General features: G+C 71.2%; 34 protein-coding genes and 10 pseudogenes. 32 read left to right on the forward strand and 12 right to left on the reverse strand.

The features are described 5' to 3' along the window. The first annotated feature begins 110 nt into the window (after window positions 1-110). From BJF85_RS05425 to BJF85_RS05465, 9 genes and pseudogenes are all read left to right on the forward strand, one after another. Window positions 111-1,325, forward strand: coding sequence for an amino acid adenylation domain-containing protein (locus BJF85_RS05425; RefSeq protein ID WP_075846024.1), 1,215 nt, complete (start codon window positions 111-113; stop codon window positions 1,323-1,325). A 76-nt stretch (window positions 1,326-1,401) separates the two neighbouring features. After that, a complete protein-coding gene (locus BJF85_RS05430; protein WP_075846025.1) occupies window positions 1,402-4,110 on the forward strand; it encodes a Pls/PosA family non-ribosomal peptide synthetase in 2,709 nt (902 codons plus the stop codon). Then, window positions 4,110-4,847, forward strand: coding sequence for a BPL-N domain-containing protein (locus BJF85_RS05435; protein WP_075846026.1), 738 nt, complete (start codon window positions 4,110-4,112; stop codon window positions 4,845-4,847). The genes BJF85_RS05430 and BJF85_RS05435 overlap by 1 nt, the downstream gene beginning before the upstream one ends. Beyond that, window positions 4,844-5,632, forward strand: a complete 789-nt coding sequence (locus BJF85_RS05440; protein WP_075846027.1) for a dimethylarginine dimethylaminohydrolase family protein — start codon at window positions 4,844-4,846, stop codon at window positions 5,630-5,632. Before BJF85_RS05435 ends, BJF85_RS05440 begins: the two co-directional genes overlap by 4 nt. A 13-nt stretch (window positions 5,633-5,645) precedes the next feature. Further along, on the forward strand, window positions 5,646-6,947 hold the full coding sequence (locus BJF85_RS05445) for a heparan-alpha-glucosaminide N-acetyltransferase domain-containing protein (RefSeq protein ID WP_083665960.1): 1,302 nt from the start codon (window positions 5,646-5,648) through the stop codon (window positions 6,945-6,947). Window positions 6,948-7,084: 137 nt separating this feature from the next. Next, a complete protein-coding gene (locus BJF85_RS05450; protein WP_075846028.1) occupies window positions 7,085-7,885 on the forward strand; it encodes a hypothetical protein in 801 nt (266 codons plus the stop codon). Window positions 7,886-7,908: 23 nt separating this feature from the next. Beyond that, window positions 7,909-9,517, forward strand: a pseudogene (locus tag BJF85_RS05455) (DNA polymerase Y family protein). Beyond that, complete coding sequence (locus tag BJF85_RS05460; RefSeq protein WP_075846029.1) at window positions 9,517-12,933, forward strand: error-prone DNA polymerase; 3,417 nt, start codon at window positions 9,517-9,519, stop codon at window positions 12,931-12,933. Before BJF85_RS05455 ends, BJF85_RS05460 begins: the two are co-directional and overlap by 1 nt. A gap of 262 nt (window positions 12,934-13,195) precedes the next feature. After that, the gene (locus BJF85_RS05465; protein WP_075846051.1) at window positions 13,196-13,750 is read left to right on the forward strand and encodes a pentapeptide repeat-containing protein; all 555 of its coding nucleotides are present in this window, start codon (window positions 13,196-13,198) and stop codon (window positions 13,748-13,750) included. A 77-nt stretch (window positions 13,751-13,827) separates the two neighbouring features. Here the strand turns inward: BJF85_RS05465 and BJF85_RS31120 are convergent, their stop codons facing one another. The 3 genes from BJF85_RS31120 to BJF85_RS31130 form a co-directional block, all read right to left on the reverse strand. Beyond that, on the reverse strand, window positions 13,828-14,379 hold the full coding sequence (locus BJF85_RS31120; protein WP_369822091.1) for a TNT domain-containing protein: 552 nt from the start codon (window positions 14,377-14,379) through the stop codon (window positions 13,828-13,830). Window positions 14,380-14,447: 68 nt separating this feature from the next. Further along, complete coding sequence (locus BJF85_RS31125; RefSeq protein ID WP_369822086.1) at window positions 14,448-14,852, reverse strand: hypothetical protein; 405 nt, start codon at window positions 14,850-14,852, stop codon at window positions 14,448-14,450. 272 nt (window positions 14,853-15,124) lie between these two features. Then, the gene (locus BJF85_RS31130; protein WP_369822087.1) at window positions 15,125-15,718 is read right to left on the reverse strand and encodes a hypothetical protein; all 594 of its coding nucleotides are present in this window, start codon (window positions 15,716-15,718) and stop codon (window positions 15,125-15,127) included. 627 nt (window positions 15,719-16,345) lie between these two features. Here BJF85_RS31130 and BJF85_RS31135 point away from each other — a divergent pair. The 5 genes and pseudogenes from BJF85_RS31135 to BJF85_RS05490 all read left to right on the forward strand — a co-directional run bounded on the left by BJF85_RS31135 (window position 16,346) and on the right by BJF85_RS05490 (window position 19,269). Then, window positions 16,346-16,516 (forward strand): hypothetical protein, encoded by a 171-nt coding sequence (locus tag BJF85_RS31135; RefSeq protein ID WP_369822088.1) that lies wholly within the window; start codon window positions 16,346-16,348, stop codon window positions 16,514-16,516. Window positions 16,517-17,110: 594 nt separating this feature from the next. Continuing rightward, window positions 17,111-17,446, forward strand: a pseudogene (locus BJF85_RS31140) (DMT family transporter); the annotation flags it as partial. 147 nt (window positions 17,447-17,593) lie between these two features. Next, window positions 17,594-17,908 (forward strand): annotated as a pseudogene (locus BJF85_RS31145) (DMT family transporter); the annotation flags it as partial. Between the two features lie 109 nt (window positions 17,909-18,017). Next, window positions 18,018-18,869 carry a bifunctional methylenetetrahydrofolate dehydrogenase/methenyltetrahydrofolate cyclohydrolase gene (locus BJF85_RS05485; RefSeq protein WP_075846030.1) on the forward strand — a complete coding sequence of 284 codons (852 nt, stop codon included), beginning with the start codon at window positions 18,018-18,020 and terminating at the stop codon, window positions 18,867-18,869. Window positions 18,870-18,975: 106 nt separating this feature from the next. Next, complete coding sequence (locus BJF85_RS05490) at window positions 18,976-19,269, forward strand: DUF3017 domain-containing protein (protein WP_255375408.1); 294 nt, start codon at window positions 18,976-18,978, stop codon at window positions 19,267-19,269. Window positions 19,270-19,422: 153 nt separating this feature from the next. Here BJF85_RS05490 and BJF85_RS05495 read toward each other — a convergent pair. Next, a pseudogene (locus BJF85_RS05495) lies at window positions 19,423-20,624 on the reverse strand (MFS transporter). A gap of 337 nt (window positions 20,625-20,961) precedes the next feature. Continuing rightward, window positions 20,962-21,804 carry a TIGR03560 family F420-dependent LLM class oxidoreductase gene (locus BJF85_RS05500; protein ID WP_075846031.1) on the reverse strand — a complete coding sequence of 281 codons (843 nt, stop codon included), beginning with the start codon at window positions 21,802-21,804 and terminating at the stop codon, window positions 20,962-20,964. A 380-nt stretch (window positions 21,805-22,184) separates the two neighbouring features. Between BJF85_RS05500 and BJF85_RS05505 the strand changes: the two genes are divergently transcribed. Together BJF85_RS05505 and BJF85_RS05510 are read left to right on the forward strand one after the other, a co-directional pair. Then, window positions 22,185-23,408, forward strand: a complete 1,224-nt coding sequence (locus BJF85_RS05505) for an NADP-dependent isocitrate dehydrogenase (protein WP_075846032.1) — start codon at window positions 22,185-22,187, stop codon at window positions 23,406-23,408. 310 nt (window positions 23,409-23,718) lie between these two features. Continuing rightward, complete coding sequence (locus BJF85_RS05510) at window positions 23,719-24,018, forward strand: SH3 domain-containing protein (protein WP_075846033.1); 300 nt, start codon at window positions 23,719-23,721, stop codon at window positions 24,016-24,018. A gap of 22 nt (window positions 24,019-24,040) precedes the next feature. On the opposite strand, the gene BJF85_RS05515 is transcribed toward BJF85_RS05510, so the two are convergent. Further along, entirely contained in the window at window positions 24,041-24,949 is a 909-nt protein-coding gene (locus tag BJF85_RS05515) for an NADP-dependent oxidoreductase (protein ID WP_075846034.1), read from the reverse strand. Window positions 24,950-25,083: 134 nt separating this feature from the next. Here BJF85_RS05515 and BJF85_RS05520 point away from each other — a divergent pair, with 134 nt between their 5' ends. The 3 genes from BJF85_RS05520 (at window position 25,084) to BJF85_RS05530 (ending at window position 26,768) form a co-directional block, all read left to right on the forward strand. Continuing rightward, the gene (locus BJF85_RS05520; protein WP_075846035.1) at window positions 25,084-25,464 is read left to right on the forward strand and encodes a MerR family transcriptional regulator; all 381 of its coding nucleotides are present in this window, start codon (window positions 25,084-25,086) and stop codon (window positions 25,462-25,464) included. A gap of 91 nt (window positions 25,465-25,555) precedes the next feature. After that, entirely contained in the window at window positions 25,556-26,359 is an 804-nt protein-coding gene (locus BJF85_RS05525; RefSeq protein ID WP_075846036.1) for an exodeoxyribonuclease III, read from the forward strand. 100 nt (window positions 26,360-26,459) lie between these two features. Next, window positions 26,460-26,768, forward strand: a complete 309-nt coding sequence (locus BJF85_RS05530) for a nucleotidyltransferase family protein (protein WP_075846037.1) — start codon at window positions 26,460-26,462, stop codon at window positions 26,766-26,768. A 393-nt stretch (window positions 26,769-27,161) separates the two neighbouring features. Here BJF85_RS05530 and BJF85_RS31150 read toward each other — a convergent pair whose 3' ends face one another. Further along, window positions 27,162-27,428, reverse strand: coding sequence for a hypothetical protein (locus tag BJF85_RS31150; RefSeq protein ID WP_158056781.1), 267 nt, complete (start codon window positions 27,426-27,428; stop codon window positions 27,162-27,164). Between the two features lie 57 nt (window positions 27,429-27,485). Here BJF85_RS31150 and BJF85_RS27855 point away from each other — a divergent pair, with 57 nt between their 5' ends. The 4 genes and pseudogenes from BJF85_RS27855 to BJF85_RS05550 form a co-directional block, all read left to right on the forward strand. Beyond that, window positions 27,486-27,662, forward strand: a complete 177-nt coding sequence (locus tag BJF85_RS27855) for a hypothetical protein (RefSeq protein WP_158056783.1) — start codon at window positions 27,486-27,488, stop codon at window positions 27,660-27,662. Between the two features lie 97 nt (window positions 27,663-27,759). Beyond that, window positions 27,760-30,290 (forward strand): annotated as a pseudogene (locus BJF85_RS05540) (bifunctional FO biosynthesis protein CofGH). A gap of 199 nt (window positions 30,291-30,489) precedes the next feature. Continuing rightward, window positions 30,490-31,461 carry an inner membrane protein YhjD gene (gene yhjD, locus BJF85_RS05545; protein ID WP_083665969.1) on the forward strand — a complete coding sequence of 324 codons (972 nt, stop codon included), beginning with the start codon at window positions 30,490-30,492 and terminating at the stop codon, window positions 31,459-31,461. A gap of 183 nt (window positions 31,462-31,644) precedes the next feature. Further along, a pseudogene (locus BJF85_RS05550) lies at window positions 31,645-32,781 on the forward strand (MFS transporter); the annotation flags it as partial. Between the two features lie 48 nt (window positions 32,782-32,829). On the opposite strand, the gene BJF85_RS05555 reads toward BJF85_RS05550, so the two are convergent. Continuing rightward, a complete protein-coding gene (locus BJF85_RS05555) occupies window positions 32,830-33,756 on the reverse strand; it encodes a D-alanyl-D-alanine carboxypeptidase family protein (protein ID WP_255375409.1) in 927 nt (308 codons plus the stop codon). Here BJF85_RS05555 and BJF85_RS29665 point away from each other — a divergent pair. Together BJF85_RS29665 and BJF85_RS05560 are read left to right on the forward strand one after the other, a co-directional pair. Beyond that, the gene (locus BJF85_RS29665) at window positions 33,755-34,078 is read left to right on the forward strand and encodes a hypothetical protein (protein ID WP_255375407.1); all 324 of its coding nucleotides are present in this window, start codon (window positions 33,755-33,757) and stop codon (window positions 34,076-34,078) included. The genes BJF85_RS05555 and BJF85_RS29665 overlap by 2 nt on opposite strands. 106 nt (window positions 34,079-34,184) lie before the next feature. After that, the gene (locus BJF85_RS05560) at window positions 34,185-34,430 is read left to right on the forward strand and encodes an SCO4848 family membrane protein (RefSeq protein ID WP_075846040.1); all 246 of its coding nucleotides are present in this window, start codon (window positions 34,185-34,187) and stop codon (window positions 34,428-34,430) included. Between the two features lie 84 nt (window positions 34,431-34,514). Here the strand turns inward: BJF85_RS05560 and BJF85_RS05565 are convergent, their stop codons facing one another. The 4 genes and pseudogenes from BJF85_RS05565 to sdhC all read right to left on the reverse strand — a co-directional run bounded on the left by BJF85_RS05565 (window position 34,515) and on the right by sdhC (window position 37,998). After that, the gene (locus tag BJF85_RS05565) at window positions 34,515-35,291 is read right to left on the reverse strand and encodes a succinate dehydrogenase iron-sulfur subunit (RefSeq protein ID WP_075846041.1); all 777 of its coding nucleotides are present in this window, start codon (window positions 35,289-35,291) and stop codon (window positions 34,515-34,517) included. A 34-nt stretch (window positions 35,292-35,325) separates the two neighbouring features. Next, window positions 35,326-37,115: pseudogene (gene sdhA, locus BJF85_RS05570) on the reverse strand (succinate dehydrogenase flavoprotein subunit). Window positions 37,116-37,138: 23 nt separating this feature from the next. Continuing rightward, entirely contained in the window at window positions 37,139-37,552 is a 414-nt protein-coding gene (locus BJF85_RS05575) for a succinate dehydrogenase hydrophobic membrane anchor subunit (protein ID WP_075846042.1), read from the reverse strand. Next, on the reverse strand, window positions 37,552-37,998 hold the full coding sequence (gene sdhC / locus BJF85_RS05580) for a succinate dehydrogenase, cytochrome b556 subunit (protein WP_075846043.1): 447 nt from the start codon (window positions 37,996-37,998) through the stop codon (window positions 37,552-37,554). The genes BJF85_RS05575 and sdhC overlap by 1 nt, the downstream gene beginning before the upstream one ends. 485 nt (window positions 37,999-38,483) lie before the next feature. On the opposite strand from sdhC, the gene BJF85_RS05585 reads away from it, so the two are divergent. The 7 genes and pseudogenes from BJF85_RS05585 to BJF85_RS05610 all read left to right on the forward strand — a co-directional run bounded on the left by BJF85_RS05585 (window position 38,484) and on the right by BJF85_RS05610 (window position 46,481). Next, complete coding sequence (locus BJF85_RS05585) at window positions 38,484-39,605, forward strand: BMP family protein (protein ID WP_075846044.1); 1,122 nt, start codon at window positions 38,484-38,486, stop codon at window positions 39,603-39,605. Between the two features lie 292 nt (window positions 39,606-39,897). After that, a pseudogene (locus tag BJF85_RS05590) lies at window positions 39,898-41,480 on the forward strand (ABC transporter ATP-binding protein). A gap of 79 nt (window positions 41,481-41,559) precedes the next feature. Beyond that, window positions 41,560-42,650 (forward strand): annotated as a pseudogene (locus BJF85_RS05595) (ABC transporter permease). Beyond that, a pseudogene (locus BJF85_RS05600) lies at window positions 42,647-43,897 on the forward strand (ABC transporter permease); the annotation flags it as partial. The pseudogenes BJF85_RS05595 and BJF85_RS05600, both read left to right, overlap by 4 nt. A 61-nt stretch (window positions 43,898-43,958) precedes the next feature. Next, window positions 43,959-44,345, forward strand: a complete 387-nt coding sequence (locus tag BJF85_RS05605) for a cytidine deaminase (protein ID WP_075846054.1) — start codon at window positions 43,959-43,961, stop codon at window positions 44,343-44,345. A 47-nt stretch (window positions 44,346-44,392) separates the two neighbouring features. Continuing rightward, window positions 44,393-45,142 (forward strand): VOC family protein, encoded by a 750-nt coding sequence (locus BJF85_RS27860; protein WP_222844443.1) that lies wholly within the window; start codon window positions 44,393-44,395, stop codon window positions 45,140-45,142. A gap of 4 nt (window positions 45,143-45,146) precedes the next feature. Then, on the forward strand, window positions 45,147-46,481 hold the full coding sequence (locus BJF85_RS05610) for a thymidine phosphorylase (RefSeq protein WP_075846045.1): 1,335 nt from the start codon (window positions 45,147-45,149) through the stop codon (window positions 46,479-46,481). Window positions 46,482-46,554 lie beyond the last annotated feature (73 nt).

Raw genomic sequence — 46,554 nt, forward strand, 5'->3', positions numbered from 1 at the left:
GTTCGAACGGGGCGGTACTTCCGGCTCGGAACGGTTCCGCCGCCCCGACTGTTCCGTTCCGGCCGGTAGGGCCGGCAGGAACCGCGTCGGCCGGAACGGCGGGCACGGTATTGCCGCGGCTGCACCGGTTCTTCGAGGCCACGGTGGACCGGTCTCCGGACCGGGTGGCCGTCGAGGACGGGCCGGTCCGGGTGACGTACCGGCAGCTCGATGCCAGGGCCAACCGCATCGCGCACCACCTGCGGGAGCGCGGCGTCGTGGCGGGGAGCCGGGTCGGCGTGTGGCTCGATCGCTGCGTCGACGCGTACGCCTGCGTGCTCGGTGTGCTGAAGGCGGGCGCGGCGTTCGTGCCGATCGATCCGGCGGCGCCGCCGGACCGGGTGGCCTACATCGCCGACGACGCCGACCTCGCAGCGCTGATCACCTCCGCGGCGCTGGCAGGCACGGTCGTGCTGCCCCGGCGGCCGGTGGTGGCGATCGACGGCGCGGATCAGGGGATCGAGGACCGGCCCGGCACGCGACCGGACAACTCCGGAGCAGACAGCTCCGGTGCCGACAGCCCCGGCGAGGTGGGCGACCCGGCGGCCTACGTGATGTACACGTCCGGCTCCACGGGACGGCCGAAGGGCGTCGAGATCGCGCAGTCGAGCATCTGCAACTTCGTCGCCGTGGTGCCCGCGATCTACGACGTGCGCCCCACCGACCGGGTGTACCAGGGCATGACGTTGTCGTTCGACTTCTCCATCGAGGAGATTTGGCCGACCTGGGCCGTCGGCGCGACCCTCGTCGTCGGCCCCACCGATTCGGGCCGGTTCGGCGACGAGCTGGCGGACTTCCTCGACGAGTCGGCGGTGACGGTGCTGTATTGCGTGCCGACGCTCCTGGCCACGATCGACCGGGAACTGCCGACCGTGCGGACCGTGCTGGTGGGCGGCGAGGCCTGTCCCGCCGAGCTCGTCGAACGGTGGAGCACGCCGCACCGGCGCATGCTCAACACCTACGGCCCCACCGAGACCACCGTCACGGCCCTGTGGAGCGAGTTGCTGCCCGGCCGGACGGTCACGGTCGGCCGGCCGCTGCCGACCTACACGGTGGCGTTGCTCGACGAGAACCTGCGCGAGGTTCCACGCGGCGACATCGGAGAGATCTGTATCGGAGGTCCCGGCGTGGCCCGCGGCTACGTGGGGATGCCGGAACAGACGGCGGACCGGTTCGTGTCCCACGAGCTGGCTCCGGCGGGCGGCCGGCTGTACCGCACCGGGGACCTGGGCCGGATGACCTCCGACGGCGAGATCGAGTATCTCGGGCGGGCGGACGCGAGGTGAAGGTGCGCGGACACCGCGTCGACCTCGGCGAGATCGAGAGCCTGCTGCTCGAGGACCCGGAGGTGGCGGCAGCGCCGTGACCCTGACCGGGACCGGCGCGGGAACTCCGGAACTCGCGGCCTACGTGACGCTCCGCCGCGGCCGGGTCGCCGACACCGACGGCAAGGTCGACCCCGGCGCCAACGGAAGCGCCGACGGTCGGGTCGACCCCGGCACCAACGGCAGTACCAAGCCCGCGGCCCGTGCCGCGTCGCCCGAGCTGGTGGCCCGGCTGCGCCGCGCGCTGCAGAACCGGGTGCCCGACTACATGGTCCCGGCGTCGTTGGACGTGCTGGCCGAGCTGCCGACGATGCCGAGCGGCAAGATCGACCGCCCGCGTCTGCCGCCACCGCGCGGCGCGCGCCTGCGGAGCGGCGGTTCCACGATCGTCGCGCCCGGCACCGAGTTCGAACGACGGGTCGCCGCGGTGTGGTCCGACGTGCTGGGGGTTCCGACCGACCAGCTGTCGACCGACGCGGACTTCTTCACCGACCTCGGCGGCCACTCGTTGCTGGCGGCGCGCACCGTGTCGGTGCTGCGCGAACGCGGCATCGGCGACGGGCCCGCGGTGCGCGATCTCTACGCGCACCCGACGATCCACGCGCTCGCGCACCACCTGAGCACGCCCCGCGCGCGGGGTGCGACGGTCGCCGCGGTGGCGGCCGGCCCCGGCCCCATGCGCCGCGGGTCGCGCCGTTGGCGCCGCGCCGCGCCGCTGCTCCGGATCCCCACCGGACTCGCGCAGGCGGCGTTCCTGCTGCTGCTCGTCGCGCTCGGGGCGCTGCCCGTGGCGCTGGTCTACGCCTCGTTCGGTGGCGCGGTCGCCGTGTCGGCCGCGCTCGGCCCGCTCGCCTTGGCCGGGCTCACGTCGTACTTCACGATGCGCTGGGTGCTGCCGCCGGTGCTGGTGCGGTTGTTGTCGGTGGGTCTGCGGCCGGGCCGGTACCGGTTGTGGGGCTGGACGTATCTGCGGCTGTGGGCGTTGGACGTGGTGCTGACGGTCGCACCGCTGCGGGTTCTCGCGGGGTCCGCCCTGATGGGGCCGTACCTGAGGCTGCTCGGCGCCCGGATCGGCCGCCGCACCCATCTGGGCAGCGGCATGGTGTCGGCGCCCGCGCTGGTGTCGATCGCCGACGACGCCACGGTCGGGTACGACGCGGGCCTGCGCCCCTGGATCGTCGAACACGAATGGGTCGTCGTCGCCCCGGTCGTCGTGGGCGAGGGCGCGTTCGTCGGGGCGTCGGCGGTGCTCGAACCCGGCACGCGGGTGCGCCGCCGGGGCGGCGTCGCCGAACACACGGTGCTGACCCGCAACCAGCACGTGCCGGAGGGACGCTGGTGGGGTGGTTCGCCCGCACGACCGCTCGACGGGCCCGACCCGGTGGTCGCGGAGATCCAGGAGCTGCCCGCGGTGCCCGGCTGGAGTCGGTGGGACCTCGCGCGCAGCGTGGCCGGTCTGGCCGCCCTCGAGCTGACGATGATCGCGATGGTCACCCCTGCGGTCGTTCTGGTCTGGACCATGCTGCTGCTCGGTGGGGTGGGTGCCGGTCTGGTCGCCGCAGCTCTGTCCGGACCGGTGTTCGTGGTGACCGTGTGCGCGGCGGTGGGCGTGCTGCGTCCGCTCGTGCTGCCCCGGATCCCGTTGGGAACCCACCCGGCGCGCTCGTCGCTGGGGATTCGGAAATGGATGGCCGACACCCTGCTCGAGCTGAGTCTGACGTTGACCAACTCGCTGTACTCGACGCTGTACACGGTGCCGTGGCTGCGGTTCCTCGGTGCCCGGATCGGCCGTGGGGCGGAGGTGTCCACCATTGCGCACATCGACCCCGAGCTGCTCGTTCTGCGGGACGGGAGCTTCGTGGCCGACATGGCCTCGGTCGGCGCGGCCACCTTCCACCGGGGCTACCTGAACTTCACCCCGACCGAGATCGGGCGGCGCTCGTTCGTCGGCAACGCGGCGTACGTCCCGGCGGGCACCCGAACCGGTTCCGGCTCGCTCGTCGGCGTGCTCACGGTCCCGCCCCCTGCGGGCGTGCCCGACGGAACGTCGTGGCTGGGCGCCCCGGCGATGCACCTGCCCCGCCGCCAGGACAGCGGCGACTACCCCGAACGGGAGACGTTCCACCCTCCGCGGCGCCGGGTCGCCGAACGGCTGGCGATCGAGTTCGTGCGGGTCACCGCGCCCGCCTCGATCCTCGCGGTGTCGCTGTATCTGGTGCTGTTGACCCTGTCCGAGGTCGCGAGCGCCACCACCGCGCCGGTCACGGCGCTGGCCGCGCCGCTGGTGTTCGCCGGCGGGTCCCTGGCCGTGTACCTGACGGTCGTGCTGGCCAAATGGGCCGTCGTGGGCCGGTACCGGCCTCGGCGCGAGCCCCTGTGGAGCCGGTTCGTGCGGCGCACCGAACTCGTCACCGGACTGTACGAGGCGGCCGCGGTCCCGGCGCTGCTCGGCGTGCTGGCCGGCACTCCCTGGTTGCCGCCCGCGCTGCGGCTGCTGGGCGCGCGCATCGGCTGGGGTGCATGGCTGGGCACGACCTACCTCACCGAGTTCGACCTGGTGCACGTGCGGATCGGCGCGGGGGCGAGCGTCGGCGAACGCTCCGTCGTGCTCTACGACGCCACCGTCGAGGACGGGGCGGCGCTCGGGCCGCTGTCGCTGGTGATGAAGGGGGAGCGGCTCACGCGGCACAGCCGGTGGATCGGCATCCCGGCGCAGAGCGATCCGCTTCCGGTCGGGGAGACGTGATGTCCTCCCGACCGCTGGCGCTCGTGTATCGCGGTCCCGCGAGCCGGCCGGTGGGGTGCGCCGAAGCGGTCGCCGAGGTGTTGGCCCGCAACCGCCGCGGGTTCGACGTCCGCTACGTGGGGCCGCGCGAAGGGCTGACCCTGCGCACGGATGTGCTGACCGCGGCCACGGTGTACGCCCAGCCCGGCGGCGGAACACTGCGCCACGGCTACCGCGTGATGGCGCGGCACCGCGCCCGGATCCGGTCCTACGTGGCGGCGGGCGGGAACTACCTCGGTTTCTGCCTCGGGGGCTATCTCGCCGGGGCCACCCCGGGTTTCGGGTTGCTGCCGGGCGACACCGACCAGTACATCGCCACGCCAGGGGCGACCGTGACGACCTCAGGGGACACGATCGTCGACGTGCACTGGGGACATCGCACCCGTGCCGTGTTCTTCCAGGACGGTCCCGTGTTCCAGCTGTCCGGACCGCACGCCGACGGCACGGGCGCCGACGGTGCCTCCGGTGACGGTGCGGCCGGTGTCACGATCCTCGCCCGCTATCCCAATCGGCAGATCGCGGCACTGGTCACGGATTTCGGGGCGGGACGGGTCGGGGTGGTCGGCCCGCACCCCGAGGCACCGCCCGACTGGTACGCCGACGCGGGCCTGCCCTGGCCGGGGAGCACGGCGACCGACCTGGTCGACGACCTGATCGAGCAACTGCTGAATCGACGTGGGAGCGGAGGACACGGGTGAACACGCATCTGATGGTCTCGGACGCCGAGCACTTCCGGATCGACTACGAGATCAACCCGTACATGGACACGGGCATCCAACCGGACGCCGTCGCGGCGGTCGCCGAGCACGACACGATCGTCGAGGCCCATCGCAGGGCGGGGCGCACGGTGGAGCGGATGCCGTCGGACCCCGGCTGCCCCGACATGGTGTTCACCGCCAACGCGGCACTCGTGCGCCGCGGCCGGGCCGTCCTCGGGCGTCCGCCCGCGCCGCGGGCGGACGAGATGGCGCACTACCGCCGGTGGCTCGAGGGCCGTGGGATCGAGGTGCTCGACGCGCCGTACGCGTTCAGCGGTCAGGGCGACGCGTTGCCGTGCGGCGAGATCCTGCTCGCCGGGTACGGCTGGCGCACGGACCCGCGGATGCACGAGTTCCTGGGCGAGCGGCTCGGTTACGACGTCGTGCCGCTGCGCACGGTCGACCGCCGCTGGTACGACCTCGACCTCGCCGTCGCCGTCATCGGCAACCCGCACACGCTGGCCTGGTGCCCCGAGGCGCTGGACCGGCCGAGCAGGCGGCGCATCCGGAACCTCGGCCTCGAGCTCATCGAGGTCTCCGTCGACGAGGCCGAGCGGTTCGCGCTCAACCTCATCAGCGACGGGGACACCGTCACCATGACCGAGGGGGCACCACGGTTGGCGGCGACGCTTCGCGGTCGCGGGCTGCGGGTCGTCGAACTGCCGACCACGGAGCTGGCCAAGGGCGGCGGCGGGGTCCGTTGCACGGCACTGACCCTCGAGTGAGAGCCGGCGTCCCATGGGTATCCGTGCGAGGTCGCGAGCTCCGTCCCTGTCGGGTCCGCCGACCGGGACGGAGCGGCTGATCGGTGTCGACGCGACCCGGGGTGTTGCCGTGCTCGGCATGATGGCCGTGCACGCGCTGTACATCGTGGACGGAGACGGCGAACCGACCTGGTGGTACTCGATCCTGTCCGGCCGCGCCGCCGCCACCTTCGCCGTGCTGGCCGGGGTGGGCATCGCGTTCACCACGCGCCGGGATCAGGTGCCGCGCGCGCGATGGCGGCCGGTCGCGGCTTCGCTGGCCACTCGCGCCCTGCTGGTCGGTCTCCTGGGGCTGGCGCTCGGCTACACCGACAGCGGCATGGCCGTGGTGATCCTGCCGTTCTACGCGGTGCTGTTCCTGTTGGCGATTCCGTTGGTGCTGCTGAGCACCCGGTGGCTGCTCGTCACCGGCGGCGTGGTCGCCGTGGTGATCCCCGTGGTCGGTCATCTGGTCCGGGACGCACTGCCCGCGCCGCGCTACGTCAATCCGTCGTTCGGTTCCGTGGTCGACGACCCGCTCGGCCTGCTGGCCGAACTGGCGGTCACCGGTGTCTACCCGGCCCTGCCCTGGGTGACCTATCTGTGCGCCGGGCTCGTCCTCGGCCGGCTCCGGCTGTCGTCTCCACGGGTCGACGCGTGGCTGATGGGTGCAGGCGTGGCGCTCGCGGTGGCCGCCTCGGCGTTGTCGGCGTTGCTGCTCGGCCCGCTCGGCGGCCTTGACCACCTCGTCGCGGCCGACGGGCCCGACGTCGTCGACAGCGTGCTGGACTTCGGCGCCTCCGGCACGACGCCCACGACGAGTTGGTGGTGGCTGGCCACCGACGCCCGGCATGCGAGCACGCCGTTGGACCTGCTGCACACCACCGGAACGGCCACGGCCCTGCTCGGTGCGCTGTTGCTGCTCACCAACGGCACGAGGGCGAGGTCCGGGTCGGTGGGTGGGGCTGTCGTGGGGGTCGCTGTGGGGGTTGCTGTGGGGGTTGCCGTCCGCCGTCTGGTGGGGCCGCTCGCCGCGGTCGGGTCGCTCACGTTGACCGTGTACACGGCCCACATCGTCTTCCTGAACTCGCCGCTCGATCGGTTCGGCGCGGTGGCCGGGTTCCTGGTGCAGGTCGTCGTCGCCGTCGGGTTCGCCCTGGTCTGGCGCCGCTTCGTGGGCCGGGGTCCGCTCGAATGGGCGGTGACGTGGCTGGCCGGGCGGGCCGGTGCGGCGGCCGGCCGCCCGTTCCTGCCGGGTCGTCCGCGCCGGACGGGGCGCTCCACCCACTCTGCTTGACACGATCTTCGAACTCGTGTTCTATGAGAAGTCCATCGAACGTGAGTTCGAGCAGGGGGTGGTCCGGGCAGGGGTGCGTGGGCCCGTGTGAGGGGCCCTGTGCGTGAAGACCTGTGTGCGTGAAAGGGGGTGTGGCGATGACCGCTGTCCAGGAGACGGCTGTTCGGGAGACGGTGGCCCGGTTGGCGGCGTTGCCGGGGGTCGGCACGGCGGGGCGCGAGATCGGTGGCGAGGCCGATGGCGAGGTCGACGGCGGCGGGCTCGGCGCGGCCGAGCGCGGTGGCGTGGGGGACGGGGTGCTGCCGGTCGCCCGGCCGTTGGCGGATCTGTTGCCGTGGGGCGGATTGCGCCGCGGCAGCACGGTGTCGGTCAGCGGTTCGACGAGCGTGCTGTTGGCCCTGCTGGCCGAGGCGACGGCACACGGTTCGTGGGCGGCCGCGGTCGGCATGCCCCGACTGGGCGTGGTCGCGGCGCAGGAGATCGGCGTCGAGATCCGCCGGCTCGCGTTGGTTCCGCGTCCCGGCGGCGACGTCGCGGCGGTGACGGCCGCCCTGTTCGACGGAATGGACCTCGTCGTCCTGCCCGCGGGCACGGCGCGGGGCTCGCGCGGGGCACCGGACCCGGGCCTGGCGCGCCGGTTGTCGGCGCGCGCCCGCAACCGCGGTGCGGTGCTGCTGACGTTCGGCTCGTGGCCGGGCGCCGAGGTGGAACTGCGCGGTCGTCCAGCCCAGTGGTCCGGCGTCGACGACGGATACGGCCTGCTGACGCGGCGGGAGGTCGTCATCGAGGCCACGGGACGGCGCGGGGCCGCCCGGCCGAGACGCACCACGGTGGCCCTGCCCGGACCGTCGGGCCGGCTCGAACCGATCGACCGGGGCGGCGGGGTCGGCGGGGTCGGTGAACCCGGCGGCTCCCTGCGGGAGGTGCGGGCGGGATGAGCCGGGAGTACACACCGGTGCGGATGCTCGTGCTGTGGTGCCCGGACTGGCCGGTCGTCGCGGCCGCGGCCGAGGCGGGGCTGCCCGTCGACGAACCCGCGGCGGTGCTGCACGCGAACCGCGTCGTCGCCTGCTCCGCGGTGGCCCGCACGGCAGGGGTGCGGCGCGGCATGCGCGACGGGAGGCGCAGTACCGCTGCCCCGAGCTCGCCGTGCTCGCCGACGACCCGGACCGCGACGCCCGGTTCTTCGAATCCGTCGCCATGGCGGTCGAGGAACTGGTCGTCGGCCTCGAGGTGGTCCGCCCCGGCCTCGTGGCGGTCCCCGTCGCCGGTGCCGCACGCTACTTCGGCGGCGAACACCCGCTGCTGGAACGGCTCGTCGACCACGTGTCCGTCCACACGGGAGCCGAATGTCAGGTCGGCATCGCCGAGGGGCTGTTCGCCGCGACGCTGGCCGCGCACCGCTCGGCGCTCGTCCCCGAAGGGGCGGCACCGGAGTTCCTGGCGGCGCTGGACGTCGGCGAGCTCGACCAACCCGGCAGCGACCGGGGCGGACTGGTCGACCTGCTGCGCCGTCTGGGGCTCCGCACCCTCGGTGACGTCGCCGCTCTCGCCGAACGCGACGTGCTCGCCCGCTTCGGGGCCGACGGGCTCATCGCCCATCGACTGGCCGGCGGACGGGACGAACGGCCGCCCGACCGGCGCCGCCCCGCCCCCGACCTCGCCGTCACCGAACAGTGCGACCCACCGCTCGACCGGATCGACGCCGCCGCGTTCCTCGCGCGCACGGTCGCGCACCGGTTCCACGCCGGACTGGCGACGCGCGGACTCGCCTGCACCCGGCTGGGCATCCACGCCACCACCGAAGCAGGCGAGGAACTCGGCCGCAGTTGGCGCTGCGCCGAACCCCTCGCCCCCGACGGCATCGCCGACCGGGTCCGCTGGCAGTTCGAAGGATGGCTCACCCGCGGCGCCAGGAGAGGCGGCGGGCCGAGCGCCGGGGTGATCCGGCTCCGGCTCGAGCCCGAGGAGACGGTCGAGGGCAGCGCACTGCAACTCGGCCTGTGGGCGGGTGGCTCGGGCGCGAACACACCCCGGAGGCGGACAAGGCCGCCCGCGCGCTGGTGCACGTCCAAGGACTGCTCGGCCCCGACGGCGTCCACACGGCCGTGCTCGGCGGTGGCCGCGGCCCCGTCGAACAGGTGCGATACGTGCCCTGGGGCGACCGGACCCCGGAGGAGGACCGGCGGCCGTGGCCCGAACGACTGCCCGGCCCGTCCCCGGCCACGGTCCTCGACCCGCCTCCGCCGGCCACCGTCCGCGACGCGCACGGGACGGCGGTCGATGTCACCGCACGGAACCGACTGACGGCACGTCCGGCGACCGTCGCGTTCGGACCGGACGGCACCGACCGCGACGTGCGCGACGTGCACGACTGGGCCGGCCCGTGGCCCGTCACCGCACGATGGTGGGACCCCGACGGCCCCGGCAGACGGGTCCGGCTGCAGGTCGTGCTCGCCGAGACCGCCGAGCACGCATCCACCGCACTGCTCCTGTGCTGGCAGGACGGCGACCGCGACAGTCACACCACAGACCGTCCGACATGGACCGTCGAGGGGGTGTACGACTGATGGGCTGGAACAACCCACCGGTCCCGTGGCGGGAACTCGAACGCACCCTGTCCGGCCGCGACGCCCCCGACCCGAGCAACACCACGAACAGCGGCACGAACGGCGGGGACGGCAACGACAGTCCGGCGTGGGGCCGCAAACGGGAGAAGTACGCCAAACCGCCGGACCTGCGCCCACCCGGCTCCGACGACACCGGGGCGGGCCGCCGGGTGCCGTACGCCGAACTGCACTGCCACTCCAACTTCAGCTTCCTCGACGGCACGAGCCACCCGGAGGAACTGGTCGAGGAGGCGGCACGCCTCGAACTCGACGCCATCGCGCTCACCGACCACGACGGCATGTACGGCGCGGCCCGCTTCGCCGAGGCCGCCGACGAGGTCGGCATGCGCACCGTGTTCGGGGCCGAACTGAGCCTCGGGATGTCCACGCCGGCCGCCGGGATCGCCGACCCCGACGGCGAACACCTGCTGCTGCTCGCCAAGGGACAGGACGGGTACACGAGCCTGTGCCGCGCCATCACCGCGGGCCAACTGCGCGGCCACGACCGCGACCTCCCGAAACAGGACCGGGCGGAGAAGGGTCGGCCCGTGTACGACCTCGACGAGATCGTCGACGAGGTCGCCGGCCGGTGCGCCGTCCTCACCGGCTGCCGCAAGGGCTCCGTCCGACGCGCACTCGCCGAAGGGGGCCCGGACGCCGCGGAGGACGCGCTGCGCGCGCTGATCGACCGGTTCGGCCGCGCCGACGTCCACGTCGAACTCGTCGACCACGGCCGGCCCGGCGACAGCAGGGACAACGACCACCTCGCCGCCCTCGCGGCGAAACTGGGACTGCACACGGTGGCCACGGGGGCCGTGCACTACGCGCGGCCGAGTCAGGCCCCTGTCGCGCAGGCGGTGTCGGCGATCCGGGCCCGGCGCAGCCTCGACGAGATGGAGGGCTGGCTGGCCTCCTCCGGCGCGGCGCACCTGCGGTCGGGCGTCGAGATGCAGGCCCGGTTCGCCCGCTACCCCGGCGCGGTGCAACGGGCCGCGCTGCTCGCCGAACGGTACGCCTTCCCGCTGGAGATCCTCGCGCCGTCGCTGCCGCCGTACGCGGTGCCCGACGGCCACGACGAGGCGAGCTACCTGCGCGAACTGACCTACCGGAACGCCGAGCGGTACTACGGAACCCGGAAGCAGAGCGCCGAGTCCGCCGCGGCCTACGCCCAGCTCGACCACGAACTCGACATCATCGAGAAACTCGGCTTCCCCGGCTACTTCCTGATCGTCTGGGACATCGTCCGGTTCTGCCGCGACCGCGACATCCTGTGCCAGGGCAGAGGATCCGCCGCGAACTCCGCGGTCTGCTACGCGCTCGGCATCACACGCGTCGACCCGATCAAATGGCGACTGCTGTTCGAACGTTTCCTGGCCCCCGACCGGGACGGCTACCCGGACATCGACCTCGACATCGAGTCCGACCGGCGCGAGGAGGTGATCCAGTACGTCTACGCCAAGCACGGCAGGTTGCGCACCGCGTTGGTCGCCAACGTCATCACCTACCGCGCGCGGTCGGCGGTGCGCGACGCGGCCAAGGCGCTCGGGCACTCACCGGGTCAACAGGACGCGTGGAGCAAACAGATCGACCACTGGGGGCCGCTGCGGCAACTGCGGCACCAGTCCGACCACGACATCCCGCACGCCGTGCTCGACGTGGCGGGCGCACTCGAGGACTTCCCCCGGCACCTGGGCATCCACCCGGGCGGGATGGTCATCTGCGATCGTCCGGTCAGCGAGGTCGTCCCCGTCGAATGGGCGCGGATGGCCGACCGCAGCGTGCTGCAGTGGGAGAAGGACGACTGCGCCTGGGCCGGGCTCGTCAAGTTCGACCTGCTCGGGCTCGGCATGCTCTCGGCGCTGCACTACATGCGCGACATGGTGCGCGACCACAAAGGAATCGAGGTCGACCTCGACGACCTGCCCCTCGACGACGAGAACGTCTACGCGATGCTGCGCCGCGCCGACGCGATCGGCGTGTTCCAGGTGGAGAGCCGTGCGCAGTTGGCGACCCTGCCGCGGCTGGCGCCGAAACAGTTCTACGACCTGGCCATCGAGGTGGCGCTGATCCGGCCCGGTCCCATCCAGGGCGGCTCGGTGCACCCCTACATCCGCCGCGCCAACGGGAAGGAGAAGTGGCGGCACGAGCATCCGCTGATGGCGGGCGCGCTCGGCCGGACCTACGGGGTCCCGCTGTTCCAGGAACAGATGATGCAACTCGCCCTCGACGTCGCCGGGTTCACCGCGGCCGAGGCCGACCAGCTGCGGCACGCCATGGGATCGAAACGCTCGGGCCGCAAGATGGAACGGCTCCGCACACGGTTCCTCGACGGCGCGGCCCGGCGCGGGGTCGACGCCGACACGGCCGCGCGCATCTTCGAGAAGATGTACGCCTTCTCCCACTTCGGTTTCCCGGAGAGCCACGCGCTGAGCTTCGCCTACGTGGTCTTCGCCAGCGCCTACTTCAAGCACTACCACCCGGACGCCTTCTGCGCGGGACTGCTGCGGGCACAGCCGATGGGGTTCTACTCCCCGCAGTCGCTCGCGGCCGACGCCCGCCGGCACGGCGTCCCGGTGCGCGGTCCGGACATCAACGCCAGCGGTGTGCACGCCGACCTGGAACCATGCTCCGATATGGACAGAGTGGACGGATCCGACGGCCGGAGTCACGCCGTCCGAACCGGACTGGGCACGGTGCGGGAGATCGGCGAGGCGCTCGCCGAACGCATCGTCGACGAGCGGCGGACCCACGGCCGCTACCGCGACATGGCCGACGTGGCGCGCCGGGTCCAGCTCACCACCCCGCAGGTGGAGGCTCTGGCGACCGCGGGCGCGTTCGACGGCTTCGACGCGGTGGACGGGGACCGACGCAAGGCACTGTGGTCCGCGGGGGCCGTCGCCCAGGAACGGCCGGACAAACTTCCCGGCACGACCCCGGCCGTGGAGGCGCCCACGCTGCCCGGCATGGACGAGGTGGAGCTGGCGGCCGCGGACGTGTGGGCGACCGGGCTGTCCCCGGACAGCTTCCCCACCCAGTTCATCCGCGAGCGGCTCGACGCGCTCGGCGTGGTGCCTGCCAAGGACCTGCAGGAGGTGGAGGATGGCACGCGGGTGCTCATCGGCGGGGCCGTTACCCACCGGCAACGTCCGGCGACCGCGGGCGGCATCACGTTCGTCAACATCGAGGACGAGACGGGCATGGTCAACGTGGTCTGCACCCGTGGACTGTGGGAGCGCTACCACCGGATCGCCCGGTCGAGCACCGCGATGCTCGTGCGCGGCATCGTCGAACGGGCCGACGGGGTGGTCAGCCTGCGCGCCGACCGCCTGCAACACCTCCCCATGCGCATCACTTCCACCTCGAGAGACTTCCGCTAACCCCGCCGTGTCAGCACCTCGCGCGGGCGTGTCAGCATCCCGCGTCGCCGTGTTGGCATCTGGCGTCGCCGTGTTGGCGTTTCGTGTACCGGGGCCGGCTGTCGGGGGCGTGTGCGAGGCTGGCTCGGTGCCGCCCTCCGCCACCGAGCCGACCCCCGAACCCGACGTCCCGACCGACGTCGGAACCGAACCCGACGACCCGACCGACACGGCTACCGACCCGGACGCCGAAACCGAGACCGGGGAGGACTATCGCGACGCGGTGCTGCCGGGCGCGCGGTGGCGGGGCAGGGGGTTCGTGCGGTGCGAGTTCACCGAGGCCGATCTGCGTGGTCTCGACGTGTCCGGGTGCACCTTCGACCACTGCGACTTCACGCGCGCCGACCTGGGCGAGGCGGTGTTCCGCTCGTCGGCGTTCCGGTCGTGCACGTTCCACCGCACCACGCTCGCCGGCGCCTCGTGGACGGGTTGTTCCCTGCTCGGGTCGACCCTGACCGAGTGTGGACTGCGTTCGGTCACGCTGACCGACTGCGACCTGACCCTCGCGGTGATCGCCGGGTCGGTGCTGCGTGGACTGGACCTGTCGGGGTTGCGGCTGCGCGAGGCGAGCCTCATCGGTGCCGACCTGCGGACGGCGAACCTGCGGGACTCGGACCTGACCGGGGCGAGGCTCGCCGAGGCCCGGCTCGCCGACGCGGACCTGCGCGGCGCCCGACTGGACGCGACAGCCCTGCGGACCGCCGACCTCACCGGTGCGCATGTGGACGTGGACACGGCGATCGCGTTCGCCGCGGCACACGGCCTCGTCGTGCACTGACTCGACGTGCACCGATTCGACGTGCACCGAACCGGCCGACCGGGCCGAACAACAGACCCGGCCGACCCGACGGAAGGTCAGTCGACGGGCGGCTCGCCCGGATCCAGCTCGATGACGTCCCCGTCGGCCAGCAGCTCCTCGATGGACGCGGGCAGCATGTAGGCCGCCCCGCCACCGGGCTGGTTGAACCACGGGATGGCGACGCCCGCGAGCGCCTCGAGCGGACGCTGCACGCGGTACACGTGGTACGGCCGGTTGACCCACTCCGGCACGAGCGACCGTTCCTCGAACGGCGTGCCCGCCGCGTACGTGAGGTTGCCGTTCGAACCGCCGAACCGGTCGAGCTCGCTGCCTACGGGCAGGGTGGTCATCTCCTTGCCGCGGAAGAGCGTCAGCGGTGGCTCGCCGGGCAGCGGCTGGATCGGCCACTGCTGGCCGCCCGAGCCCTGCCCGGAACCGCCACCCTGCTGGCCGCCGCTCTGCTGGCCGCCACCCTGTCCCGCGCCGTGGCGCGGTTCGGCCGGCGCGGTGTGCCGGGTGGGGGCGGCCTGCTGGTGGGCTCCGATCGGCTCGCGCGGCGGGGCGGGGGCCGATCCGCCTGCGGGCGCCAACAGGTGGGTGCCCGGCATGTCGCCTGCGGCGTGCCGGTCGCCGGGGCGCGCCGTTCCGGTCGCGATGTCGGACGAGAGCGTCGCCGTCAACGGGGGCGCCGGTGCGCGCTGCGGTTCGGGAGCCGGCTCCTCGTAGTTCTCGTAGTCCTGCTCGTAGCCGTCCCTGTAGCCGTCGTCGTACTCGTCCGGCTCGGGTGCCGGGGAGTCGTCGATGCCGTCCGGCGAGAGCAGCACCTTGCCGAGCATGAACGCTTGGCGTCCGCGGCGTCACCGAACACGGCCGGGCTCCGCAGCCCGCCCTCGTACCAGCCGACGCGCCAGCCCTCGGCGACCCGCTCGATGCTCCACCCGTGCTCGGCGGGCATGCCGAGCACGTAGTACTCGTCGGGGACCGCGAGTTCGTCCAGTTTGTCCTGCAGGTCGTCCAACTCGGGGTCCTGCGGGGGCATGTTGCCGATCATCGTCGGCGGACCGGCGTCGTGCTCCGGCACGCGGTCGCCGATGGGTGCCAGCGGCGGCGCGCCGTGCGGACCGGGAGCCGGCGGTTCGGCCCGGTCGAGGCCCGGACGGTCGTACCCGGTGTCCTCGTAGCCGGCGCGGTCGTAGCCGGCGGCTTCGTGCGCCGTGTTGTCGTAGCCGGGTCCGTCGTAGCCGGGTCCGTCGTCGGTCCGGCCGCGGCCGGCCAGGCCCGCCGCTCCGGCGACGCCGGCCGCTCCGGCCAGGCCCGCCGCTCCGGCCAGGCCGGCCGCCCGACCCGTGCCGTTCAGTCCACCGGCCGCACCGTGCTGGTGTTCCGGGTGGTGCTGGTCGAGGTGCGGTTCGTCGGTGCCGACGTCGCGGCGTTCGTCGAACTGCTGCCGCGGGTTCGGCGCGGTGCGCTCCTCCTCCTGCTCCGCGGGCGCGTCGAGTGGGGCGCCCCCGAAAGCGGAGCCGCGGAGTTCGGATCGGCCGTGTCCGGGCCGATCGCGCTGGTGACCGTGGTGGGCGGGCCCGAGTCGAAGTCGGGCTCGTCCCGGCCGGGCGCCCCCGCGCGCTCGTCGGCCTCGCGGTCGCCGAAGTCCGGCAACGGCGTGTACGCGGTGCCCTGCTCGAACCCGGCCGCCTGCTCGAACCCGGCATCCCGGTCGTCGAATGCCGTACCCGGCGCGTCCCGGTCCGCACCGTCCCGGTCGAACTGGTCCCGGTCGGCGGGACGGTCGTCCGTGACGGGCGCCTGCTGCGCGGTGTCCTCGGTGGACGCCGCGTCCCTGTCTCCGGCGTCTCCTGCATCGCGGGGGTCCCCGGCGTCGCCGGGAATCCTGGGTTCCGCCGCGTGCTCGACGTCCTCGGCAGGACCGGTGCCGTTCCGTGCTGCCATGGCGCCCGCGATGCCGGCACCCGCGACGCCGGCACCGGCGATACCGGCGCCCGCCAGCCCCGCGGAGCCGAGCGCGAGGTGTCGGCGGGCTCGTCGACCTCGGGACCGGCCGCAGCACCCGCACCGGCGCCGGACGCCGTGGGAGCGTCTGCGGCCTGCGGCACGGACGGGACGGCCGTGTACGTCGTGCCCTGCTCGTCGGGGCCGACCTGCGCGGTCTGCTCGGCCCTCGGCGCCTGCTCGGCAGGGGCGTCCTGCTCGGCCTGGCGCGGCGGCTGGCCCTGGTTCACGTGGGCGGCCGCGGCCTGGCGCGTCTCCTCCGGCACCTCCGGCACGACGAAACCGCCGGCCCGCAGGTGCTGCACCAGGTCGGGTTCGGGGGAGACGCCGTGCTCACGCAGGTAGTGGTTTACGGCGGCGGGCCAGATCCAGGAGCCGTCGCTGTGGAACGCGATCGGCACGTCGGCGGACTGCGACGAGGCCAGCCGGTCGACGTCGTAGCCGCGGACGGGCACGACGACCGGTGCGGCCTCGAGGTAGTCGAGCACCCGGTCGCGCTCGTCGGGGTCGAGCTCGGGGCGGGTGACGATCGGGCCGTTCGGGCCCGCGCCGTCGAAGATCCGGGCCATGCGGAACCGGGGACCGGTGCGTTCCGGGCCGAGCCCGGACATGCGACGCATGAGCCAGTCCGGCACGTTGTCCTCGGAGCGCGGGAACATCCGCAGCTCGTCCGAGTACGCCTGCGACGGCGGCGCCAGGTCCCACGACGGTTCGTCGCGGTCGTACTCCAGGTTGTAGCTCGAGGGGTGGTCGAGCTGGTAGCGCGCGTTGAACCAGGTGCCCCGGCCCTCGCGGTACATCCCGGCGCGCAGCTTGCCGAACAGGGTCGCGATGTCGTGGGTCGCGACCCACTCCTGGGTCGACCGTCCGCGGTGACGACCTCGCCGGTCAGCTCGTGATACCTCCCCACGGCGCGGTACACCGCGGTCACCCTGCGCCAGTCCCGCGGAGCGGCCCTCAGCAGCGAGAGGCCGATCTGCTTGACCAGAGTGTCCTGCTCGGTCGCGTTCAGCTGGGTCGGAAGTGCCACGCCCACATCTTGACGAATCCTTTTCCCGAATGCACGGCCGCCGCTGATATCCGTCGCCGCTTCCACCCGGCTGCGAGGCTGTCAGCGGCTGTGACATGCGCAAAGTGGGAGCGAACACACCCGGGCGGTCGTTCGATCTGCCCCGCGCGGGTGGGGGAACGCAGGGGAGCACAATGGAACGCGATGCTACCGCCAGTACCGAATCGGCCGGGTCACGGCGTGATTCGGGCACATCGACAGCAAGCACGTCAACCGCCCGGCGGGTGTGGGGTGCTGTGCTCGCCGTATCCGCAGGCGTGGGGATGTCCGTGCAGGCGCGGGTCAACGGTCAGCTCAGTGCGGAACTCGGCGATCCGGCGTTGGCCGCCGTGGTGTCGTTCGGCGGGGGGCTGATCATCCTGCTCGGCTGGCTCGCCGTGTCGCGCTCGATGCGCACCGGTGCCGCGAACGCGGTGGCCGGCCTGCGCCGCGGCGCCCTGCGGCCGTGGCACTTCCTCGGCGGTGTCGCGGGCGCCGCCTACGTGCTCGGCCAGTCCCTGACCGTCGCCGTCATCGGGGTCGCCCTGTTCACGGTGGGTGTCGTGGCAGGGCAGACCGTCAGCGGACTGTTCGTCGATCGGTACGGCCTCGGTCCCTCGGGCAGGGAGCCGACCAGTTGGCTGCGGATCACCGGCGCCGCGCTGACCGTCGCGGCGGTCGGTGGGGCGTTGGCCGGCGACATCGCGGGCCAGGTCGACGCCGGGCGGATCGCGATGCTCGTGCTGCCGTTCGTCGCCGGTGCGGGCATGGCGGTGCAGCAGGCGTTCAACGGGCACGTCGGCGCCGTCGCGGGCAACTCGCTCGTCGCCGCGCTCGTCAATTTCACCGCGGGCACCACCGTGCTGGTGCTGGCCTGGCTGGTGTCTCTGGCCGTCAACGGCCCGCCGACCGGAATGCCGACCAATCCCGTGCTGTACCTCGGCGGGCTCGTCGGGATCGTGTTCATCGCGACCGCGTCGTTCGTGGTGTCGTGGATCGGCGTGCTGTTGCTCGGACTCAGCACCGTCGCGGGTCAGCTCATCGGTTCGCTGCTGATCGACGTGCTGCTCCCGGCCGCCGACAGCGGCCCCGCGGCCACGACCGTCATCGCGTGCGGCGTGGCGTTGCTGGCGATCGCCGTCGCATCCCTGGGCGGGCGGAGCGTGGTCGGCGGTTTGGGAGACTGTCCCCGTGACGGCGACGATTCTCGACGGCAAGGCCACCAAGGACGCCATCTTCGCGGAACTGACCCCCCGGGTCGAGGCGCTCGCGAAGCGCGGCATCACCCCCGGCCTCGGCACCGTGTTGGTGGGCGACGACCCCGGTTCGCACTCGTACGTGAAGTGGAAGCACGCCGATTGCGCGAAGGTCGGCGTCGAGTCGATCCGCAGGGACCTGCCCGAGAACACGACGCAGGCCGAGCTCGAGAAGGTCGTCGACGAGCTGAACGCCGACCCGGCGTGCACCGGCTACATCGTGCAGCTGCCGCTGCCCGCGCACATCGACACCAACGCGATCCTCGAGCGCATCCCGCCGGAGAAGGACGCCGACGGGCTCGCGCCGATCAGCCTCGGCCGGCTCGTGCTGGGCCAGGAGAGCTCGCTGCCCTGCACCCCGCTCGGCATCATCGAGCTGCTGCGCCGCTACGAGGTGCCGTTGAAGGGCGCGCGCGTCGCGGTCGTCGGCCGCGGCATCACCGTTGGCCGCACCATCGGTCTGCTGCTGACCCGCCGCAGCGAGAACGCCACCGTCACGCTGTGCCACACGGGCACGCGCGACCTGGCGGCCGAGGTCGGCCGCGCCGACATCGTCGTCGCGGCGGCGGGCTCGGCCGGGCTGATCACGCCCGAGATGATCAAGCCGGGCGCCGCGGTGCTCGACGTCGGAGTGTCGCGCGTCGACGGGAAACTGGCCGGCGACGTCGCCCCCGGCGTCGAGGAGGTCGCCGGTTTCCTCTCGCCCAACCCCGGCGGCGTGGGCCCGATGACGCGGGCGATGCTCGTGTCGAACGTCGTCGAGGCCGCCGAGCGCGCCGTCCGCTGACATGACCACCCCCGCCCCCGAACCCGCCGACCGCCCCCACGCAGGTCCTGATGGTCCCGACGGTTCCGCCGGTCCTGCCGAGGGCGATGCCGTGCAGGGCGGCGAGGTGGGCCGAGGCCGGCTCGCCGACCGCGGCTGGCTGGTGCACGTGCCGCTGGCCGTGGTGTTCCTGCTCGTCGTGGCCGGCGGGATCCGCATCGGCATGTACCACTGGCGGCAGGGCACAACCCTGATCGGCGGTGCCCTGCTGGTGGCCGCGCTCCTGCGCGCCGTGCTCGCCGACGTCCAGGTCGGGATGCTCAAGATCCGCGGCCGCGCCGTCGACGTGCTCTGCTACGGCGGACTCGGCGGACTGATCGTCTTCGCCGCCCTCACCATCACCGGCGGCCCCTTCGGCTGACCCCGCCAAAAGCACCCAAGGGCCCCATAGTTGCGTTCAACGCGACCAAAGTTCCCTTCGCGGTGCGGCGCCCGCTCCACGTCGCCGTGGATGCACCCAACGGCCCCATGGCTGCGTTCAACGCGACCATGGGGCCCTCGGGAGCAACTCTGGTCAGACGAGGGCGGGTTCCTCGGTTCGGGTGGTGGTGGGGATGGTGGCCGGGCGGGCGCGTTCGTGGCGTTCGACGACCGCGGCGACGACGGCCAGGCCGAGACCCAGCACCGCCAGTGCCGCGCCGACCCAGTTCGGGGCGACCAGGCCGAGGCCCCCCGCGATGACGAGTCCGCCCAGGTAGGCGCCGATGGAGTTGGCGATGTTGAACGCCGACTGGATCGCCGCCGACACCAGCGACGGGCTGCCGCCCGCCTTCTCCATCACCCTGGCCTGCAGGATCGGGCCGACCATGAACGAGGTCATGCCGACCAGGAAGATCGTGACGGTCGCACCGAGCTTGCTGCCTGCGGTGACGGTGAACGCGGCCAGTACGACGGCGAGCGAGGCGAGCGCGCCGATGAGCGCGGGGGTCGGGCTGCGGTCGGCGAGCCTGCCGCCGAGGTAGTTGCCGAGCGTCATGCCGACGCCGGCCAGCGACAGCAGCAGCGTGACGGTGGCGGGTTCGAACCCGGCGACGTCGGTCATCATCGGCGTCACGTAGCTCAGGCAGGCGAACCCGCCGCCCATGCCGAACGTGACGATCGCCAGTGCGAGCCACACCTGCGGCTTGCGGAACGCCGCGACCTCGCCGCGTAGCGACGGGTTGACGGGCCTGCCCTGGTGCGGGATCAGCCTCGCGACCGACAGCAGCGCGCCCACGCCGATGAGCACCACGGCGGCGAACGTGACGCGCCAGCCGAACTGCTGGCCGAGCAGCGTCCCGAGCGGCACGCCCACGACGTTCGCGAGCGTCAGACCCATGAACATCATCGCCACGGCCCTGGCCTTCTGGCCGGGGCCCACGAGACTGGCCGCGACGACCGCGCCAGCGCCGAAGAACGCGCCGTGCGGCAGGCCGGCGACGAACCGGAACAGCACGCCCATCTCGTGGCTCGGGGCCACCACGAACAGTGCGTTGCCTGCGATGAACAGGCCCATCATCGCCATCAGCACGGTCTTGCGCGCAGTCGCACGGCGACCGCGGTGAGCAGGGGAGCGCCGACGACCACGCCGATGGCGTAGGCGGAGATCAGGTGGCCGGCCGCCGGGATCGAGACGCCGAAGTCCTCGGCGGCGAGGGGCAGGACACCCATCATCACGAACTCGGTCGTGCCGATGCCGAAGGCGCCGGCGGCCAGCGCGAGCAGCGCTACAGGCACAGTTCTCCTCTCGGGTGAGCCCGGGGCGAGCTCGGAAACGGGTCGGGTGGGGCGGGCAGCGTGGATTCGGGCTCGACGGGGGTGTGGGGGCACCGGCCCGGTGGCGGCCACGGTCATCAACGGTCGGGGTCGCCGGCGAACGCATCGCAGGGGTTGCGACTGGATCGTTCAAGTTCAGGTCGCAAAAAAAGAACAGCTCTCTGCGTCACCGCAGCGCACTGTCCTACCCGTCCAGTGTGAACGACCTCGTCGGCCGTTGTCATCCCGGCGACGGGGTCACGCGCGGTGACGATCGCCACGGGCGGGTTGCGTAACGCCGCCCGTGCCTGTCAGTCGCTCAGTCGGCCAGCGGTGCGGCCTGTTCGGCGAGCCGGTCGAGATACCCGGCGGGCACGTGGTGCGGGAGGTTGAACACCACGAGGTCGACGCCGGCGTCGCGGTAGCCGGCTGCCTGCTCGACGGCGGGTCCGATGCCGGTTTCGGCGTGCACGCGCACGTTGACCGAGCAGGTGATCTCGGCGGGGTCGCGGCCGACGTCGGCGCAGTGGGCCAGCAGCACGTCCTTCAGTTCGCGCCAGTGCTGTGGTGACTTGGCTCCGCCGTGCCACTGCTGCGCCCAGCGGGCGGCGGCGCGCAGCGTGCGGCGGGGGCCGGTGCCGCCGATGACGATCGGCGGGTGCGGACGCTGCACCGGTTTCGGTTCGCAGCGCGCGTCGGTGAGCCGCACGTGCGTGCCGGCGAAGTCGGTGACCTCCTGCGACAGCAGGCCGACGATCGCCTGCACGCCCTCGTCGAACAGGTCGAACCGCTCGCGCAGGGGTGGCAGCTCGATGCCGTAGGCGTCGCACTCCTGCTGCATCCAGCCGGCGCCGAGGCCGATCTCGAGTCGCCCGCCGGAGATGACGTCGGTGGTGGCGGCCATGTTCGCCAGCAGCGCGGGGTGTCGGTAGATCATGCCCGTGACCTGGCAGCCGATGCGGATCCGGCGGGTGGCCTGCGCCATCGCGGCGAGCATCGTCCACGCCTCGTAGTTCGGCGCGGTGAGGTCGCCGGACAGCGGATAGAAGTGGTCCCAGTTCCACGCCGACTCGAACAGCTCGATGTCGTCGGCCGCGCGCCAGGTGTCGAGCAGCTCGTGCCACGGGGTGTGCTCGGGCTTGGTCTTGATTCCGAGTCGCATGTCGCCATCAGAGCAGGGCGTCGATGCCCCCGGGAAGCGGGTATCCGGGCAGTTCGCGGTTCGGGATGATCCGGACGTGGCCGAGCCCACGGAACGGTTCGCCCACGCGTACCTGTGGCGGCCTGCAGGCGACACGTAGATTGCGAGGTGAACTGCCATTTATCGGCGCTGCCGTGGGCCCGCAGTTTCTACTCATGAGTAACCAGGGGGCGCCGCGACCAGTGCATATCTAGCAGTACGCTTGTACCGCTACGCATTGGCGTGGAGGCTCGCCTCAGCCGCCGCGCCCGAGGGCGTCATGGCAAATGCGCAGCGGTATCAGGCAGGCGAAGACGAACGCGAGACCCGCGACGCGAAAAGCGAGAGGAGCGCCGCCGCTCATGGCCAAGATCAAGGTCGAAGGCACTGTCGTCGAACTCGACGGCGACGAGATGACGCGAATCATCTGGAAGTTCATCAAGGACAAGCTGATCCACCCGTACCTCGACGTGAACCTCGAGTACTACGACCTGGGGATCGAAGAGCGCGACAGGACCGACGACCAGATCACGGTCGACGCGGCGAACGCCATCAACAAGCACGGCGTCGGTGTCAAGTGCGCCACGATCACCCCGGACGAGGCGCGGGTCGAGGAGTTCGGCCTCAAGAAGATGTGGCGGAGCCCGAACGGCACCATCCGCAACATCCTCGGCGGCGTCATCTTCCGCGAGCCGATCGTCATCCAGAACATCCCGCGGTTGGTGCCCGGCTGGACCAAGCCGGTCATCGTCGGCCGCCACGCGCACGGTGACCAGTACAAGGCCACGGACTTCAAGGTCCCCGGCCCCGGCACCGTCACCATGACCTACACGCCCGCCGACGGCTCCGAGCCGATGGAGTTCGAGGTCGCCAACTTCCCCGAGGGTGGCGGCGTCACGATGGGCATGTACAACTACCGCAAGTCCATCGAGGACTTTGCGCGCGCCTCGCTGCAGTACGGCCTCGACCGTGAGTTCCCGGTCTACATGTCGACTAAGAACACGATCCTCAAGGCCTACGACGGCATGTTCAAGGACACCTTCGAGGAGATCTACGAGAAGGAGTTCAAGGCCGACTTCGAGGCCAAGGGCCTGACCTACGAGCACCGGCTGATCGACGACATGGTCGCCGCGTCGCTCAAGTGGGACGGCGGCTACGTGTGGGCCTGCAAGAACTACGACGGCGACGTCCAGTCGGACACGGTCGCCCAGGGTTACGGCTCGCTCGGCCTGATGACGTCCGTCCTGCGGACGCCGGACGGCCGCACCGTCGAGGCCGAGGCCGCGCACGGCACGGTCACGCGCCACTACCGCCAGCACCAGCAGGGCAAGCCGACGTCGACGAACCCGATCGCGTCGATCTTCGCCTGGACCCGGGGCCTCGAGCACCGCGGCAAGCTGGACAACAACTCCGAGCTGATCGGCTTCGCCAACAAGCTCGAGCAGGTCGTCATCGAGTCCGTCGAGAGCGGCAAGATGACCAAGGACCTGTCGCTGCTGGTCGGCGGCGACACCCCGTACCAGACGACCGAGGAGTTCCTCGCGACGCTGGACGAGAACCTGCAGAAGAAGATGGCCCAGGGCTGACCGGGACCATCCGCGTGTGACGCCGAACCGGCGTCCGCGCGTCGACGACGAGGGCCGTGAGTGCGGGGCGGGCACCCACGGCCCTTCGTCGTGTCCGGGGGTGTGTCGTTCGCCGGCGACAAGGCGAGCGCTGCCAGTTTCGTTCTGATTGTCCTCTTTGGATGCGGTTGCTCTCCGTGGTTGGGCGGTAGCTGAGGAGAGTGGTTGCGACGTCCGGCCCTGTCGCCGGTGAAAAACCGCCCCGTACCCTGCTCGAAGGCATGTCGGCTCGACAAGGAGCACTGGTGATACTCGGGATCCGAAGCGTGCGTTGATCATTCTCGCGGCGTTGATCGCGGTGATCGTGCTCTACGCGGTGACGGGCGGTGAGCTCAGCTCCGAGGCGGAGGGCTCGGGCGGAGAGGGCTCCGGCGAGTGCTCGATGGTCGTCGAGGCCGACTCGCTCAACGTCCGCTCCGGTCCGTCCACCGGCGACCCGATCGTCGACTCGCTCGCCGAGGGTGCCGAGACCGACGCCACCGACGAGGTGCAGGTCGGCTTCCGCAAGCTCGACGAGGGCCGCTGGGCCTCCGACGACTTCCTCGAACCGGCCGACGGCGCCAGCTGCTGAGCCCCTCCGGGGCGCACCGGTTCTACAGGCGGACGACGATCTTCCCGCGTACGTGGCCGCGTTCGGAGTCGGCGTGGGCCTGCGCGATCTCCTCGAGCGAGTACGCGCGTTCGATCCGTGGCGTGTAGCGCCCCTGCTCGCCGAGCTGCGCCGCGGCGCGCAGGAGCCCGGAGTCGTTGCGTGCGTTGGCCACGTGCGTGCCGAGGCGAGGCCCTCGCGTGTGGTCGGTGACGGTGGCCACCCGGGTCGGATCGCCGCCCGTGATGGCGACGAGCTCGGCGAGCGACCCCGATGCGGCGGTGTCCACGGCGACATCGACGCCCTGCGGGGCGAGGGCGGTCAGGCGTTCCGCGAGTCCGGCTCCGTAGGTGGTGGGCGCTGCGCCCAGGCTGCGGAGGAAGTCGTGGTTGTGCTCGCTCGCCGTGCCGATGACGGTGGCGCCGTGGGCCAGGGCGATCTCCACCGCGGCGCTGCCCACGCCGCCGGCTGCGCCTTCGACGAGGAGCGTGCGGCCTTCGACCGGTCCGAGGGCTTCCAGCGCGCTCATCGCGGTCACGGAAGCCAGTGGCGCGCCCGCTGCCTGCTCGTCGGTCCACGCATCGGGCACGGGAGCCCACGCGGACAGCACGACCAGTTCCGCCGTGGCCCCGGTGACGCCGGTCAGCCCGAGAACGCGGTCACCGACGCCGACGCCGCGCACGTCCGCTCCGATCTCGTCCACCACCCCGGCGACCTCGCGTCCGGGGATCGCGGGCAGGTCGACGGGCAGCATGTGCCGCACCCCGCCGCTGCGCACCTTCCAATCGACGGGGTTGACCCCGGCCGCGGCGACGCGGACACGAATCTCGTCCGGTCCTGGGTGCGGTTCCGGTGCGTCCTCCACGACGAGGGTCTGCGTGGTCCCGTACTCGTGATAGCGCGCTGCGCGCATGTCTGTGCCACCTTCAGCGGATCAAGGGGCTCGGCGAGCCCGACTCCGCCTAAGCTAGGACCTGACATCAATGTCAGGTTCAAGTCCGAGAAGGCCGTGAGCTCGAAGGCCGTGAGATCGGGGAGCGGGCAGTCGTGCGGATCGGTGAGGTGGCGCAGCGCGCCGGGGTCAGTGTCCGATCGTTGCGGTACTACGAGGAGCAGGGGCTCGTGTGGTCCGAACGCAACGGCGGAGGGCAACGGCGCTACACCGAGGACGTCGTCGATCGGGTCAGGATGATTCAGCAGTTGTTCGCCGCCGGGCTGCCGAGCCGAGTCGTGCGCATGCTCCTGTCCTGTGTGGATGTCGGCACGGCCGAACCGGGGCTGTTGGGGCAGTTGGAGGTCGAGCGCAGCCGGATCAGCGAGCGGATCACCGACCTGCTGGCCGCGCGGGATCGGCTCGACGACGTGATCGCCACGACGCGGAACCCTCCCGCCGAGTGCGACCCGAAGTGGACGGCGCCACGCGGATGAACGCCATCGCCGGCGGCGGGGTCTGTCGGCGGCTGGCGGCGGCGGGCACTGTGGGGCGGGTCTGTCGGGGTGGGCGATTACCCTGCGGGGCGTGTTCACCGTCTCGACCGTCAACGTCAACGGCATCCGCGCAGCGGCGAAGAAGGGCTTCACCGAATGGTTCGGGCAGACGTCCGCGGACGTCGTCGCCTGCCAGGAGGTGCGCGCCGATCTCGACGTCATTCCGAAGGCGCTCGTCGACCCGGAGGGCTGGCACGCGGCGCACGCCGTGTGCGAGGTGAAGGGCCGCAACGGCGCGACGCTGTACAGCCGCCTCGAGCCGGAGGCCTCGCGCATCGGGTTCGGCGCCGCGGAGTTCGAGGCGAGCGGACGCTACGTCGAGATGGAGCTGCCGGGCGTCGTCGTGGCGAGCCTGTACCTGCCCAGCGGCGAGGTCGGCACCGACCGTCAGGACGAGAAGGAACGGTTCCTCGACGTGTTCCTGCCGTATCTGGTGGAGCTGCGCGAGAAGGCGGCCGCCGACGGCCGTGAGGTGGTCGTCATGGGCGACTGGAACATCGCGCACGCCGAGATCGACCTGAAGAACTGGAAGGGCAACAAGAAGAACTCGGGCTTCCTCCCCGAGGAGCGCGAGTGGATGGGCCGCGTGTTCGGCGAGGGCGGCTACGTCGACGTGCAACGCCGGCTCGACCCCGAGGGCCCCGGCCCGTACACGTGGTGGTCCTACCGCGGCAAGGCGTTCGACAACGACGCCGGCTGGCGGATCGACTACATCGCCGCGACGCCGCGCCTGGCGCAGGCGTGCACCTCGGTGGTCGTCGAACGCGCGGACTCGTACGACCAGCGTTGGTCCGACCACGCCCCCGTGACGGCGACGTTCGACTGGACCCCCTAACCCTGGCGCACCCCGCGCGCCGTCTTGGCGTTCCAGGCGCCGTGTGAGCGTTTCGCGCGCCCGTGTTGGCGATCCAGGGGCAAGGGTGGGGAGGTGAACCGTGCACGAGGCGATCGAAGCGAAGCGTGACCAGATCGAGCAGCTGTGCCGCGCGATGCCGATCCGTCGGCTGGACGTGTTCGGTTCCGCGGTCGGTGACTCGTTCGACGTCGGGCGAAGCGACGTCGACGTTCTCGCCGAGTTCGACGAGGGGACGGACGTGGACCGCTTCGCGGCGTACTTCAGCCTCGAAGAGGGGCTGGAGCGGATCCTCGGCCGGTCGGTCGACATCGTGACCGTGGGCAGCATTCGCAACCCGTACTTGCGCCGGCAGATCCTCGCCACGCGGGAATCGCTGTATGTCGCGTGAGGCACTCGCGGGGGTGCGGCACTCGCGGGGGTGAACGCAGGTCTCGTGGGGCTGGGCGCAGGCCCGGTCGGGTCCGGGGCGGATCGTCGTGGCGGGGCAGTGGTCGGCCGGACACGTCACACGGCCGGGTGGGCGGTTTGTCGGGGTGGTGGTAGGGCGCTGAGCTGGGAATTCACGCGCGTACTCGCCGTTCGCGAGACATTTACACATTCGACACGGCCCCCATGGTCACGTTGGTCCGTGTGAGTCGCTAGTCTCACCCGCGTCGTGGCGAAGGACACCGCTTCGACACTGTCAGTAGTTGTAGTGCTGTCGGCGTCACCTCACAGGGTGAAGCCGGCGGGTCGAACCAGGAGGACAACCGGTGGGCAGTTCTGACCAGGAGCCGGCTCATCACACGCGCGCAGCGCGCGTTGCGGCAGGCACGGCCGTCGTGCTGCCCGTGCTGACCGCACTGCTCCTCGCCGCCCCCACGGCATCCGCGTCCACCGTGCTGGCGCAGCCGCAGGCCAACGCCATGACGATGGGCCTGCTCGGGCCCGTCGGACTGATCGCCGTCGCACTCGGCGTCGTCGGCATGGTCGCCGGGGTCGTCCGCCAGCGGCGCAAGAAGGCCGCCGAAGCCGCCGTCACGACGGCCGTCGCTAGCACTGCCAACACCGCCGGCACCGCCGACACCGACGCGACCCGGCCGCCACCGAGCCCGCCGCGGCACCGATGTTCGAACAGCACCCCGTCGGCGTCGCCGGCATCCGCCCGCCCGCGCCGCGCACCGCCACCGACCCGGCCCACAGCGCCACCACGCAGGCCACCACGCAGGCCACCACGCAGGCCACCATGCAGACCGCGACACAGGTCCCGGCACAGGCGACCGAGCCCGCGCGCATCGACTGACGAACGCCAGGTCGAGGCCGTATTCCCGGGGTCGGGAGCCAGAGAGGTATCAGACACTCTCTTCGCGTTCCTGCGGCGGCGCGCATAGTGTCGAGCCATGGTTGATCACATCTCGATCGCCCCGCCCGAACCCGCCCCTGCCGCATCCGCCATGCGCCGCGCGCTCAAACGCGCCGCGGACGGGTCGACCCTCGACGTCACCGAGTCCGCCGTCCTGCTGCACGCGCGCGGCGACGACCTCGACACGCTCCTGGACATCGCGAGCCGAGTCCGCGAGGCGCACCTCGCCGACCAGAACCGCACGGGCGTGGTTACCTACAGCCGCAAGGTCTTCATCCCGCTGACCCACCTGTGCCGCGACCGCTGCCACTACTGCACGTTCGTCACCGTGCCCGGCAAGGCGAAGTCGCTGTACCTCGAACGCGACGAGGTCGTCGAGATCGCCCGCGCCGGCGCCGCCGCCGGCTGCAAGGAAGCGCTGTTCACGCTCGGCGACCGGCCCGAGGAACGCTGGCCGCAGGCGCGCCAGTGGCTCGACGAACGCGGCTACGACTCCACATTGGACTACGTGCGCGCGTGCGCGATCGCCGTGCTCGAGGAGACCGGCCTGCTGCCGCACCTCAACCCCGGTGTCATGAGCTGGGAGGAACTGCAGCGGCTCAAGCCCGTGTCACCGAGCATGGGCATGATGCTCGAGACGACGGCCGAACGGCTGTGGTCGGAGAAGGGCGGCCCGCACTACGGCAGCCCCGACAAGGAACCGGCCGTGCGGCTGCGCGTGCTCGACGACGCCGGCCGGGTCGGCGTTCCGTTCACCACCGGCATCCTCGTCGGCATCGGCGAGACCATCACCGAACGCGCCGAATCGCTGCACGAGATCCGCAAACGCGCGCGGCAGTACCGCAACGTGCAGGAGATCATCGTCCAGAACTTCCGGTCCAAACCGGACACCGCGATGCGCTCGCACGCCGACGCCGACCTCGCCGAACTCGCCGCGACCGTCGCCGTGGCGCGGCTGCTCATGCCGCCGGGGGTCAGCGTGCAGGCACCGCCGAACCTGGTGGGCGACGAGCACGCGCTGATCCTGCGCGCCGGCATCGACGACTGGGGCGGGGTCTCGCCGGTCACGCCCGACCACGTCAACCCCGAGGCGCCGTGGCCGCACGTCGACGAGCTCACCCGGTGGACCGCCGACGCCGGCTTCGAACTGCGCGAACGACTCACCGCGTATCCGAAGTACGTGCGGGAGGCGGAGAAGTGGGTGGACATCCGCCTGCACGGCCATGTCCGTGCACTGTCCACTCCCGACGGTCTTGCCGACGCGTCGGCGGAGGTCGTCGGCCGCGAATGGCAGGAGCCGGACGGCGGGATCGACACCACCGGCCGCGCCGACCTGAACTCGACCATCGACACCGAGGGTCGCACGTCCGACCGGCGCGGTGACTTCGACAGCGTCTACGGCGACTGGGACGCCCTCCGCGGCAGTGTCCACAGTGTCCCGGAACAGCTCGACACCGAAGCGCGCGACGGTCTGCGGCTGGCCGAGTCGAACCCGGCCGCGCTGCTCGACCCGGCGAACGCCGAGGCGGCGATGGCGCTGCTCACGGCCGACGGCCCGGCGTTGGAGACGATGACGCGGCTCGCCGACGACCTGCGCGCCGACGTGGTCGGCGACGACATCACCTACGTCGTCAACCGCAACATCAACTTCTCCAACGTCTGTTACGTGGCTGCCGGTTCTGCGCGTTCGCCCAGCGGGAGCGTGACGCCGACGCGTTCCGCCTGTCCACCGAGGAGGTCGCCGCGCGCGCCGTCGAGGCGTCCGAGGCGGGGGCCACCGAGGTGTGCATGCAGGGCGGCATCGACCCGAAACTGCCGGTCAGCTACTACGCCGACATCGTGCGCGCCATCAAGAAGGCCGTGCCCGACATGCACGTCCACGCGTTCTCTCCGATGGAGATCGTGTCCGCGGCGTCCAAGGCGGGCGTGAGCGTGCAGGAGTGGTTGACCGAACTGCGCGACGCCGGACTCGACTCGATCCCGGGCACCGCCGCCGAGATCCTCGACGACGACGTCCGCTGGGTGCTCACCAAGGGCAAACTGCCCGCGCGCACGTGGATCGACGTCGTCAGCACGGCGCACCGCGTGGGCATCCCGTCGTCGAGCACGATGATGTACGGCCACGTCGACCACCCCGAACACTGGCTCGGCCACCTGCGCGTGCTCGGCGGGATCGCGCGCGAGACCGGCGGGTTCACCGAGTTCGTCGCCCTGCCGTTCGTGCACCACAACGCGCCGATCTACCTGGCAGGCGTCGCGCGGCCGGGGCCGACGATGCGGGACAACCGCGCGGTGCACGCGTTCGCGCGGCTCGCGCTGCACGGGCTGATCGACAACGTGCAGTGCTCGTGGGTCAAACTCGGCGACGAGGGGACGGCGCAGATCCTCCGCGGCGGCGCCAACGACATCGGCGGCACGCTCATGGAGGAGACCATCTCGCGGATGGCCGGTTCCGAGCACGGCTCGTCGCGCACCGCCGCCGAGCTCGGCACCCTCGCCGACCTCGCCGGACGCCCGTCCCGCCAGCGCACCACCACCTACGGCCGCACCCTCACCCCGGTCGTGTGAATGCTCCCGAGGGCCCCATAGTCGCGTTGAACGCAACTATGCCTCGGGAGCTTTCCTCGGATACGGAGGGCGAGCAGGGGGCACTGTGGGGCGAACCGGGCATCGCGTACGGCACGTCGGTTTGCGCTGGTCGGCGACCCACCGTTAGCTTCCACGCGTGACAGAGGAGAAGGCGGACAAAGAGGGCTTCCTGCCGCGGATGCGGCGACGGTATCCGTGGCTCGACCACGCGGTCAGAGCCAACGAGGCCTTCACCGAGCGGCACGGCAACCACTACGCCGCGGCGATCACGTACTTCTCCGTGCTGTCGCTGTTCCCGTTGCTCATGGTCGCGTTCTCGGTCGCGGGTTTCGTGCTGGCCGGCAACGCCGCGCTGATGAACGAGCTCAAGGCCGGCATCGTCGAATCGGCGCCGGAGGGGCTGCAGGGCTTCCTCGACCAGATCGTCGAGGCCGTTACCGACTCGCGCGCCGGTCTCGGGGTCCTCGGTCTGCTCATCGCGCTCTACTCCGGTCTCGGCTGGATGGGCAACCTGCGGGACGCGCTGACCGCCCAGTGGGCGCAGCAGCCCGCCAAGACGCCGTTCCTGTCCACGAAGATCAAGGACCTGCTGTCCCTGATGGGCCTGGGCCTGGCGCTGGTGATCTCGTTCGGCCTCACCGCCGTCGGCGGTGTCGCGGGGCAGTCGTTGCTGGGCCTGGTCGGGCTCGAGGGCACCGGGTGGGCGCAGTACGCGTTGCGGGCCGCCACGATCGTCCTGTCGCTGGCCGCGAACGTGCTCGTGTTCACGTGGGTGATCTCGCAGCTGCCCCGGGACAAGGTCAACCCGCGCAGTGCCGTGAAGGGGGCCGTGCTGGCCGCGCTCGGCTTCGAACTGCTCAAGCACGTCGGGTCGTACTACCTGGCCAGTGTGGCCAGCTCGCCGAGCGGTGCGCTGTTCGGTCCGATCATCGGTCTGCTCGTGTTCGCCAACCTCGTGTCCCGGTTCCTGCTGCTCGTCACCGCGTGGACGGCCACGGCGCGCGAGAACCAGGTGCACGTCGTCGAACCGCCGCCGCCGACGGTCGTGCGGCCGAACGTCACCGTGCGCAAGGGCGCGGGCGTGGGCGCCGCCGCGGGCGCGTTCAGCATCGGTGCACTGTTGGGTTGGCTGGGGCGCCGCCGCTCGTAGCCGTTTGTTTCGCCGGGGTCATTAAGCTCGCTCTGGAAGGAGTGAGCAGTGACCCAACCAGCTCCGGGTTCCGACGGCGCAACCTCACCGGGCAGAGCCGACGACGGGACCGACGACCCGGTCGACGGAACCACACCCACGACCGACACAGCAGCTGACAAGACACCGCGGCTACCCCGCGAGGTGTACGTCCTCGTCGGCGCCAGCTTCCTCATCGCCATCGGCTACGGACTCATCGGGCCCGCGCTGCCGAACTTCGCCCACAGCTTCGACGTCGGACTGACCGCCGCGTCGTTCGTGGTCAGCCTGTTCGCCCTGGTGCGCCTGGCGTTCGCGCCGGTCAGCGGACGTCTGGTGACGCTGTTCGGCGAACGGCCCACCTACCTGTGGGGCCTGTCGATCGTCGCGCTGTCGACGATCGTCTGCGCGTTCGTCACCGACTACTGGCAGCTGCTGGTGTTCCGCGCCCTCGGCGGCATCGGTTCGACGATGTTCACCGTGTCGGCCATCGGACTGCTCATCCGGATCTCCCCGCCGCAGCTGCGGGGCCGCGCGTCCGGCCTGTGGGGCACGGCGTTCCTGCTCGGCGGTGTCGCCGGCCCGGTGTTCGGCGGCGCGCTCGTGGCCGTGTCGCTGCGCCTGCCGTTCCTCGTCTACGGCCTCGCGCTGATCGGCGCCACGGTGCTGGTGTTCTTCCAGCTGCGCCGGTCCGAACTGGCCTCCCGCGCCGACGACGAGGACGCGCCCACGATGACGTTCGGCCAGGCCGTGCGGCATCCGACGTACCGCGCGGCGCTGCTGTCCAACCTGGCCAACGGCTGGATCGTGTTCGGCGTGCGCATGTCGTTGGTGCCGTTGTTCGTGACGGTCGTGCTGGCCAAGGACGAATCGTTCACCGGTCTCGCGCTGGCGTTGTTCGCCGCCGCCAACGCGCTCGTCCTGCTCGCCGCCGGCCGGTTCGCCGACACCCACGGCCGCAAACCGCCCGCGCTCGTCGGACTGGCGCTGCTCGTCGTCGGCGGCGTGGGGTTGGGCCTCACCGACGACGTGTGGCTCTTCCTCGCCGCGACCGTCGTCACCGGCATCGGCGCGGGCTGTCTCAACCCGGCGCACAACGCCGCGCTCGCCGACGTCATCGGCTCCAAGGCGCGCGGCGGGTCCGTACTGGCCGGGTTCCAGATGGCCGCCGACGTCGGAGCCGTCGTCGGGCCACTGGCCGCGGGTGCCATCGCCGAACAGTGGTCGTTCACCGCCGCCTTCGCCGTCACCGGTGTCGTCGCGGTGATCGCGTTCGCGCCTGGCTGCTGGCCAAGGAGACGCTGCCGTCCGCGACCGAGCCCGCCGACGAACAGTCGAACCAGGCGGCCGCTACACCCGCTCGTCCCGGCTGAGGGCGATCCCGACGCCGACCCCGACCGACACGAGGATCACCAGCGCCACGATCCACCCGACGGCCGACGACCCGCCCGACCCGGCGGGCCGCGCGTCGGCGGCCTCGGCCGTGCCACCGCCGTCGGCGCGGGCCTCGCCGGTGCGGACGGGCGCCTGCGGCTGCGGCGGTGCCGTCGTGACCCGGCCGACCGCCGGCACGCCCTCGGCGGCGAGCCGGAAGCCGTAGTCGAACAGGCTCCTGGCCTGGTCGCTCACCTGCACCGGACGCTGTTCGGCGCGCAGCAGCACCACGGCGATGCGGCGGCCGTCCCGTTCGGCCGCGCCCACGTAGGTGTGCCGGGACGCGCTGGTGAACCCCGTCTTCCCGCCGAGGATGCCGGGGTACTCGTCGAGCAGGCGGTCGTTGTTGACCAGCGGATGCGGCGGTTCCCCGCGCCCGCCGGGGAACATCATCCGTTGCACGCCCGCGGCCTCGGCGAACTGCGGGTTCGTCATGGCGTGGGTGAACAGCAGCGCCTGGTCGTAGGCCGACGTCACCATGCCCGGCCCGTCCAACCCGGACGGCGACGCGGCACGGGTGTCGGTCGCGCCGAGCTCGTGGGCCAGGGCGTTCATCTTGCGCAGCGCCTCGTCGACGCCGCCGAGCGCACCGGCGAGCGCGTGCGCCGCGTCGTTGCCGGACTTGACCATCGTCGCCAGCAGCAGGTCCCGCACGGAGTAGGGCGAGCCGGCCTCCAGATCGGCGCACGAGCACTCCTGATCGGCGTCCCGCTGCGTCGGGACGACGATCTGTTCGGGGTCGAGCTCGTCGAGCACCACGAGCGCGAGCAACACCTTGATCAGTGACGCCGGCCGTTGCCGCCCGTGCGGATGGTGTGCCGCCAGCACCTCGCCGCTGTCCATGTCCTGGATGATCCAGTTCCGCGCCGTCAACGGCCGCGGCGGCAGCGGCGAACCGGGCGCGAGCACGAGCCCGCAGCCCCCGAGATGCTCGCCGCCCGGCGGGTCGGTGGGCACGGGCAGGGGGTCGGGCGAACGCTGCCCCGGCGCGGGTTCCTCCGACGTGTTGCCCGGCGGTGGCGGCAGCGTCGCGTTGGGGCACGTCGACTGGGCCCGCGCCGCGGGCGCACCGGCCGGGGTGAGCGGGGCGCTCGCGAGGACGAACCCCGCGAGGACCGTGATCACCAGCAGCCGGAAGACAGGTGTGCGCACCCGGGAAGGTTAGCCAGCTGCGCCGATGCCACGCCGGTGAATCCCCCGGGTCGGGGGTGCGGAGTCAGCGGTTCGGGGGTGACGACCGACACCCGGGCCGGCCGGGGATACTGCACCACATGCGCATGTCCCGTGGAGTATCGGCGTTCCTGCTGGCCTTCGGCGTGTGGTCGTGGATCATCTGGATCACGTTCGCCCGCAACCTGTGGACCAGCGACAACGCGTGGGCGGCCGACGGCTCACCCACGTCGTTCTTCTGGGTCCACCTCGTGCTGACCGTCGTGTCGTTCGTACTCGGCACGATCATCGGCGTCATCGGCTGGCGCGGCCTGCGGGCCCTCAAGCGGCAGCCCGCCGAGCACTGAGCCCGCCGACAACGTCAGCCCCCGAAACACGAGAAGAGGCGCCCGGCTCGCGGCCGGGCGCCTCTTGTCGTCAGGGGAGTCCGCTCACGTGCGCTTGAACAGCAGCGCGCGCTTGACCTCCTGGATCGCCTTGGTCACCTGGATTCCACGCGGGCAGGCGTCGGTGCAGTTGAACGTCGTGCGGCAACGCCACACGCCCTCGGCGTCGTTGAGGATGTCCAGCCGCTCCTCGGCCGCCTCGTCCCGCGAGTCGAAGATGAACCGGTGCGCGTTGACGATGGCCGCCGGGCCGAAGTACGACCCGTCCGCCCAGTACACCGGGCACGACGACGTGCACGCCGCGCACAGGATGCACTTGGTGGTGTCGTCGAACCGTTCGCGGTCGGCGACCGACTGGTACCGCTCGTTCGTCGGCTCGTTGCCGTAGGCGATCAGGTACGGCTTGATCGACTTGTACGCCTCGAAGAAGGGCTCCATGTCGACATAGAGGTCCTTCATCGTCGGCAGGCCCTTGATCGGGGCGATCGTGACCGTGGTGGCCTTGCCGGGCTTGGCCAGCAGGTCCTTGACCAGAACCTTGCAGGCGAGCCGGTTGATGCCGTTGATCTGCATCGCGTCCGACCCGCAGATGCCGTGCGCACAGCTACGACGGAACGACAGCGTGCCGTCCACGTAGCTCTTGATGTTCATCAGCAGGTTCAGCACACGGTCCGTGGGCAGCGCCGGGACGTCGTAGGACTCCCAGTGCGGCTCGTCGTCGATCTCCGGGTTGAACCGCAGGATCTTCACCGTGATGGTGACGGAGCCTTCCGGAGCCGGGATCTGGGACGTGTCGTTGGTGGGTTCAGCTACCGCTGTCATTTCACATCCTCCGCGAAGAGGCGGTCAGTACGCATCAGTACTTCCGCTCCATGGGCTCGTACCGGGTGAAGACGACCGGCTTGTAGTCCAGCCGCAGGTCCGACATGAACCCGGACAGACCCAGCGGAGCGTCCGGGTCCTCCTTCTCCGGCAGGATCTTGTAGGTCATCGAGTGCCGCATGAAGTTGGTGTCGTCGCGGTCCGGGTAGTCCTCGCGGGCGTGTCCGCCGCGGGACTCCTTACGCGCGAGCGCCGCGTTCACCAGCATCTCGGCCAGGTCGAGCAGGAAGCCCAGTTCGATGGCCTCGAGCAGGTCGGTGTTGAACCGCTTGCCCTTGTCGTGCACCGCGATGCGGCCGTAACGCTCCTTGAGCGCCTGCACGTCGGACAGCGCCTGCTTGAGGGTGTCCTCGGTGCGGTACACGGCCGCGTTGGTGTCCATCGTCTGCTGGAGCTCGTTACGGATGTCGGCGACCCGCTCCCCGCCGTGGGCGGTGCGCAGGTGGTCGACCATGCCCTCGACCATCTTGGCCGGGTTCTCCGGAAGCTCGACGTGGTCGACCTCGCTCGCGTACTCCGCGGCGGCGATACCCGCGCGGCGGCCGAACACGTTGATGTCCAGCAGCGAGTTCGTGCCCAGTCGGTTCGAGCCGTGCACCGACACGCACGCCACCTCGCCCGCGGCGTACAGGCCGCGGATGACGGTGTCGTTGTCCTTGAGCGCCTCGCCCTTGACGTTCGTCGGGATGCCGCCCATGGCGTAGTGCGCCGTCGGGTACACCGGCACCGGCTCGTGCACCGGGTCGACACCCAGGTACGTGCGGGCGAACTCGGTGATGTCCGGCAGCTTGGTCTCGAGGACCTCCTCGCCGAGGTGCGTGCAGTCGAGGAACACGTAGTCCTTGTGCGGACCGGCGCCGCGACCCTCCAGCACCTCGAGGACCATCGAGCGGGCGACGATGTCGCGCGGCGCGAGGTCCTTGATCGTCGGGGCGTAGCGCTCCATGAAGCGCTCACCCGACTCGTTGCGCAGGATCGCGCCCTCACCGCGGGCGCCTCGGTGAGCAGGATGCCCAGACCGGCCAGGCCCGTCGGGTGGAACTGGTAGAACTCCATGTCCTCCAGCGGCAGGCCCTTGCGCGCGTAGATGCCCATGCCGTCGCCGGTCAGGGTGTGCGCGTTGGACGTCGTCTTGAAGACCTTGCCGAAGCCGCCCGTGGCGAACACGATCGACTTGGCCTGGAAGACGTGGATCTCGCCGGTCGCCAGCTCGTAGGCCACGGCGCCCGACGCGACCTGCTCGCCGTCCTCATTGGTCGACATCGTCACGTCGAGGACGTAGAACTCGTTGAAGAACTCGATCCCGTGCTTGACGCAGTTCTGGTACAGCGTCTGCAGGATCATGTGACCGGTGCGGTCGGCCGCGTAGCAGGCCCGGCGCACCGCGGCCTTGCCGTGGTCACGCGTGTGGCCGCCGAAGCGCCGCTGGTCGATCTTGCCGTCCTCCGTGCGGTTGAACGGCAGACCCATCTTCTCCAGGTCGAGCACCGCGTCGATGGCCTCCTTGGCCATGATCTCCGCGGCGTCCTGGTCGGTCAGGTAGTCGCCACCCTTGACGGTGTCGAAGGTGTGCCACTCCCAGTTGTCCTCTTCGACGTTGGCCAACGCGGCGCACATGCCGCCCTGGGCCGCGCCGGTGTGGGATCGCGTCGGGTACAGCTTGGTGAGCACGGCCGTGCGCGAACGCTGGCCGGCCTCGATCGCCGCACGCATACCGGCGCCACCAGCACCGACGATCACCACGTCGTACTTGTGGAACTGCATGAGAAGTCTCCGTGTGGTGGGGTTCAGTCGGTGATGTTCGGGTCGAACGTGAAGATCACCAGCGTGCCGAGCACGAGGATGACGGCCATCGAGACGTACAGCAGGCACTTCAGGTAGAAGCGCGTCGAGTCCTTGCGCGCGTAGTCGTCGATGACGGTCCGCAGCCCGTTACCGCCGTGCAGCTGCGCCAGCCACAGCATCGACAGGTCCCAGAACTGCCAGAACGGCGAGGCCCAGCGACCCGCGACGAACGCGAAGTTGATGCGGTGCACGCCGCCGTCGAGGATGTTCATGATGAACAGGTGGCCGAGCACGAGGACCACCAGCGCGAGGCCGGAGATCCGCATGAACGCCCAGCTGTAGAGCTCGAAGTTGTTCCGGCGCGCGGCCGGGCGCTTCGGGGAGCGCGGCTTGTCGAGAGTCAGCGATTCGGTCATCAGTGGCCGCCTCCGAACATTTCGCTCACCGTGCGCTCGAGCATGTAGTAGGTGCCCGGGATCATCACGACGACCCAGATGCCGAGGGTGGTCCACAGCATCGGGCGCTGGAACTTCGGTCCCTTCTCCCAGAAGTCGACCAGGATGACCCGCAGACCGTTCAGCGCGTGGAACAGCACGGCGCCGACGAGGCCGACCTCGAGGAGGTTGACGAACGGTGTCTTGTAGGTCGCGATGACCTGGTCGTAGGCGTTCGGCGACACTCTGACGAGCGCGGTGTCGAGAACGTGCACGAACAGGAAGAAAAAGGTGAGCACCCCGGTGATCCGGTGCGCTACCCAGGACCACATGCCGGGATCGCCGCGGTAGAACGTTCCGCTCCGGCGTGAGGCGCCCGCCCGATCACTCGCACGTGCCTCCGTGGCAGTGCTCGCAGTGGTGGACATCGGTGTACGGCCCTCCAACGTCACTGATGGACTTCGCCGCCCGGTGCGGCCGCGACTTTTTCGAGGTCATTGTCGCCCGAGCGTCGTATACGCGCCGAATGCTAGACCTGCCAGTCACGCGGGGCTCAACCTCGGGTTCCCAGCTGTGATCGACCAGACACCGAGGACGAATCCCGTAGCGCACGCCCGGGCCCCGCGAACGTCACCGTGATCACACCATCAGGTGCATTCCCCTCGGGAGCGCACAAGCGACGTTCGTTGGTGACCGTGAGTGAGTAAGAGGGTGCACAATCGGACGGCGATTGCCGGAACTTAAACATTTGGGTTACGCGGGGTGCCGAACAGCTGCCGTGAAGGTCACGGAGCGGTACGGTTCGCCAGTCCGCCCGAGTACACGGGCACACATTCTTCGGTCCGTCCGCGAACAGCGGGGAGGGAGTTACACCGTGCGGAGAAAGCGTGGTGCAGCGCTGGCGGCGATCGCCATGGCCGGCGTGTTGACGATGGCGGGTTGCGCCAAGGATTCCGGCAGCGGCGACGCGGGCGCGGCCGGCGGCGACGGCGGCGGTGGTGAGGCGGGCAGCTGCGTCACCCAGGACGCCCCCGCGGCTCCCGAGGGCGAGGCCGAACCCGAGGCCGAACGCAACACCGACGCCGACGCGAGCGACCTCAAGGTCGGCCTCGCCTTCGACGTCGGCGGCCGGGGCGACGCCTCGTTCAACGACGCCGCCGCGTTGGGTGTCGACGAGGCCGTCGAGCAGCTGGGTGCCGAGAAGGGCGCCGAGAGCCCCGCGCAGGGCACCGAGTCCGAGGACGCCAAGCAGCAGCGTCTCGAGCAGATGGCCAACCAGGGCAACAACCCGATCATCGCCGTGGGCTTCGCCTACGCCGAGGCCGTCGCCGCGGTCGCGCCGAAGCACCCGGACACCGAGTTCGCGATCGTCGACGACGACTCGGTCGAGGCCGAGAACGTCACGTCGCTCGTGTTCGCCGAGGAGGAGGGCTCCTTCCTCGCGGGCGTGGCCGCGGCCTACAAGACGACCGACTGCCAGGTGGGCTTCATCGGCGGTGTCGACACGCCGCTGATCCAGAAGTTCGAGGCCGGTTTCGAGCAGGGCGTCGAGGCCGCGGGCGGCGACAACATCGAGATCCGCAACGAGTACCTGACTCCGGCCGGCGACATCAGCGGCTTCAACGACCCGGCCAAGGCCAACGTCATGGCGGGCGCGATGCTCAGCCAGGGCACCGACGTGGTGTTCCACGCGGCGGGCGCGTCCGGTCAGGGCGTGTTCGAGGCGGCCGCGCAGAACGACGCGCTGGCCATCGGCGTCGACTCCGACCAGTACGAGCAGAAGACGCTCGCCGAGGTCCGCGATGTCATCGTCACCTCGATGCTCAAGCGGGTCGACGTCGCGGTGTACGACTACATCGCCGCGCTCGCCGAGGGCAACACCGACGAGCTGCCCGAGCGCTTCGACCTGTCGGTCGACGGGGTGGACTACTCGGACTCCAACTCGGATATCGAGGACATCACCGACGAGCTCGAGGGCTACAAGCAGGCGATCATCGACGGCGAGATCGACGTCTCGGACCAGACTCAGGGCTGATCCTTCGGGCTGAGCGGTTCGGCGTCGGACCGAAAACCGAACGCGACAACCGAAAACAGACAACCGAAGACGGATGTGGGGCTCGTGGGCGGCCACCGCCTGCGAGCCCCACCTGCCGTTTCGGTGGTTCGCCGCCACCGACGCGGCCTGATCTGCTTTGATGCCGGTCACCGGCACCGTACGGATCCAGCACCGAAGCAGCACCGCGCCGAAGCGGCGCTGCCCGGAAACACCCGCGAGAAATCCACGAAGAACGATCGTTGGCCCCTGCTCGAGCAAGGCGAATGAACAGATGACCGAACCGGAACCGGTGGTCGAACTCACCGGGATCACCAAGCGCTTCCCCGGCGTGGTGGCCAATTCCGACGTGCACCTGGCGGTGCGCGAGGGCGAGGTCCACGCCGTGTGCGGCGAGAACGGCGCCGGCAAGTCCACGCTGATGAAGATCCTCTACGGGATGCAGCAGCCGGACGAGGGCACCATCACGGTCGGCGGCGAGGTCGTGGAACTGCGCAACCCGCAGGACGCGATCAAGGCCGGCATCGGCATGGTGCACCAGCACTTCATGTTGGCCGACAACCTGACGGTGCGGGAGAACGTGCTGCTCGGCGCGGAGGGCCTGTACGGCATGGGCCGCAAGGCCCGCGCCCGGCTCACCGAACTGGCCGAACGCACGGGCCTGCGCGTCGACCCGGACACGCTGGTCGAGAACCTGGGTGTGGCCGACCGGCAGCGCGTCGAGATCGTCAAGGTGCTCTACCGCGGCGCGCGGATCGTCATCCTCGACGAGCCGACCGCGGTGCTCGTGCCGCAGGAGGTCGATGCGCTGTTCGAGACCGTCCGCGCGATGCAGGCGGACGGCTACACGTTCCTGTTCATCTCGCACAAGCTCGACGAGGTCCGCGCGATCGCGGACGAGGTGACGATCATCCGCCGCGGCACGACGGTCGGCACGGTCGACCCGAAGACCGTCAGCAGCAGGCAGTTGGCCGAGATGATGGTCGGCTCGCAGCTGCCGAGTCCGGAGACGCGCGAGTCGACGGTCACCGACCGCGTGGTGCTGCGGGTGCGCGACCTGCGGCTCGACGCCGACGACAGCGACCGCGCGCTGTGCGACGACGTCACGTTGACCGTGCACGCGGGCGAGATCGTCGGCATCGCCGGGGTCGAGGGCAACGGCCAGACCGAACTGGTCGAGACCATCATGGGCATGCGCAAGGCCTCGGCCGGCACGATCGAGCTGATCGACGCCAGCGGCAAGGGCGACACTGCCGAACCGACGCTGCGCACCATCACGAAGCTCGGCACCCTCGCCCGCCGCGAGGCCGGTATCGGCTACATCCCCGAGGACCGGCATCGGCACGGCCTGCTGCTGCGGCAGCCGCTGTGGTCGAACCGCATCCTCGGTCATCAGACGCGCAAACCGGTCTCCAGCGGCAATCTCATCTACCCGTCGGCGGCGCGCACCGACACCGAACGCATCGTCGAGGAGTACGACGTGCGCACTCCCGGGGTCGACGTGCTCGCCGGCGCGTTGTCGGGCGGCAACCAGCAGAAGCTGATCGTCGGCAGGGAGCTGTCGGGCGATCCGGTGCTGTTGATCGCCTCGCATCCGACGCGCGGTGTGGACGTCGCGCGCAGGCGCTGATCTGGGAGCAGATGCGCCAGGCGCGCCACGACGGGCTCGCGGTGCTGCTGATCTCGGCGGACCTCGACGAGTTGATCGGCCTGTCCGACACGATCCGCGTCATGCTGCGCGGCCGGCTCGTCAGCGAGGCAGACCCGGCCACCGTGACGCCGGAGGAACTCGGCTCGGCCATGACCGGCGCAGGCGACAGCGACGGCGACGCAGCGGGGGAGGTCGAGGACGCATGAACGAGAATTGCGGAGCGTGCGGAGCGTCGTTCATGGCGGCCGAGCGGGTGCGGGTGTCCCGCAAGGTGGAGGGCGACGCATGAACTGGCGTACCGCGCTGTTGCCACCGGCGCTCGCGATCGTGTTCGCGATGCTGCTGTCGTCGGTGGCGCTGCTGATCTCCGGGGCGAATCCGCTCGAGGCGTTCTCCACGATGGTGGCGCAGCTGTTCCGCGGGAACACGGCCGTCTCCACGGTGAACCTCGCGATCGTCTACTACCTGGCCGGACTCGCCGCGGCGATCGGCTTCCAGATGAACGTCTTCAACATCGGTGTCGAGGGCCAGTACCGGTTCGCCGCGATCGTCGCGGCCATCGTCGGTGCGTGGATGAAGCTCCCGCCGGTGCTGCACGTGATCGCGATCCTGCTGGTCGCGATGTTCGCCGGCGCGCTGTACGCGCTGCTGCCCGCGCTGCTCAAGGTGTACCGCGGCGTCAGCGAGGTCATCACGACGATCATGCTGAACTCGATCGTGTTCGGCATCGTGGCGTTCCTGATCAACCCGGACCAGTTCGGTGTGCTGCACGGCAACAACGTGTCGACCGCGCAGATCGAGCCGTCCGGCCGGATCCCGGGCATCCCGCTCGGCGAGGCGGGCACGGTGTTCGGCTTCATCGTGATCGCCGCGGGCCTGGGCTACGGCTACTGGTTCGTGTTGCGGCGCACGCGGTTCGGCTTCGAACTCAAGGCCAGCGGCGAATCGGCCACGGCGGCCGCGGCCGGTGGTGTGAGCGCGAAGAAGATGACCCTGGCGGCGATGCTGATCTCCGGCGCGTCGCGGGTCTGATCGCGATGCCCGAGCTGCTCGGCCGCGACTACGTCTACGCGATGACGGCCACGCAGGGCTACGGCTTCACGGGCCTCGCGGTCGCCCTGCTCGGCCGCAACCACCCCGCCGGGATCGCGTTCGGCGCACTGCTGTGGTCGTTCCTCGACCGCTCGGCGGTGTCGCTCGAATCGCTCGGCATCCCCAGTGAGATCGCGGTGATCATGCAGGGCTCGATCGTGCTGTCGGTCGTGGTGGCCTACGAGATCGTCCGGCGCGCCGACCTGGCCGCGGAACAGCGCCGCGTCGGCAGGGCGGGCCGCAACGGCAAACCCGCCTCGGTCGCGGAAGGAGGTGCGGTGTGAGCGCGGTGATGGAGACCCCGAACCCGGAGTCCAAGCAGAAGCCGGCCCACCGGATGCCCGGCTGGGCGCGCGGCGCGCTGTGGGCGATGGTCGCGATCGGCGTGCTGTCGACGACGACCTACCTCACCGACATGCCGCTGCTGACCTCCAGCAGCACGTCGCAGACGGCGCTGCGGCTCGCGTTGCCGATCCTGCTGGCCGCCCTCGGCGGTCTGTGGGCCGAACGCGCCGGCGTCATGAACATCGGTCTCGAGGGCATGATGATCCTCGGCACCTGGGGCGCCGCGTGGGGTGCGTTGCACGGCGGGGTGTGGGTCGGCCTGGTCGCCGGCATCGCCTTCGGCCTGCTGGGCGGTCTGCTGCACGCCGTGGCGGTGGTGACGTTCAACGTCAACCACATCGTCTCCGGTGTGGCGATCAACCTGCTCGGCCTCGGTATCGCGCAATATCTGGCGAACCTGCTCTTCGAACCGCTGTCGGGCAACCCGCGCGAGTCGCCGCCGGTCGACAAGTTCGAGACCTACTCGGCGACGTTCCTGGCCGACTGGCTGGGCATGTTGGAGGACGAACAGCGCGTCGTGCTGTCCGACGTCGCGGGGCTGCTGCGCGGTCTGGTCACGCAGGTCTCGCCGTTGGCGATGCTGGCGTTGCTCGCCGTGCCGGCGAGCTACTTCATCCTGTGGCGCACGCGGTTCGGCCTGCGGCTGCGGTCGGCCGGCGAGAGCCCCGTGGCGGCCGAGTCGCTCGGCGTGAACGTGTACCTGCACAAGTACATCGCCGTCGCGGTGTCGGGCGGTTTCGCCGGTGCCGGCGGTGCGTCGCTGGTGCTGCTCGAGGGCGGCGCCGACTACCTGGAGAACCAGGTCAACGGCCGCGGTTACATCGGCCTCGCGGCGATGATCTTCGGTAACTACCGGCCGAGCGGTCTGCTCGGCGGTGCCGCGTTGTTCGGCTACGCGGACGGGTTGCAGCTGTCCGGCGGCGGATCCGCGGTGCTGGCGCTGTGCTACGGCGCGGTGCTGCTGCTCGCCGTCATCGTCGTGTGGCAGGCGTGGAAGCGGAACTGGTTCGCCGCGCTCGGCGCCGCCGCCGGTGCGGGCGTCCTGTACTGGATCTACTGGACCAACGACGAGCTGCCCAGCGACCTCATCCCGTACACGCCGCACTTCGTGACGATCGTCGTGCTGGCGGTCGCGGCCCAACGGCTGCGGGTGCCGAAGGCGATCGGCAAGCAGTACCGCGCGGGGAGGACTAGTGGCCGGTTCGGACGCCACAGGTGGCGCGGGTTTCGGCGACACGGCTCCGTCCATTCCGGACTGGGCGTCGTTGCGGGCGGAGGCGGTGCGTGCGGCGGGATCGGCGTACGCACCGTATTCCGGCCTGCACGTCGGCGTCGCCGGGCTCGTGTCCGACGGCCGGGTCGTGACGGGCTGCAACGTCGAGAACGCCTCCTACGGCGTGGGCCTGTGCGCCGAGTGCACGATGGCCGGGCAGCTGCGGCTGTCCGGCGGCGGCCGGCTGACCGCCGTCGCGTGCCGCGGCGGTTCGGGCGAACTGCTCATGCCGTGCGGTCGGTGCCGGCAGATCCTGTACGAACTCGGCGGACCCGACTGCCTGCTCGACACCCCGAGCGGCATCCTGCCGATGTCGCAGGTCCTCCCGGACGCCTTCGGCCCGGCGGATCTGCCCACCTGACCCGGAATCCGGTCGCCGAGACCGGCCGGGCGTGCCAGGCTCGGGCGATGCGACTGGAGAACATCGTGTGGGACGCCCGCGACCCGCGGCGGCTCGGCGGCTTCTGGGCGGCGGCGCTGGACGCGGAGACGCTGACCGACGAACCGGACATCGTCGAGGCCCGCGTCCAGCTGTCCGGCGAGGCGTTCCTCGACCTGTGCTTCCCGCGGGTGGACGTGCCGTCCACCACGCCCGCCCGGCTGCACCTCGACCTGCGGGGCGGGCCGCGGCAGGCCGAAGTCGTCGAGAAGCTGCTCGGTCTCGGCGCGGTGCACGCCGACGTCGGGCAGGGCGACGTGCCGTGGACGGTGCTCGCCGACCCCGAGGGCAACACGTTCTGCGTGCTGCACGAGCGCGACGCCTACGCCGCCGGTTCCGGACCGGTCGCCGCGTTGCCGCTGGACAGCGCCGACCCCGAACGCGACGCCGAGTTCTGGGCCGCGATCACCGGGTGGGTCCCGTGCGCGGGCAGCGGGGGCGGAACCGCGTTGCGGCATCCCGACGGTGTCGGCCCGCTGCTCGAGCTGTGCCCCGAACCGGAACCGAAGCGCGGCAAGAACGGCCTGCACCTCGACGTCCGGCCGACCGGGGCCGATGGGGACGAGGACGTGGTCGAGCGGCTGCTGTCGACGGGCGGGGCTCGCGTCGCCGGCTACGACGGGCTGCCGTGGCAGGTGTTCGCCGACCCCTCGGGTAACGAGTTCTGCATCCTTGCGGCTTCGAACGCCGCGCACCAGGCTGACTCGACTTACAGTTGACGGCATGCACGAACCGTTCGCCGCTGTCGACGTCATCCGGGCCAAGCGGGACGGCGGCAGGCTGACGCCGGAGCAGATCGACTGGGTCGTCGACGCCTACACCCGCGGGGTGGTGTCGGAGGAGCAGATGGCCGCGCTCGCGATGGCCGTGTTCCTGCGCGGCATGGACTCGCGCGAGACGGCCCGCTGGACCGGGGCGATGATCGACTCGGGGGAGCGGTTGGCGCTGCACGTGTCGCGGCCGACGGTCGACAAGCACTCGACGGGCGGTGTCGGCGACAAGATCACGCTGCCGTTGGCGCCGCTGGTGGCGACGTGCGGGGCGGCCGTGCCGCAGCTGTCGGGCCGCGGGCTCGGGCACACCGGCGGCACGCTCGACAAGCTCGAGTCGATCCCCGGCTGGCGGGCGCAGCTCTCGGCCGTGGAGATCGGCAAACAGCTCGACGAGGTCGGCGCGGTCGTGTGCGCGGCGACCGACACGCTCGCGCCCGCCGACCGGAAGCTGTACGCGCTGCGCGACGTGACCGGCACGGTCGAATCGGTGCCGCTGATCGCCAGCTCGATCATGAGCAAGAAGATCGCCGAGGGGGCCGGCGGTCTGGTGCTGGACGTCAAGGTCGGCTCGGGGGCGTTCATGACCTCGCTCGACGACGCGCGCGCCCTCGCACGCACCCTCGTGGACATCGGGGCCGCGCACGGCCTGCCGACGCGGGCGCTGCTGACCGACATGTCGACGCCGTTGGGTTCGGCGGTGGGCAACGCGATCGAGGTGGCCGAGGCGGTGGACGTGCTGCGCGGCGGCGGCCCCGAGGACGTCGTGGCGCTGACCCTCGCGTTGGCGCGGGAGATGCTGGCGCTCGCCGGGCACGGCGACGTCGACCCGGCGCCGATGCTCGCGTCGGGCCAGGCGTACGAGACGTGGTGCCGGATGATCAGCGCGCAGGGCGGCGACCCGGAGGCGCCGTTGCCGACGCCCGCGCACGTCCACGTCGTCGAGGCGCCGCAGACGGGGGTGCTGACCCGGCTGGACGCCTACGCGGTGGGTGTCGCGGCGTGGCGGCTCGGCGCGGGGCGGGCGCGCCGCGAGGACCCGGTGCAGGCGACCGCCGGGGTGCGCTGCCTCGCGAAACCGGGGGAGCGGGTCGAACACGGACAACCCCTGCTGGAACTCCACACCGAGACCCCGGACGCCGTCCCGTCAGCCCTGGCAGCCCTGGGCGGTGCCGGTGGCATCGGCGCTGAGGCAGGTGGTGGGGACGCAGCAGTCGAGGTGTCGGACGAAGCGCCGGACCACCCGCCGTGGTCGACGACCACCGTGCTGGAAACCATCCGCGCCTAGAACCACGAAAAAGCTCCCAAGGGATATGCGTCGTACGAACCTGGGCCGATGCCTTAGGGGGCCTTGGGACTTT

Source organism: Saccharomonospora sp. CUA-673 (genome assembly GCF_001942305.1).
GTDB lineage: Bacteria > Actinomycetota > Actinomycetes > Mycobacteriales > Pseudonocardiaceae > Prauserella.

Bases quoted from the DNA above. Each gene is read 5' to 3' on its own strand.
- BJF85_RS05435 (WP_075846026.1), top strand. From the start codon at position 4,110: ATGTCCTCCCGACCGCTGGCGCTCGTGTATCGCGGTCCCGCGAGCCGG.
- BJF85_RS05555 (WP_255375409.1), bottom strand. From the start codon at position 33,756: ATGGACAGCGGCGAGGTGCTGGCGGCACACCATCCGCACGGGCGGCAA.
- BJF85_RS31135 (WP_369822088.1), top strand. From the start codon at position 16,346: ATGCGGAACCGGGGACCGGTGCGTTCCGGGCCGAGCCCGGACATGCGA.
- BJF85_RS05610 (WP_075846045.1), top strand. From the start codon at position 45,147: ATGCACGAACCGTTCGCCGCTGTCGACGTCATCCGGGCCAAGCGGGAC.
- BJF85_RS31130 (WP_369822087.1), bottom strand. From the start codon at position 15,718: ATGGCAGCACGGAACGGCACCGGTCCTGCCGAGGACGTCGAGCACGCG.
- BJF85_RS05515 (WP_075846034.1), bottom strand. From the start codon at position 24,949: ATGCGCGCAGCGCGCTATCACGAGTACGGGACCACGCAGACCCTCGTC.
- BJF85_RS05560 (WP_075846040.1), top strand. From the start codon at position 34,185: ATGCGCATGTCCCGTGGAGTATCGGCGTTCCTGCTGGCCTTCGGCGTG.
- BJF85_RS05565 (WP_075846041.1), bottom strand. From the start codon at position 35,291: ATGACAGCGGTAGCTGAACCCACCAACGACACGTCCCAGATCCCGGCT.
- BJF85_RS05450 (WP_075846028.1), top strand. From the start codon at position 7,085: ATGACCGCTGTCCAGGAGACGGCTGTTCGGGAGACGGTGGCCCGGTTG.
- BJF85_RS05460 (WP_075846029.1), top strand. From the start codon at position 9,517: ATGGGCTGGAACAACCCACCGGTCCCGTGGCGGGAACTCGAACGCACC.
- BJF85_RS05575 (WP_075846042.1), bottom strand. From the start codon at position 37,552: ATGACCGAATCGCTGACTCTCGACAAGCCGCGCTCCCCGAAGCGCCCG.
- yhjD (WP_083665969.1), top strand. From the start codon at position 30,490: ATGCGGCGACGGTATCCGTGGCTCGACCACGCGGTCAGAGCCAACGAG.
- BJF85_RS05445 (WP_083665960.1), top strand. From the start codon at position 5,646: ATGGGTATCCGTGCGAGGTCGCGAGCTCCGTCCCTGTCGGGTCCGCCG.
- BJF85_RS27860 (WP_222844443.1), top strand. From the start codon at position 44,393: ATGCGACTGGAGAACATCGTGTGGGACGCCCGCGACCCGCGGCGGCTC.
- BJF85_RS05585 (WP_075846044.1), top strand. From the start codon at position 38,484: ATGGCCGGCGTGTTGACGATGGCGGGTTGCGCCAAGGATTCCGGCAGC.
- BJF85_RS27855 (WP_158056783.1), top strand. From the start codon at position 27,486: ATGTTCGAACAGCACCCCGTCGGCGTCGCCGGCATCCGCCCGCCCGCG.
- BJF85_RS05500 (WP_075846031.1), bottom strand. From the start codon at position 21,804: ATGCGACTCGGAATCAAGACCAAGCCCGAGCACACCCCGTGGCACGAG.
- BJF85_RS29665 (WP_255375407.1), top strand. From the start codon at position 33,755: ATGTCCTGGATGATCCAGTTCCGCGCCGTCAACGGCCGCGGCGGCAGC.
- sdhC (WP_075846043.1), bottom strand. From the start codon at position 37,998: ATGTCCACCACTGCGAGCACTGCCACGGAGGCACGTGCGAGTGATCGG.
- BJF85_RS31120 (WP_369822091.1), bottom strand. From the start codon at position 14,379: ATGCCGGGCACCCACCTGTTGGCGCCCGCAGGCGGATCGGCCCCCGCC.
- BJF85_RS05505 (WP_075846032.1), top strand. From the start codon at position 22,185: ATGGCCAAGATCAAGGTCGAAGGCACTGTCGTCGAACTCGACGGCGAC.